At 37.1% G+C, this 49,072-nt stretch carries 48 protein-coding genes, 1 pseudogene and 1 CRISPR repeat array (2 of these 50 running past the window's edge); of the genes and pseudogenes, 41 read left to right on the top strand and 8 right to left on the bottom strand.

From position 1 onward, the window contains the following. From cas9 to cas2, 3 genes and pseudogenes are all read left to right on the top strand, one after another. On the top strand, positions 1–4,047 hold the 3' portion of the coding sequence (cas9, locus tag C4H12_RS08490; protein ID WP_106098546.1) for a type II CRISPR RNA-guided endonuclease Cas9. Its footprint begins 324 nt before the window's first position; the window shows 4,047 of its 4,371 coding nt (coding positions 325–4,371); the start codon falls outside the window, past its left edge; its stop codon occupies positions 4,045–4,047. A 36-nt stretch (positions 4,048–4,083) separates the two neighbouring features. Beyond that, a pseudogene (gene cas1, locus C4H12_RS08485) lies at positions 4,084–4,973 on the top strand (type II CRISPR-associated endonuclease Cas1). Next, complete coding sequence (gene cas2, locus C4H12_RS08480) at positions 4,970–5,311, top strand: CRISPR-associated endonuclease Cas2 (RefSeq protein ID WP_009412677.1); 342 nt, start codon at positions 4,970–4,972, stop codon at positions 5,309–5,311. Before cas1 ends, cas2 begins: the two are co-directional and overlap by 4 nt. Before the next feature lie 117 nt (positions 5,312–5,428). Next, a CRISPR array of direct repeats spans positions 5,429–6,682; the repeat unit is 38 nt; unit sequence GTTGTTATCAATCACAAAACTACAAAATTTGAAAGCAA. A gap of 246 nt (positions 6,683–6,928) precedes the next feature. Here the strand turns inward: cas2 and C4H12_RS08475 are convergent. Both C4H12_RS08475 and C4H12_RS08470 read right to left on the bottom strand, forming a co-directional pair. Continuing rightward, the gene (locus tag C4H12_RS08475) at positions 6,929–7,414 is read right to left on the bottom strand and encodes a hypothetical protein (RefSeq protein ID WP_106098545.1); all 486 of its coding nucleotides are present in this window, start codon (positions 7,412–7,414) and stop codon (positions 6,929–6,931) included. 254 nt (positions 7,415–7,668) lie between these two features. Further along, positions 7,669–8,271 (bottom strand): hypothetical protein, encoded by a 603-nt coding sequence (locus tag C4H12_RS08470; RefSeq protein WP_129588223.1) that lies wholly within the window; start codon positions 8,269–8,271, stop codon positions 7,669–7,671. A gap of 443 nt (positions 8,272–8,714) precedes the next feature. On the opposite strand from C4H12_RS08470, the gene C4H12_RS08465 reads away from it, so the two are divergent. Further along, positions 8,715–8,966 carry a GlsB/YeaQ/YmgE family stress response membrane protein gene (locus C4H12_RS08465; protein WP_106098543.1) on the top strand — a complete coding sequence of 84 codons (252 nt, stop codon included), beginning with the start codon at positions 8,715–8,717 and terminating at the stop codon, positions 8,964–8,966. Positions 8,967–9,049: 83 nt separating this feature from the next. Here C4H12_RS08465 and C4H12_RS08460 read toward each other — a convergent pair whose 3' ends face one another. The 4 genes from C4H12_RS08460 to C4H12_RS08445 all read right to left on the bottom strand — a co-directional run bounded on the left by C4H12_RS08460 (position 9,050) and on the right by C4H12_RS08445 (position 10,493). Continuing rightward, positions 9,050–9,430, bottom strand: coding sequence for a hypothetical protein (locus C4H12_RS08460; RefSeq protein ID WP_106098542.1), 381 nt, complete (start codon positions 9,428–9,430; stop codon positions 9,050–9,052). Between the two features lie 116 nt (positions 9,431–9,546). Then, a complete protein-coding gene (locus C4H12_RS08455; RefSeq protein WP_106098541.1) occupies positions 9,547–9,792 on the bottom strand; it encodes a DUF6327 family protein in 246 nt (81 codons plus the stop codon). Continuing rightward, positions 9,782–10,162: a hypothetical protein gene (locus C4H12_RS08450; RefSeq protein ID WP_106098540.1), complete on the bottom strand. Its 381-nt coding sequence runs from the start codon at positions 10,160–10,162 to the stop codon at positions 9,782–9,784. The genes C4H12_RS08455 and C4H12_RS08450 overlap by 11 nt, the downstream gene beginning before the upstream one ends. Positions 10,163–10,166: 4 nt before the next feature. Beyond that, the gene (locus tag C4H12_RS08445; protein ID WP_106098539.1) at positions 10,167–10,493 is read right to left on the bottom strand and encodes a YtxH domain-containing protein; all 327 of its coding nucleotides are present in this window, start codon (positions 10,491–10,493) and stop codon (positions 10,167–10,169) included. 388 nt (positions 10,494–10,881) lie between these two features. Here C4H12_RS08445 and C4H12_RS08440 point away from each other — a divergent pair, with 388 nt between their 5' ends. The 31 genes from C4H12_RS08440 to rpoB all read left to right on the top strand — a co-directional run bounded on the left by C4H12_RS08440 (position 10,882) and on the right by rpoB (position 38,469). Beyond that, positions 10,882–13,023 carry a S46 family peptidase gene (locus tag C4H12_RS08440; RefSeq protein ID WP_106098538.1) on the top strand — a complete coding sequence of 714 codons (2,142 nt, stop codon included), beginning with the start codon at positions 10,882–10,884 and terminating at the stop codon, positions 13,021–13,023. A gap of 246 nt (positions 13,024–13,269) precedes the next feature. After that, positions 13,270–13,908: a hypothetical protein gene (locus tag C4H12_RS08435; RefSeq protein WP_106098537.1), complete on the top strand. Its 639-nt coding sequence runs from the start codon at positions 13,270–13,272 to the stop codon at positions 13,906–13,908. A 23-nt stretch (positions 13,909–13,931) separates the two neighbouring features. After that, positions 13,932–14,594, top strand: coding sequence for a deoxyribose-phosphate aldolase (gene deoC / locus C4H12_RS08430; RefSeq protein ID WP_106099454.1), 663 nt, complete (start codon positions 13,932–13,934; stop codon positions 14,592–14,594). Next, positions 14,594–15,355, top strand: a complete 762-nt coding sequence (locus C4H12_RS08425) for an exodeoxyribonuclease III (RefSeq protein WP_106098536.1) — start codon at positions 14,594–14,596, stop codon at positions 15,353–15,355. The genes deoC and C4H12_RS08425 overlap by 1 nt, the downstream gene beginning before the upstream one ends. Positions 15,356–15,369: 14 nt before the next feature. After that, entirely contained in the window at positions 15,370–16,332 is a 963-nt protein-coding gene (locus C4H12_RS08420; protein ID WP_106098535.1) for a type I phosphomannose isomerase catalytic subunit, read from the top strand. Between the two features lie 240 nt (positions 16,333–16,572). Further along, on the top strand, positions 16,573–17,583 hold the full coding sequence (locus C4H12_RS08415) for a 3-oxoacyl-ACP synthase III family protein (RefSeq protein ID WP_106098534.1): 1,011 nt from the start codon (positions 16,573–16,575) through the stop codon (positions 17,581–17,583). Between the two features lie 167 nt (positions 17,584–17,750). Beyond that, the gene (locus tag C4H12_RS08410; RefSeq protein WP_106098533.1) at positions 17,751–18,299 is read left to right on the top strand and encodes a nucleotide exchange factor GrpE; all 549 of its coding nucleotides are present in this window, start codon (positions 17,751–17,753) and stop codon (positions 18,297–18,299) included. 9 nt (positions 18,300–18,308) lie between these two features. After that, positions 18,309–19,430, top strand: coding sequence for a molecular chaperone DnaJ (gene dnaJ / locus C4H12_RS08405; protein WP_106098532.1), 1,122 nt, complete (start codon positions 18,309–18,311; stop codon positions 19,428–19,430). A gap of 115 nt (positions 19,431–19,545) precedes the next feature. Continuing rightward, positions 19,546–19,902, top strand: coding sequence for a DUF1304 domain-containing protein (locus C4H12_RS08400; protein ID WP_106098531.1), 357 nt, complete (start codon positions 19,546–19,548; stop codon positions 19,900–19,902). Positions 19,903–19,956: 54 nt separating this feature from the next. After that, positions 19,957–20,676 carry a nitroreductase family protein gene (locus C4H12_RS08395; protein WP_106098530.1) on the top strand — a complete coding sequence of 240 codons (720 nt, stop codon included), beginning with the start codon at positions 19,957–19,959 and terminating at the stop codon, positions 20,674–20,676. 5 nt (positions 20,677–20,681) lie between these two features. Beyond that, a complete protein-coding gene (locus tag C4H12_RS13895) occupies positions 20,682–20,855 on the top strand; it encodes a hypothetical protein (RefSeq protein ID WP_254424737.1) in 174 nt (57 codons plus the stop codon). A gap of 89 nt (positions 20,856–20,944) precedes the next feature. Continuing rightward, positions 20,945–21,112, top strand: coding sequence for a hypothetical protein (locus C4H12_RS13890; RefSeq protein ID WP_254424736.1), 168 nt, complete (start codon positions 20,945–20,947; stop codon positions 21,110–21,112). Positions 21,113–21,165: 53 nt separating this feature from the next. Next, positions 21,166–21,645, top strand: coding sequence for a hypothetical protein (locus C4H12_RS08385; protein ID WP_106098529.1), 480 nt, complete (start codon positions 21,166–21,168; stop codon positions 21,643–21,645). Positions 21,646–21,648: 3 nt separating this feature from the next. Further along, positions 21,649–21,921, top strand: a complete 273-nt coding sequence (locus C4H12_RS13885; protein ID WP_254424735.1) for a hypothetical protein — start codon at positions 21,649–21,651, stop codon at positions 21,919–21,921. Positions 21,922–22,191: 270 nt separating this feature from the next. Beyond that, complete coding sequence (locus tag C4H12_RS08375) at positions 22,192–24,309, top strand: peptidylprolyl isomerase (RefSeq protein WP_106098528.1); 2,118 nt, start codon at positions 22,192–22,194, stop codon at positions 24,307–24,309. Positions 24,310–24,409: 100 nt separating this feature from the next. Then, a complete protein-coding gene (gene pdxH / locus C4H12_RS08370; protein WP_106098527.1) occupies positions 24,410–25,051 on the top strand; it encodes a pyridoxamine 5'-phosphate oxidase in 642 nt (213 codons plus the stop codon). A 96-nt stretch (positions 25,052–25,147) separates the two neighbouring features. After that, positions 25,148–25,273 carry a hypothetical protein gene (locus C4H12_RS13955; RefSeq protein WP_256387538.1) on the top strand — a complete coding sequence of 42 codons (126 nt, stop codon included), beginning with the start codon at positions 25,148–25,150 and terminating at the stop codon, positions 25,271–25,273. A 72-nt stretch (positions 25,274–25,345) separates the two neighbouring features. Then, a complete protein-coding gene (locus tag C4H12_RS13950) occupies positions 25,346–25,468 on the top strand; it encodes a hypothetical protein (protein WP_256387537.1) in 123 nt (40 codons plus the stop codon). Positions 25,469–25,552: 84 nt separating this feature from the next. After that, on the top strand, positions 25,553–25,924 hold the full coding sequence (locus C4H12_RS08365; RefSeq protein ID WP_106098526.1) for a hypothetical protein: 372 nt from the start codon (positions 25,553–25,555) through the stop codon (positions 25,922–25,924). A 269-nt stretch (positions 25,925–26,193) separates the two neighbouring features. After that, positions 26,194–26,928, top strand: coding sequence for an outer membrane beta-barrel protein (locus C4H12_RS08360; RefSeq protein ID WP_106098525.1), 735 nt, complete (start codon positions 26,194–26,196; stop codon positions 26,926–26,928). Continuing rightward, positions 26,928–28,100, top strand: coding sequence for a VWA domain-containing protein (locus C4H12_RS08355; protein WP_106098524.1), 1,173 nt, complete (start codon positions 26,928–26,930; stop codon positions 28,098–28,100). The genes C4H12_RS08360 and C4H12_RS08355 overlap by 1 nt, the downstream gene beginning before the upstream one ends. A 186-nt stretch (positions 28,101–28,286) precedes the next feature. Continuing rightward, complete coding sequence (locus C4H12_RS08350) at positions 28,287–28,973, top strand: TIGR00730 family Rossman fold protein (protein ID WP_106098523.1); 687 nt, start codon at positions 28,287–28,289, stop codon at positions 28,971–28,973. Between the two features lie 588 nt (positions 28,974–29,561). Then, a complete protein-coding gene (locus tag C4H12_RS08345) occupies positions 29,562–30,947 on the top strand; it encodes a leucine-rich repeat domain-containing protein (RefSeq protein ID WP_106098522.1) in 1,386 nt (461 codons plus the stop codon). Between the two features lie 118 nt (positions 30,948–31,065). Further along, a complete protein-coding gene (gene secE / locus C4H12_RS08340; RefSeq protein WP_106098521.1) occupies positions 31,066–31,251 on the top strand; it encodes a preprotein translocase subunit SecE in 186 nt (61 codons plus the stop codon). A 12-nt stretch (positions 31,252–31,263) separates the two neighbouring features. After that, positions 31,264–31,815, top strand: coding sequence for a transcription termination/antitermination protein NusG (gene nusG, locus C4H12_RS08335; protein WP_106098520.1), 552 nt, complete (start codon positions 31,264–31,266; stop codon positions 31,813–31,815). Positions 31,816–31,875: 60 nt separating this feature from the next. Next, entirely contained in the window at positions 31,876–32,313 is a 438-nt protein-coding gene (rplK, locus tag C4H12_RS08330) for a 50S ribosomal protein L11 (protein ID WP_106098519.1), read from the top strand. Positions 32,314–32,325: 12 nt separating this feature from the next. Continuing rightward, entirely contained in the window at positions 32,326–33,015 is a 690-nt protein-coding gene (gene rplA / locus C4H12_RS08325; protein ID WP_106098518.1) for a 50S ribosomal protein L1, read from the top strand. Between the two features lie 22 nt (positions 33,016–33,037). Further along, entirely contained in the window at positions 33,038–33,556 is a 519-nt protein-coding gene (gene rplJ, locus C4H12_RS08320; protein ID WP_106098517.1) for a 50S ribosomal protein L10, read from the top strand. Between the two features lie 50 nt (positions 33,557–33,606). Further along, entirely contained in the window at positions 33,607–33,984 is a 378-nt protein-coding gene (gene rplL, locus C4H12_RS08315; RefSeq protein ID WP_106098516.1) for a 50S ribosomal protein L7/L12, read from the top strand. 156 nt (positions 33,985–34,140) lie between these two features. Further along, positions 34,141–34,602: a hypothetical protein gene (locus C4H12_RS08310; protein WP_106098515.1), complete on the top strand. Its 462-nt coding sequence runs from the start codon at positions 34,141–34,143 to the stop codon at positions 34,600–34,602. A gap of 57 nt (positions 34,603–34,659) precedes the next feature. Further along, entirely contained in the window at positions 34,660–38,469 is a 3,810-nt protein-coding gene (rpoB, locus tag C4H12_RS08305) for a DNA-directed RNA polymerase subunit beta (RefSeq protein WP_106098514.1), read from the top strand. Between the two features lie 181 nt (positions 38,470–38,650). Here rpoB and C4H12_RS08300 read toward each other — a convergent pair whose 3' ends face one another. After that, a complete protein-coding gene (locus C4H12_RS08300) occupies positions 38,651–39,067 on the bottom strand; it encodes a phosphohydrolase (RefSeq protein WP_106098513.1) in 417 nt (138 codons plus the stop codon). A gap of 11 nt (positions 39,068–39,078) precedes the next feature. Further along, positions 39,079–40,227: a PD-(D/E)XK nuclease family protein gene (locus tag C4H12_RS08295; protein WP_106098512.1), complete on the bottom strand. Its 1,149-nt coding sequence runs from the start codon at positions 40,225–40,227 to the stop codon at positions 39,079–39,081. Positions 40,228–40,922: 695 nt separating this feature from the next. On the opposite strand from C4H12_RS08295, the gene C4H12_RS08285 reads away from it, so the two are divergent. From C4H12_RS08285 to C4H12_RS08255, 6 genes are all read left to right on the top strand, one after another. Continuing rightward, a complete protein-coding gene (locus tag C4H12_RS08285) occupies positions 40,923–42,170 on the top strand; it encodes an efflux RND transporter periplasmic adaptor subunit (RefSeq protein WP_106098510.1) in 1,248 nt (415 codons plus the stop codon). 60 nt (positions 42,171–42,230) lie between these two features. Continuing rightward, positions 42,231–43,838 carry a DUF4836 family protein gene (locus tag C4H12_RS08280; protein WP_106098509.1) on the top strand — a complete coding sequence of 536 codons (1,608 nt, stop codon included), beginning with the start codon at positions 42,231–42,233 and terminating at the stop codon, positions 43,836–43,838. Continuing rightward, positions 43,828–44,469, top strand: coding sequence for an ATP-binding cassette domain-containing protein (locus tag C4H12_RS08275; protein WP_254424734.1), 642 nt, complete (start codon positions 43,828–43,830; stop codon positions 44,467–44,469). Before C4H12_RS08280 ends, C4H12_RS08275 begins: the two co-directional genes overlap by 11 nt. A 4-nt stretch (positions 44,470–44,473) precedes the next feature. Next, complete coding sequence (locus tag C4H12_RS08270) at positions 44,474–45,658, top strand: FtsX-like permease family protein (RefSeq protein ID WP_106098508.1); 1,185 nt, start codon at positions 44,474–44,476, stop codon at positions 45,656–45,658. Between the two features lie 523 nt (positions 45,659–46,181). Continuing rightward, the gene (locus C4H12_RS08260) at positions 46,182–48,650 is read left to right on the top strand and encodes an SLBB domain-containing protein (protein WP_106098506.1); all 2,469 of its coding nucleotides are present in this window, start codon (positions 46,182–46,184) and stop codon (positions 48,648–48,650) included. 2 nt (positions 48,651–48,652) lie between these two features. Next, positions 48,653–49,072, top strand: partial view of a Wzz/FepE/Etk N-terminal domain-containing protein gene (locus tag C4H12_RS08255; RefSeq protein ID WP_106098505.1) — the 5' end (the start) only. 663 nt of this gene lie beyond the right edge of the window; 420 of the gene's 1,083 nt are visible here — the first part of the coding sequence; its start codon is at positions 48,653–48,655; its stop codon lies off the right edge, out of view.

Below are 49,072 nucleotides of genomic sequence, written 5' to 3'. Positions count from 1 at the left end.
GATAATGCTGAACCCAAAATAGCTTATAACAATGGAAATTTTATCTTTATGAATAGTTTCAATGAGATGATTGAGGATTTCAAAAAATACCAACCTCAGTTATTCTATAAGAAATCTAATGGCGAAGAGAGTAAAATTCCTTATGATTGGACAATTTATTACCTGCGCAAAAAAGCCCTTTCGCAAAAGATTACCCAACAAGAATTAGCTTGGCTTATACTTCACTTCAATCAAAAAAGAGGGTACTACCAGTTGCGTGGCGAAGAAGAAACTGAAAACCCTAACAAAGAAGTTGCTTTTCACTCTTTAAAAGTTGTAGAGGTAGAGGCTGAAGCTCCTAATAAAAAAGGTGAGATTTGGTATACAATCCGTTTGGAAAATGGTTGGATATACCGTCGTACAAGTAAAATCCCTTTGGACGATTGGAAGGGAAAAACACGTGATTTTATCGTTACTACCGACCTTAATGATGATGGCACTATTAAAGTAGACAAAAAGGGTAAAGAAAAACGTTCCTTCAGAGCTCCTGAAGAAAACGACTGGAACTTGCTCAAAAAGAAAACAGAACACGATATTGATTTTTCTGGAAAAACTGTAGGTGCTTATATCTACGACCATTTGTTGCAAGACCCCAATCAGAAGATTAAAGGTAAATTAGTTCATACGATTGAACGAAAATACTATAAAAATGAATTAAAAGCTATTTTAACCCAACAAATAGCTCTTCAACCAGAATTGTTTACCGAAAACCTATTAGCGGACTGTATAAGAGAATTATACCGCAAAAACGAGAAGCAACAACAAAATCTATTATCAAAAGATTTCCTTCATCTGTTTGTAGAAGATATCATTTTCTACCAACGCCCGTTGCGCAGCAAAAAATCTACTATTGCCAATTGTACCTTAGAAAAGCGTTTGTATATAGATAAGGAAACTAATGAGCGCAAAGATGCTCCTATAAAAGTATGTGCCAAATCTAATCCTTATTACCAAGAGTTTAGAGTGCTGCAATGGCTGCAAAACTTGAGAATTTACGAAATAGAAACTGACCGTGAGGTAACTACTGAGTTTATTGAAACACCCCAAGACTATGAGGCTCTCCTCAATTTCTTGATGTCTCAAAAAGAAATAGATAACGAAAGTTTACTGAAATACTTTTTACTTGCAAAAAATCCTCAAATTAAAGATAAAGCAGCTAAAAGCGAGCTTAAAAAATGGCTCACTACTTATCGCTGGAACTATGTCTATGATGTGGCGGATAACTCCTCCAAAAAATACCCTATGAATGAAACAGGTTATGACCTTCAGCGGTATTTGCAGAAAGTAGAAGGACTCCCAGCCAACTTTCTAACCTTTGATACAACATATCAATTGTGGCATTTGTTATATTCGGTCAAGGACAAAGTTGAATTTGATAAAGCTTTAAAGAAATTTGCTCAGAAATATCAATTAAACGAAGCATCGTTTGTAGATAGTTTCAAAAACTTCAAACCCTATCCTAATGAGTATGGTAGTTTCTCCGAAAAAGCTATTAAAAAATTGCTCCCTCTAATGCGTTTTGGCAATCATTGGGACTTTAATCGCATTGATGTATCTACTCAAAAACGTGTAGATGACCTTATCAATGGAGTGGCAAATGAGGATATCCGTACCATCATTAGAGAAAAAGCAGAGAAGTATCAGCTCAATAGTGAGACCTGCTTTCAAGGCTTACCGCTTTGGCTAGCTCAGCATATAGTCTATAATCGTCACGCCGAAGCTACTGATATAGAAAAATGGACTTCAGTGAGTGATTTAGAAATATATTTAGAAGATTTCAAGCAACATTCTCTTAGAAACCCTATAGTAGAGCAAGTAGTAACCGAAACTTTACGCGTAGTAAGAGATATCTGGCAACAATACGGCGGGGGACAAGCGAATTTCTTTGATGAAATACATATAGAACTGGGTAGAGAACTCAAAAAAACAGCCGAAGAAAGAAAACAACTTTCCAATAAAAATCAAGAGAATGAAAATACCAACCTACGCATTAAGAAATTGCTTGCCGAATTAAAAGAAGATGCAAGCATACAGAACGTCCGTCCGTATTCGCTTGTACAGCAAGAACTGCTTAAAATCTATGAAGAAGGTGTCTTCAGTAGTACAGATGAAATAGACGAAGAAATTCAAAAAATTCGCAAAAAAGCTGAACCTACCACCCCTGAGATACAACGCTACAAGCTCTGGTTAGAACAAAAGTATAAATCGCCTTATACGGGAGAGCTGATTTCACTCACAAAGCTATTTACCGAGGAGTATGAAATAGAACATATTATTCCGCAAAGCCGTTATTACGATGATAGTTTTTCTAATAAAGTAATATGCGAATCGGCTGTAAATAAGCTAAAAACAAATCTATTAGGATTAGAATTTATTCAAAAACACCATGGAGAAAAGGTATGTGTAGCAGGTAATAAAGAAGTTACTATTTTCACAGAGGAACAATACAAAGACTTTGTGAAAAAACATTACGCTAATAATTTAGCTAAACAACAAAAACTTCTTTTGAATGAGATACCTGAAAAAATGGTGGCTCGCCAGCTGAATGACACTCGTTACATTAGTAAGTATATTTCTGAAATACTTTCTAAAATAGTGCGGTCAGATGAAAAAGATGAAGGAGTAAACTCTAAAAATGTAATACCTTGTACAGGTAAAATCACTACTGCCCTCAAACAAGATTGGGGACTTAATGATGTGTGGAACGAGATTATACTTCCTCGTTTTGAGCGAATGAACCAGCTTACACAAACACAGCTTTTTACCTCATATAACGACAGATATCAAAAAAATCTTCCTACAGTTCCAATAGAGTACAGCCAAGGTTTCCAAAAGAAACGTATAGACCACCGTCATCACGCTATGGACGCCTTAGTGATTGCTTGTGCTACTAGAGAGCACATCAATTATATGAATAACCAACACGCATTGGATAAGGGCAAGGATAAAAAAGAAAAACAACAATCTCGCATAGACCTTCGCGCCATCCTCTGTGAGAAAAAGAATAATAACTGGCAATTCAAGAAACCTTGGGCTACATTCACTCAAGAAGCCAAAGAATCCCTCGAATATATAGTAGTGAGTTTTAAACAAAACCTAAGAGTGATTAATAAAGCTACCAACTATTATGAAAAATGGGAAGAGAAAAATGGTGTACTTGTAAAAAAGAAAGTAAAACAAGAGGGAACTAATTGGGCTATCAGAAAGCCTTTACACGAGGAAACTTTTTCAGGGAAAATTTCTTTAAAAAGAGAAAAAGTAGGTAAGGGGAATATATTAACAGCTACTAGAAAACCAGTTGATAGTAGTTTCGATGTGAAGAAAATTAGTAAAATTACCGATACAGGTATCCAAAAAATATTACTCAACTATCTCAAATATAAAGGAAGCCCAGAAGTAGCTTTTTCAGCAGAAGGATTAGAAGAACTCAACAAAAATATAGCCCAATACAACGATGGCAAGAAACATCAACCTATTTATAAAGTGAGAATTTATGAAAAGGGAAGTGGTAGGTTTGTATTAGGAGAAAAAGGGACAAAGTCTAAGAAATATGTTCAGGGAGCACCTAACTTGTATTTTGGAGTATATCAAGGCAAAGGAAAACGCACTTATGCAACGATCCCCCTCAACGAAGTAATTGAACGACAAAAACAAGGACATCCTTCTGTCCCTGAGCGTAATAAAAAAGGAGAACCACTATTATTTAGCCTTTCGCCTAACGATTTGGTATATGTGCCTATGGAAGGAGAAATCGCAGAGACAATAGATTTCAATAATCTCAGCAAAGAACAGAAAGAAAGAATTTACAATGTAAATGATTTTTCTTCTACCACTTGTTATTTTACACCTAATAGAGTTGCAAAAGCTATTTGTCCTAAAGAGATTGATAAAAAGGGAAAAGATTCTGGTTCTTTTGATACTAAAACAGCGAGTATAGAAGGGGTACAAATAAAAGAAGTCTGTATTAAACTAAAAGTAGACCGCCTAGGAAACATCACTAAAGCATAGAGCTTTTAAAAAAACAATAAAAACACCCTTTAAACTATGTTATACCGTTCTATTTACATTGGCAATCCAGCCCATTTGAAGTTGAAGGATAAGCAACTCAAAATAACAGACCCCACTACCCAAACTGTAAAAGGGAGTGTGTCTATTGAAGATTTAGGTTTACTGATGCTTGATCATTATCAAATTACCGTTTCTCATCAGTTATTGCAAGAATTGATGAAGAACAATGTGGTGCTTATCAGTTGTGATGAAAAACACTTACCCTTAGGAGTAATGCTTCCTTTTGGTGGAAATACTCAATATTCTGAACGGGTGAAAACACAGTTGAAAGTGAGTGAACCCCTAAAAAACAACTTTGGAAGCAAACTGTAGAGTGCAAAATTCAGAATCAAGCTAAAGTGTTAGAGCATTTAGGAAAGTATGCTGACCCAATGTACGACTATCTAAAAGAAGTAAAATCGGGTGATACAACCAATATGGAAGGCATTGCAGCACAACATTATTGGAAGTATCTTATTGATTATGATTTTCTAAGAGATAGATTTGGAGAGTATCCTAATCAGTTTTTCAATTTCGGATATGGAGTTTTGCTCAGTATAGTAGCCCGCGCATTGGTAGATACAGGTTTATTATTAGTATTAGGAATTTTTCATCGCAATAAGTACAACCCTTATTGTTTGGCAAGCGACATAATGAAACCCTACCGTCCCATAGTAGATTTATTGGTAATGGAATGGCTCACAGTATATCCTGAAGTAGAAGAACTCAACAAAGAAAGTAAAGCTCATATACTGCAGATTGCAACCCGTGATGTACAAATAGGAAAGAATATCCACCCCTTAATAGTGGCAGTGAAGAACACAGCTTCTTCTCTGTACAAATGCTATACGGGTGAAAAGCGATTGATAGCTTATCCTGAATTATGATCATAGCCGAACGATATAATGCTTATAGAATTATGTGGGTATTAGTATTATACGATTTGCCAACAGAAACGAAGAAAATGCGTAAAGAAGCACAGAACTTTCGTGATAAACTCATAAAGGACGGCTTTACGCTCTTTCAGTTTTCGATGTACATAAGGCATTGCCCTAGTAGAGAGAATGCTCAGGTGCATATCAATCGTGTAAAACAAAATTTACCTCAGTATGGTAATATAGCTATTATGTGCTTAACTGATAAGCAGTTTGGAGATATGGAGTTCTTTTACTGTCAGAGGGAAACAGCAGCCCCCGAAACCTATGTGCAATTAGAACTTTTTTAAGAAGAATAGGAAAGAGAAAACCTCCTCTTTTGCCTTTGCTTATAAGGCTAAAGAGGAGGTTTTTCAGTACTGTTTTTCAGTAAAACAGATTGATACTAAAACCTTTAGAAAATTGAGGTTGTTATCAATCACAAAACTACAAAATTTGAAAGCAACTCACAACAGGGGAATTGACGGGGCTATTAACAAGAATGTTGTTATCAATCACAAAACTACAAAATTTGAAAGCAACTCACAACGCCTTTTTTATCGAAGCTGTAACAAAAGAAGTTGTTATCAATCACAAAACTACAAAATTTGAAAGCAACTCACAACAACAAACTCACCACTAACTGCCATATAATAGTTGTTATCAATCACAAAACTACAAAATTTGAAAGCAACTCACAACACGTATCCGCAAAGAAGACAAACGTCTTTAGTTGTTATCAATCACAAAACTACAAAATTTGAAAGCAACTCACAACTGCCAATCTACAGAGGTTACTGTTGCCCATGTTGTTATCAATCACAAAACTACAAAATTTGAAAGCAACTCACAACCCGCTCTGCTAACATCATCTTACCCTTAATGTTGTTATCAATCACAAAACTACAAAATTTGAAAGCAACTCACAACGTAATTTTGCTTCACCAAAATAACCAACCAGTTGTTATCAATCACAAAACTACAAAATTTGAAAGCAACTCACAACTAATCAAGTAATGAATTGCAGAATTACTTCGTTGTTATCAATCACAAAACTACAAAATTTGAAAGCAACTCACAACTAAATTTTCCGTTAATAATTTTGCCTTTTCGTTGTTATCAATCACAAAACTACAAAATTTGAAAGCAATTCACAACTGCAAAATTAAACGTTACTAATACGAATATGTTGTTATCAATCACAAAACTACAAAATTTGAAAGCAACTCACAACTATAGCTATGCTGGCAAGCCCCAAACTAAGGTTGTTATCAATCACAAAACTACAAAATTTGAAAGCAACTCACAACGAGGTTTGAAATGCATATATTTTTGCCTTAGTTGTTATCAATCACAAAACTACAAAATTTGAAAGCAATTCACAACGGGAAAAGAAGCATTCTATATTATTTTTGTGTTGTTATTAATCACAAAACTACAAAATTTGAAAGCAATTCACAACCGACACCAGGGAAGTCTCTATGACCTAAGAGTTGTTATCAATCACAAAACTACAAAATTTGAAAGCAATTCACAACTAACATTCATTGTAATTAATATAAAATAGAGTTGTTATCAATCACAAAACTACAAAATTTGAAAGCAATTCACAACGCTTGTTCACGGCGTTGTAGTTCGGCTTTGGTTGTTATCAATCATAAAACTACAAAATTTGAAAGCAATTCACAATGAACGTGAGTGCTTGCCTATCTTTTTGATAGGAAATTCTGATAAATCAGGAGATTCTTTGATATACTATTATTTGACAAGTCATAAAATTCATAAATAGAATCTTTGGGCAAAGCATAAAGCATTTCCAATTTGGAAAGTTTTTTTAATTTCTTGCTTTACATCTATTTCTTGAGGTTATGTATTCTTGCAGAAGCATAATACTCCCACAAGAATAAATAATAAGGGTTTTCAGAATATTACTCGATGATAAAACTTTTGTTGAAATAAAAAACCAGAGGCTTATTATTAGCTATGTTGTTATGAATGATTGTATCTACATATTTTGGGTCAAAAAACATTTCATTACTCAATTTTGGATTATTTGAGATGTCTAAAAAGTCCATTTTTTCATTTCCTAATGAAATACTTTCTAAATTATTGTTATTTATAGCAAGCCGTTTTAACGAAATAACTGTATTGTAACTTGAAATATTATTGTATGACAAATTCAAGTTTTTTAAAGTTTTAGGTGTTTTGTTGCTCAGAAAAAAACTTTTCAAAAAAAAGTTATGGGAGAGGTTCAATTCTACAATGCTTTTAGGCATTTTTTTATATTCCATTTCTTGTATCATATTACGAGACAAATCCAATTTCTTAATAGAATATTCCGATAAATCAGGAAATTCTTTGATACTATCATTTGACAAGTCATAAAATTCATAAATAGAATCTTTGGGGAGCATATATAATATTTCTAATTTAGAAAGTTTTTTGGCTTCTTCCTTTTTTATTTCTTGATTTTATGTGTTCTTGCAGGAGCATACTACTCCTACGAAAATAAAGAATAAAAAGTTTTTCATAATATGAACATTTTTATTGCTGAATATTTTTTGTAAGGCAAGTTGTTTTGTTAGCTGGGTAACATAAGAACATAACCCATTGCATTGTTTTGCAATGGGTTGAAATAATTTATTAGGATAAGTGTGTTTGCAAAATTTTATTCCAAAAGATTTGTTTTTACAAAAAATGAAGGTTTTTCATCATCAGGAGGCAAAGGTTTGTTGTTTTCGATAAGATGTGGAAGTTGATATTTTCCATAACAACCAAACCAACCATTGTCAAACTTCACAAAATAAAGCCCATATATGAAAGAATACCCTTTTACTTCTTCTGAAAAATCTTTATATGGAATGTTCCAATAATTCTTTCCGTTGATAGTAAATTTTGGGTCTTTTGTTGTTACAACTTCTATTTTTTTATCATCGGATAGATATAAAAACTTATAATTTATTCCAAGTACGTCTATGTCATAGAAACTATAGAATTGTGAACCAAATGCTGTTTTTGGAGTAGGAACACTTTTCGAGATAAAATTGGACTCTTGTGAATAACCTACACCACAAATCAGAGCCATTAAAAGAATTTTTTTCATTTTGTGTTTAAAATTTAATTTATCATATTTATGAAATCCACGTATTAAAGAAGTTGTGCTAATATCTGTTTGAACACCTCCTAATCCCGAACCTGTACTGCCTTCTATGTACCCACTAGAACTACTTATGGTTACAGAATGTACTACTTCTCCTTTTTCGTAATACACTACAACATCTGCTGCTTGTATGAAAATGATGCGCAAGTTTTATGCCAAATTACCAAGGAAGGCGTATCAGTTCTTGACCTTTCTTACGCCTCTGAAAAGCTCGGATTATGCTCACTTTCAGTGAAATGCACTATTGATGATTTACTCCAAGTTGTTATCAATCACAAAACTACAAAATTTGAAAGAGATTGACAATTATAAATTAGCAAATTAGCAAATTAGCAAATTATATAAGTTGTTGTAAATCATATAGCTATAAAGTTTGAAAGCAATTTAGAATGCTGTTGCGGAAAATATGTTGGGTTGCGTAGGGAAGATGGTAATTGAACTATTTTTGAGGGACAAGGGAAGGAAAAAGAGTGGTACTTCTTATTTTTGCGATTTTTGTTTGGTTTTATCAAAAATAATTCTTATCTTTGTACTCTAATTTAAATTTTAAAATTATGAGTATTATTGCAACACTTATTATTGGTGCCATCGCTGGATGGTTAGGAGGCACTATCTACAAAGGTAGTGGATTAGGACTTATAGGGAATATCATTATTGGTATTCTTGGAAGTAGCGTTGGTTATTGGCTTTTGGAAAGTGTGTTCCATATCTCACTTGGAGAAGGTTGGATTGGCGCTATCTTAACAGGAGCTATTGGCGCTATTGTTATTCTATTCTTGATAAATTTGATATTTAAGAAGAAGTAATAAGAGAAAAAGAATAGCTATTAAAGATAAAAAACCCCGAAAATATTTGATATTTTCGGGGTTTTTTAGTAAAATGTTTTAAATTACCTTTTTGCGTTGGCAGTCCAGGTTTTTCCGTCTGTAGTGTACAGAATGTTCAATGAAGAGGCGTTGATTCTAATTACTTTTACGCCATCTAGCAAATCAGCATTTACTAAAATGTTATCTCCTTCTTTTTTGAAACTAACACCTGTAAGGTTAGGAATGCCGTCTGAAAAACGGAAATGGTAATCGTTCCCAGTTTTGACAACAGTTACTGAACCATTATCAAAAGCCTTTTTCTCTTTACCATCTGAGTAAGAGATGCTACCTTTGTAGGTTCCTACAAAAAGGTCGTTGTCGGCTGGGTCATCATTTTTGCTACAAGAAGCAAAAAAAACTAGTGATAAACAAATCACTGAAGCTAATGCAATAATTTTCTTCATAGTTGATTAAATTTAAAAATTAATATTAAAGTTTGATGTGATAATATATTATTGAGATGCTTAATGCAATTTTAAAAGATATTGATTGTGATATTTTCTAACTATAGAAGACATTTTTATTTGTTTTTGTTTAAATATCTTTTTGCTAAAAGTTGCATTCCGTATCCCAAAGCTATATTTAACCATCGTTTGTTGTTAAATAAAGAACCCAAAGTATTGGCTAATAAGTTTTTTGGACTTAAACTTTCTGCTGAAGCTGATACTTGTTGTGTGAGAGACAGTCGGTCAATCTCTTTTTCTAATCGCAGTAGTCTAATTTCATTATCGATTTCTTCAAATGATGAAAAGGTTTTATTGTTCATTTTCTTCTTCGTCTTCGGGGTCTGTTTTAAAATAGATTTCGGATAGTTTTCGCAATAGAGACCTTTCAATTAGTTTTTTGCGAAATAATAGAACTACTAACGATAACACTATATAGAAAGCTCCTACAATAGCAAATCCTAAACCATTACTACCTAATGCTTCGCCTATGGCATAAGCGGCGGCGAGAGATAGGAAAAACAGTATTAGCAAACTTGCAAAGCCATAGACAAAAAAACTTATTAGTCCGTAAGAAGATTTGGCTATAAACCTAAAAAGCACGAGTTTATAGTAAGATAACTGTGAATTAAGGGCTGAGTTTGCTTTTGTAGGAACTTCTACAAATGTTTCTTTAATAGAATGAATGGGCATAAAATTATTTTTTAATTTTAGCGGCTTCTTCTTTTAATGAAGCTAATTTTTTTTCTAGAAGGCTAATTACATCTTCGGCTTTATTGCTTGATTTTGAAAATAGCCTGTCTACTTTTTCTTCTAAAGAGCCTTTTAGTTCCAATGATTTCTCACGTACATTCTCTGTGAGGTTATCCAATTGATCTTTTAAATCTTGAGACTTATCTCTGAGAGTGTCTTTAATTTTTTGACGTGTGTTTTTACCTTCGTCGGGCGCAAAAAGGATGCCCAAACCTACTCCGATAGCAGTACCTACTGCTAAGCCTAATACTACATTTGCTGTTTTTGACATAGTGTTCAGAATTAATGTTATTAAATTAGTTATTAAATTAAATTTGGTACAAAGGTATGAATAAAATTTGATATAACATAATTTTTATTAATATTTTTTATCTATAATGCATAGAGAAAAGTGATTTTTAGGTAAGAGGTAAGAGGGTAAGAGGTAAGAGGGGGGGAGGTAGTTAGCTGGGTGAGTTTGGCAACTATCCTTCGTTTATAGTTCGTTTATCCTTCGTTATTCGTTCGTTCGGGGTAGGGGGTGATTTTGATGTGGGAGAGATATGGTTGGGAGGTGGTGGTATGGGGGTGGGTGATAAGTATTTTTTGGTTATTAGAAAAAGTTTAGTTACCTTTGCCGTCTGAAAAATTAATTATACTTATACTTTTTTGACTGTAATATGAAGAAATTTATTTTATTACTTGTAGGTTGTTTTTTGTTGCCTTTTAGCTTATTGGCACAGCAGGGAGGGATGTGGATCCCGTCGTTGTTGGAGGGTATGAATGCTAAGGAGATGAAGTCGCTTGGGATGAAGATGTCGGTAAGCGATATTTATAATGTGAATAAATCGAGCTTGAAGGATGCGGTGCCTCATTTTAATGGGGGGTGTACTGCTGAAGTGATTTCGGGCAGGGGGCTGCTTCTTACTAATCACCATTGTGGGTATGGGCAGATACAGGCTCATTCGACCTTAGAGAATGATTATCTTACGAATGGTTTTTGGGCTAAGAGCTTATCGGAGGAGCTTCCTAATAAGAATTTGGAGGTTACTTTTATAGTGCGTATAGAGGATGTTACGGCTAAGGTGCTTGAAGATACTAAGGGATTGAGTAGTGAGATGGATAGGGCATCGAAGATAGAGAAGAATATAGCGAACTTGGTAAAGAACTCGGCTAAGGAGTCGTGGCAGGAGAATCGTATTCGGGCGTTTTATGAGGGGAACCAGTATATATTATTTGTGGTTGAGACATTTAAGGATGTGCGATTGGTGGGGGCTCCGCCTTCATCGATAGGGAAATTTGGGTCGGACACGGATAACTGGGTGTGGCCGAGACATACGGGAGATTTTTCGTTATTCAGGGTATATGCTGATAAGAATAATAGGCCTGCGGAGTATTCCAAAGACAATGTGCCTTATGTACCTAAGCATTTTTTCCCGATCTCACTAAAAGGGGTGAAGGCAGGTGATTTCACTATGGTATTTGGGTATCCTGGAAGGACGCAGGAGTATCTGCCTTCCGTAGCTGTGGAGCAAATAGTGAAGGTGCTGAACCCTGCCAAGATAGGGATTCGTGATGTGGTACTGAAAGTGCAGGATGGCTTTATGAGAGTTGATAATGGGATTAAGATTAAATATGCTTCAAAATATGCTAGTGTGGCTAACTATTGGAAGAAATGGATAGGAGAGACACAGGGCTTGGAACAATCGGGCGCAGTGGCGCTGAAACGCGCGCAAGAAGAGAAGTTCCAGAAGGCTATTGCAAAGGCAGGAAAGAGTGCGGAATATGGGAATATTTTGGATGATTTTGCTAAAAAATATGCTGCTATAAGGGATTATGAGCTTTCGGTAGATTTGTACTCGGAGTTTGTGCAGCGTAATGTAGCTTTGCTATCAAACGGATTAAGGGTGTTACAGCTGCAAAATGCATTGCTTGAGAGAGGGGAACAGTCATTTAACGATAGGAAGAAGGCTTATGTAACGATGTTTCGGGGAGTATTTAAGGATTATGACTTAAAGGTGGATAAGGCTGTATTTGAGGCAGCAGCGGCTTATTATATAAAGACGATGCCTAAAGAGCTGTTGGCTCCTAATATGCAGAACATAGATGTGAAGGCTATGGCTGATAAGTTATACGGAGAATCGTTTTTGGCTTCGGGAGCTGAGATGGAAAAGGTATTGAACTTAGATGCTAAGGCTTTCCAGCAACGATTAAAAGGAGATGTAGGGGTGGAATTAGTACAAGGTATTATAAATCATTTCTACGAAAAAGTATATCCTACCTTTGCTGAACTAAATGAAGAGATTACGGCATTGCAGCGCAGTTATATGAAGGCTATCTTGGAGTTTGCGAAACCAGAAGATCGCATCTTCCCTGATGCTAACAGTACCTTGCGTGTGACTTATGGAAAAGTAGCGGGATATGCACCTAAGGATGCAGTAACTTATGATTATATTACTTATTTGGATGGTGTAATGGAGAAATATGTGCCGGGTGATTACGAATTTGATGTGCCTGCTAAACTACGTGCTTTGTATGAGAAGAAAGATTATGGTATTTATGGTAAGAATGGCAAGATGCCAGTGTGCTTTGTAGCGACTAATCATACAACAGGAGGTAACTCGGGTAGTCCTGCTATTGATGCACAAGGTAACCTTATAGGGCTGAATTTTGACCGAGTATGGGAAGGGACTATGAGTGATATACATTATGATCCTAAGATATGTAGGAATATTATGGTGGATATTAGGTATGTGCTATTCATTATTGATAAATATGCAGGAGCAGGCTATCTGATAGATGAAATGAAGATTAAACGTTAATAAGCCGTAGATAGGGTGCGTATGCAGTACTCAATAAATATATCTTGGTAATGATATGAGAAAAACTATTTATCTGGTATGGTAATTGAGGGATAATAACCAGGCTATAATGGCTGAGTATGTGATGGAAGATATAGGGAAAAAGTATCTACTTCAGTCCTATGTTAATAAAAGAATTTTACTTATATAGTTCTGAGTTTTGACTAACTTAGAGATGAAAGTAATTGACAATAAAGAATGCATAATATGAAGCGATTTGAAGATAGGTACTTTTTTGATGTGTATGTTAACGATAAATGGGTGGTGTGCCCTAAATGTGGGAAAGGGGCTAAAGTTACTACTAAAAAACATTACCCTACAGAGGAGGATGTGAATAGAGAGACTCCTTATCATTTTGAGACTGTAGTAGTGAGATGTAGCCATTGTGGTTTTGAACAACTTAGCAGAGCTAAGAAATCATTTGTAGCGACTATTAAGCTAAACTGTCCTAATTGTGGTTTGCCTATCTTTAAAGAAATAATTAATGTGAAGCATAAATTGGAGGAGATGGCAGTGAATTGTACCAATCCTAAATGTAAGCATACTCTTAAAGTTAAGCCAAGTTATCAGTTACAATATAATCCTGATTATTACTCTAAGCAACAAGGAGGGCTTAAACGAGACCGTATTTTTGGGTTACCTTACTATTTTCAAACCAATATAAAAGGCAATCTTTTTTGGGCTTTGAACCCTGAGCATATAAAGGTAATGGCAGATTATGTGGCATCGGATTTGCGAGAGCGTAAAGGAATGAGCTTAGTAGCTAAATTGCCTACTTTTATCAAGATTAAGAAGCATAGAGATATTGTGCTGAAAACCTTACAGCAATGGGAAAAGAATATTTAAACAATACCAAAAACAAACAAAATATGAAATTAAATAAACTTATTGACCACACACTATTAAAAGCAACAGCTACCATTGCCGAGATAGAAACTCTTTGCAAAGAGGCTGTGGAGTATGATTTTTATTCGGTATGCGTGAATAGCGCGTATGTGGCTACTGCTAAAAAATTCTTAGAAGGAACTACTGTTAAAGTATGCAGTGTAGTGGGATTCCCTTTAGGAGCTATGCAATCCAAAGCTAAACTTTTTGAAACAGAACAAGCATTAGCAGATGGAGCAGATGAGATTGATATGGTAATTAATGTAGGTTGGCTAAAATCAGGCGAAATAGATAAAGTGCGTGAGGAGATTGCAGCCTTAAAAGCTGCTGTGGGTAGTAACCGTGTGCTTAAAGTAATAATAGAAACTTGCTACCTTACAGATGAAGAGAAGCGCTTGGCTTGCCAATTGGCCCTTGATGCAAAAGCAGATTTTGTAAAAACCTCTACGGGCTTTGGTACTGGAGGGGCTACCCTTCCAGATGTAAAACTGATGAAAGAAAGCGTGCAAGGACACGCTAAGATAAAAGCATCGGGTGGGGTACGTGATTATGAAACAGCTATACAATATATAAATTTAGGAGTGCAGCGTATAGGGACTTCCAATGGTATTACTATCTTGAAAGGAGAGAAAGGAACAGGCTACTAATGAAAATTATTAGTTATAATGTGAACGGAATTAGAGCTGCCTTTACCAAGGGATTAAAAGAGTGGTTACAAGCAGCAGCTCCTGATGTGTTGTGCTTGCAAGAGATAAAAGCCTTAGAAGCTCAGATACCTACAGAAATATTTGCCGAATTGGGCTATGAATACCAGTATTACCATAGTGCCGAGAAAAAAGGTTATAGTGGGGTAGCTATTATCTCTAAAATAGCTCCTAAACATGTTGAGATAGGTACAGGTATAGACTATATGGACAAAGAAGGCCGGGTAATACGAGCTGATTTTGATACCCTTTCGGTAATGAGTTTGTATCTGCCATCGGGAACCAATATCGACCGCTTAGACTTTAAGCTAACCTTTATGGCCGATTTTCAGAAATACATTAATGAACTGAAACAAACTATTCCAAACCTCATTATTTGTGGTGATTACAATATTTGTCACCAAGCTATTGATATTCATGATCCTGTGCGCAATGCCAATGTATCAGGCTTTTTGCCAGTGGAACGTGAGTGGTTAGATACCTTTATGAAAAGTGGCTTTATTGATAGTTTCCGTTATTTTCATAAAGAGCCTCATCAATACTCATGGTGGAGTTATAGAGCTAATGCCCGTAATAATAATAAAGGTTGGCGTATTGATTATCACTTAGTAGCTTCACCTTTGGAAAGCCGTATGGAGCGAGCTCTCATACTGCCCGAAGCTAAGCATAGTGATCATTGCCCTATTCTTTTAGAAATTAATTAAACAAGTGTAATAAAATGTATCCAATAAAATTTAAACCTATCCTAAAAGAGAGAATTTGGGGAGGTACAAAACTTAAAACTTTGTTTAACAAACCCATTGTAACCGATATCACAGGTGAAAGCTGGGAAGTATCAGGAGTACCTGGTGATATATCGGTGGTAGCTAATGGAGCCTTAGAAGGCAAAAGTCTTCAAGAGCTTATTAACTTGTATCCTAATGAGTTACTTGGTAAGCATGTGCACCAGCGTTTTGGTAATGATTTCCCTATACTTATCAAATTTATTGATGCCCGTGAAGACCTATCAATCCAAGTACACCCTAATGATAAGCTAGCCAAGGAACGTCATAACTCCTTTGGTAAGACTGAAATGTGGTATGTACTCCATGCCGATGAAGGAGCTGAACTCATAGTAGGTTTTAACAAGACAGTTACTAAAAATGAATACCAACAACACCTCAATAACGGTACTCTTACCGATATTCTTAACTATGAAAAGGTACACAATGGTGATACATTTTTTATTAATACAGGTAAAGTACACGCCATAGGTAAGGGTATTATTATTGCCGAAATTCAGCAAACTAGTGATATTACCTATCGTGTTTATGATTTTGACCGCCGCGATAAAAATGGTAACCTACGCGAACTACACACCGAGCTTGCTCTTGAAGCCATTGATTATGAGCGCAAGGATGATTTCAAAGTGCAATACACCCAAGAGCCCAATCAGGTGAATAAAGTCGTGAATTGCCCCTATTTTATTACAAATTTGCTCCCTCTTACAGCAGGATATGAAAAATCATTAGCACAAGATGATTCTTTCCATATTTATATGTGCGTAAAAGGTGAAGGCTTCCTTTCCGATGGTATTACCGAGCTTCCTATCAAGCAAGGTGAAACAATCTTATTCCCTGCTGCTTGCCCCAAATTAGAAGTAAAAACCAAAGGAATGGATTTGTTAGAAGTATACATATAATCCTATTACCAATACTCTCCAAATACAACAAAATTACCTCCATACCCCAAACAGATAAAAAATCTGTCAAAGGCATCTTTCTTATTGAACGAAGGATGAACGAAGGATAAACGAACTATAAACGAAGGATAGTAAGCCAGCTCTTATAGCTCGGTATATCGCAAAAAATAGGCAAAAATCTAAACAATTATTCAGCACCTCTTTTTTGCCCCTACACTTAAGAATACTAAAACTAAAAATATGTTATATCGTTCAAAAATTAAGGGACTCGGATTTTACGTTCCCGATAATATTGTTACCAACGACGATTTGTCGAAATTAATGGATACCAACGATGCTTGGATACAAGAGCGCACAGGTATTAAAGAACGCCGCCATGCCCTTAAAGGTACTGAAACTACTACCTCAATGGGTGTCAAAGCAAGTTTAAAAGCTATCGAAGCAGCCCAAATCAATAAAGAAGAAATAGACTTTATTGTATTTGCAACATTAAGCCCCGATTACTATTTCCCAGGTTGCGGTGTATTGGTACAGAAGGAATTAGGGCTGCCCAATGTCGGAGCATTGGATATCCGCAACCAGTGTTCAGGCTTCATCTATGCCCTTTCAGTAGCCGATCAGTACATCAAAACAGGTATGTACAAAAATGTCTTAGTTATAGGGTCCGAAACCCAATCCCCAGCCTTAGATATGACTACCCGTGGGCGCAATATGGCAGTACTATTTGGCGACGGAGCAGGAGCTGCCGTTGTATCACGCTCCGATGATGCCCAAAAAGGTATCCTCTCTACCCACCTACACAGCCAAGGAGAGCACGCTGCCGAGTTGGCAATGATTACCCCAGGAGTAGGCACCAAATGGGTACCCGAAATACTAGCCGAAAACAACCCCGATGATGTAAGCTATTATCCTTATATGAATGGTCAGTTCGTGTTCAAAAACGCAGTAGTACGCTTCTCCGAAGTGATAGAAGAAGGCTTGAAAGCTAACGGACTCACACGTGCCGATATCAATATGCTTGTGCCTCACCAAGCCAACCTGCGTATATCACAATTCATACAGCACCAATTCAAACTCACCGATGAGCAAGTATTCAATAACATAATGAAATACGGTAATACAACCGCTGCATCGGTACCTATCGCCCTTACCGAAGCCGTACAACAAGGCAAAATTAAAGAAGGCGACCTCGTAGTGCTCGCAGCCTTTGGTAGTGGCTTTACCTGGGCAAGTGCTATCATCCGTTGGTAGCCTCACAGCAGGCAGCTATCTCACACGGATTGCACGGACAGTACGGAATAAATCCGTAATATCTGTGTAATCCGTATTAGCTTTAAATAACTGCCAATTTGTCATTCTTTGCGGGTTTGGCAAATAATTTGCTATATCCTAACAAGTAAATTTTAAAAAGAATCATTATGAGTACTGAAGATATTAAAACAGACGACCTACAGAATGAACAAGAGGTTGCCGATACAACTAATACCTCTGCACAAGAGGCTACTGCTACCCCTACATCAGCCGAAGAAACAGCAGATGATTTGTTAGCAAAAGAGAAAGATAAGTTTTTACGCCTTTTTGCCGAATTTGAAAACTACAAAAAACGCACAGCCAAAGAGCGTATAGAGCTATTCAAAACAGCAGGGCAAGACATTTTGTCAGCTATGCTGCCTATATTAGATGATTTTGATCGCGCTTTGATTGAATTGGCCAAATCAGCCGATGAGCAAACCCTTAAAGGGGTCGAACTTATCTATACTAAGCTAGTTAGCACCCTCAAATCTAAAGGTTTAGAAAAAATAGAAGTAGCACCCAACGATGTTTTCGATAGTGAACATCACGATGCTGTTACCCAAATACCTGCCCCCACCCCCGACGCCAAAGGTAAAATCGTAGATGTGGTACAAACAGGTTATAAGTTATCCGATAAAGTAATACGTTTTCCTAAAGTAGTGGTAGCACAATAAGGAGGAGCAATGAAAAAGGATTACTACGAAATATTAGAGGTAGCCAAAACAGCTTCGGCTGCCGAAATTAAAAAAGCTTACCGCAAGCAAGCCATTAAGTATCACCCCGATAAAAACCCAGGCGACAAGCAGGCTGAAGAGAACTTTAAATTAGCTGCCGAAGCCTATGAAGTACTGAGTGATGAAAACAAACGCGCCCAGTACGACCGTTTTGGGCACGCTGCCTTTGAAGGCAGTATGGGTGGCGGAGGCTTCTCAATGGATGATATATTCAGCCAGTTTGGCGATATCTTTGGTGGCCATTTCTCAGGTTTTAGTGGCTTTGGTGGTTTTGGAAGAGGAAGCAGCCAACAGCAGGTGTACGTAAAAGGCGAAAACTTACGTATACGTGTGAAAGTCACCTTGGAAGATATTGTAAAAGGTACTGAGAAAAAAGTAAAAGTACGCCGTAAGGTAAAAGGCGAAGGTACTACTTACAAAACTTGTACTACTTGCAACGGGCGCGGACAGGTAATGCAGCAGGTACGCACTATGCTCGGTGTAATGCAAACAGCTAGTACTTGTACTGCTTGTGGCGGTACTGGTGAGGTAATTGATAAACACGATAAAGATACTGATGCTCAAGGGCTAAAAACCATTGAAGAAACCATCTCTATAAATATTCCGGCAGGGGTAATGGATGGCATTCAGCTTAATATGAGCGGCAAAGGTAATGAAGCCCCTGTTAAAAATAGCGTACCTGGTGATTTGCTTGTGCTTATAGAAGAGCAAGAACACGAAACCCTAAAACGTGAAGGCGATAATCTACATTATGACTTATATATCAGCTTCCCCGAAGCTGTATTAGGAGCTACTAAAGAGATTGAAACTGTTACAGGTAAAGTGCGCATCAAGATTGATGAAGGGGTACAATCGGGTAAAATATTGCGCTTGCGTGGTAAAGGAGTGCCAAGTTTGCAAGGCCGTGCAGCAGGTGATCTTATCATTCACGTAAATGTATGGACCCCTAAAAATCTTACTGATAAGCAAAAAGCCTTTTTCAGGGAAATGCAAGATAGTGAGAATTTTAACCCCAACCCCGATAAGAACGAGAAATCGTTTTTTGAAAAAGTAAAAGAAATGTTTTCATAGGTTATTTTTTAAAATGGAAAAGGGACTTCCGAAAATAAAGGAAGTCCCTTTCTTGTTTTTAAAGAGTTGCTTATCAAGAAAAAAATACTATTTTTGCCACAATAAAACTAAAAAAATGATAGCAAGTATTTTTACAATTTTAGTAGCCCTTGAGCACCTATACATCCTCTATATAGAAATGTTCGCTTGGGAGACTCGTGGTAAGGCCTTTTTTAAGTCTTTACCCGAACATTTATTTGCCGACACTAAAAGTATGGCCGCCAATCAAGGCTTGTACAACGGCTTTTTAGCAGCAGGGCTGATATGGAGCTTCTGTATCTCTGATCCCCAATGGAGCCTATATATACGTTTCTTTTTCCTAGGTTGTGTAGCAGTAGCAGGGATTTATGGAGGAATCACCACCTCTGGGAAAATATTTTTTGCCCAAGCTATGCCCGCTATTATAGCTATATGTCTTAGTCTACCCTTTTAAGTGAAAAATGTTCTTTGTAGTTCACTTTTCACTTTTCTTAAAAAAAATCAATCCATGTTAAAAGATATTTTACATTTTCGCAGGGCGGTGCGTTATTACGCTCCTACGCCTATTAGTGAGGAAAAGGTGCGTGAATGCCTTAAGCTCGCTACACTAGCTCCTACAGGTTTCAATATGCAACTATATGAGTTGTACCATATTACCGATAAGGTTTTGTTAGAAAAATTAGCAAAAGCCTGTTTAGGGCAACTTACAGCAACCACGGCACAACAGATGGTGGTTTTCGTGACCCGTCAGGATAAGCACCGCCAGCACGCTCGTGCTATCTTGGAATTTGAACGCGGTAATATAAAGCGCAATAGTCCCCCCGAAAGGCAAGCCAAACGCATTAAAGATAAAGAGAAGGATTACGACAAACTGATGCCCTTTGTGTACAGTCGTTTTTTTGGCTTATTAGGTGCTTTCCGCAAACTGTTTGGGGTGGTCGCCAGTTGGTTTCGCCCTATGGTGCGAGAACTCTCTGAAAGTGATGTACGTGTGGAAGTACATAAAAGCTGCGCGTTTGTAGCGCAAACTTTTATGCTAGCAATGGCAGAGGAGGGGTACGATACTTGTCCCTTAGGGGGGTATGATAGCCGTCGTATTAAGAAACTGCTGCACCTACCTTATGGGGCTGAGGTGAGTATAGTTGTCACTTGTGGAATTCGTGAAGAGCGCGGCATCTGGGGAGAAAGGTTTAGATTGCCTTTTGAGGAAGTTTACAGACATAAATAGTAGAAATGATGATTAATCCAAATCTTATTGAGAAATTGCAGGATTTTTTCCGAAAGAATCCTATAACAGTAGGAGAACCCTCCACAGCCGATGAGCTATTGCTTGTGGAACAAACTATGCAATTGAGATTAGATGAAACTCACCGATATTTATTACTACATTATGGAGGGGTAGAGTAATAGGTGACATTCGCATTTATGGGCTAAAAAATGCTGAATTAATAGGTGATGAAACTTTTGTAGAACTTACTAATGATTTTAGAGAACAAATGAGTATAGAGACACAACAATATGTTATCTCGGTAGATGATATGGGGAATCCTATATTGATAGATACGGCAATTCGTGAAGTGATTTTATATAATCACGATATTGGAGTGTATGAAAAACTCTTCGATTCGTTAGAAGATCTTATCCTTAGTAAATTAAGCAAATGAAAATAATACTGTAAGGAATACAGATATAGTGTAAAGGAAAAGCACAAGAGACAATGAAAGGAATCATCTTAACAGATAACACTAATTACCTAGGTTTTGATAGAAATATTTCTCTATGGGGGCAAAAATCTTTTCAATATCCTGTAGTAGATGATTATTTTCTAGAAACAAAATATCTTGAGCGTATTCTGGAAGAAAAGGAAAGTCTTTTTAAGAATAATCTTCATCTATTATACTTCAGTGAAGATAGTTGTGAATTTCCCGATTTTAAACAAATAGGTGTAGATTGTGGCTATTTATATGAGCCAATTGATGATTTCTATATAGGTTTTTCAATCATATACAATGAGATACTAAGAATTGACAATTCTTTTTGTGTAGAATATAAAAAACAACTTAATGAATATTCTCTTTTTTCCTCCGCTGTGCAGGCAAAATCTTTTTTACAAGAAAGAGCTTTTTTCTGTGATAAGTATAAGTTTGAAAATGCTTTTCAGAAATTGAGTGTTGTGAATATTTATATATACAAATAGATTATGGTTTATTTTAGAATTATCTTTAAAGAGGATAATAAGTTGTGGCGAAAGTATTTTACTTTTGCTTATCGTTTTGTGATAGGGGATAATGAGGATGTGAAATTTCCTGAAAACTATACGCTTCAGTCTTCGGATGTGTTGAAGATACAAGCACTTAATCATCAAGGAGAGGTGGTGAAAGATATTTCTTTCTTTAAGGTGAAAGAGAAACTCAAAGAAGCTCTTTTACAATTAGCTGAAATACCTAAGTTTTTAGATTTTACTGAATTATGATTTAAAAAGGATTATTTTTTTTAGTTACTTTAATAACTTGGAATACTATAAACAAGTATTCTTCTTACTACTTAACAATTAAGAAAAGCAGCTGCTGAGGGTGAAACTTGGCAGCTGCTTTTTTAGGTAAGAGGTAAAAGAGAGGGGTAGGGGAAGATGATTTTAGAAAAAATGTTGTAATAATTTTTGTAATTCAATAAAAAGTATTACTTTTGCCGTTTGATTAATAATACCAAACAAATTTATACTTATTATAAACGATTGTAAACAATGGCAGTACTTGAAAAAATTAGAAGTAAAACTGTATTCCTGATTGCGATTATAGGGCTTGCGCTCTTTGCTTTCATTATTTCAGACTTTATAGGTAAAGGAAGGTTTAGTAACCATCAGCCTAGTGAAATTGGTAGTGTGAATGGTGAGGAAGTTCCTATTGGTGCTTTCCGTCAGCAGGTGGAGAATGCTGTGCATCAGGCGCAAGGAAGAGCTACCTCTATTGAGGCAGCAAAATATGTATGGGAACAAAACGTACAACGTATCCTTCTAAAACAGCAGATTGAGAAATTAGGACTAAGTGTGGAGAAAGATCAAATTATTGATATTCTTTCTAAGAATCAGATGTTGGCTTCAGACCCACGTTTTACTAATGAATATGGAGTATTTGACGCTTCAAAATTCACCGCTTATATTGCTAACCTAAAAGCTACAAATCCTGATGAATACGGTATGTGGTTAATGCAGGAGGACGCTATTATTGAAGGGGCTAAAGAACAAATGTACTTTAGTTTTATTCGCGCAGGCTTAGGTGTTACTAATGCTGAAGCTGAAATGGCTTACCATGAGGAAAAGGATATGGCAGATATTAGCTATGTAGCCTTGCAATATAGTAGTATTGATGATAAGAATGTAACTGTAAATGATAGTGAGATTAAAGATTATATTAAGAAACACGAAAAACAGTTTAAACAAGAGGCTTACCGCAATATTCAATATATAGTTGTAAACCAAAAGGCATCCGAAGCTGATAAAGAGGCAGAAAAAGAGAGCTTGTTAAAAGTTTTGCAGCCAGAAATAGTATTTAATAGTACTACTAACAGTAATGATACTATCGCAGGTTTTGCTACTACTAAGGATGTACAGGAGTTTGTGAATCGCAAATCAGATACACCTTACGATACACTTTATGTTACTAAAAATGATATTAAATCGGCTTATGCTGATACGCTTTTTGCACTTCCAGTAGGTAAGCTTTATGGTCCGTATGAAGAAGATGGCAGTCTTAAACTTAGTAGAATGGTAGGCAAACGTGCTAACGGAGCTGTAAAGGCAAGCCATATACTTATAGCTTACACTGGCAGTATGGCTGCTAGTCCTAATACTACTCGTAGTAAAGAAGAAGCTAAGGCTAAGGCTGAGGAACTTTTGAGTGAGGCTAAGGGTGGTACAGATTTCAATACACTTGCTGCACAAAACTCGGATGAACCTAATGCTGCTTATAGTGGAGGACAGTTAGGATACTTTACTCGTGGTAGAATGGTAAAACCATTTAATGATTTTGTATTTTCTAATCCTGTAGGTACTTTAGGGGTAGTAGAAACAGATTTTGGTTATCACGTGATTAAGATTGAAGATCGTGCTGATGTGGTGAATATTGCTACTATCAGTCGTAAAGTGGAGCCATCAGATGCTACAATTAATGATTTGTTTTCAAAAGCATCGAACTTTCAGCTAAAAGCTACTGAAAATCCTAAAGAATTTGCTAATATAGCTAAGAATGCAGAACTATCGGTACTTCGTGCTGATAACTTGCACAAGATTGATGACCAGATAATAGGTTTAGGTTCTAAGCGTGATATTGTACAGTGGTTGTTCCAAAAAGATACTAAAGTGGGTGATATTAAGATGTTCACTTCAAGTGATAACTATATAGTAGCTCAGTTAGTAAAACAAGGAGAGGAAGGACTTAGCGAAGTGCAAGATGTAGCTCCTTTTGTGAAGCCTATTCTTATTCGTGAGAAGAAAGCTGCTATGCTTAAAGAAAAAGCTAAAGGGGCAAGTTTGCAAGCAATAGCATCGGCTAATAATACGGAAGTAAAAACAGCTACAGGTCTTACTATGAATAGTCCTATTATTATAGGAGAGGGACGTGAACCTAAAGTAGTAGGAGCTGCTTTTGGATTGAAACAAGGAGCTGTGTCTAAACCTATTGATGGAGAGAATGCAGTGTATGTAATTCAGCTTACATCGGCTACTATAGCTCCTCCATCGGAAGATTATAAGACATACTTAGAAACTATTGAGAAACTTCGCACTAATCGTGCTTTGCAAGGAATACTCAAATCATTGGAAAGCAATGCTGAGATTAAAGAAAATATAAGCGTATTTTACTAATAGGCAATAGAATATATAAGAGGTAAGAAGGGAAACAGTTTTTGTTTTACTTCTTGCCTCTTATTTTTTTATTATAATCACTTATTCATATTTAAATAAAATGGACTTAAGCAATTACCGAAAGACTTATGAGAAGCGCACTCTGTTAGAAAGTGATGTGCCAGAGAACCCTATGCAGTTGTTTCAGACGTGGTTTTATGAAGCAGATGAGAATGATGGGGTGGATGAAGCTAATGCAATGAGTGTGAGTACTATCGGATTGGATGGTTATCCTAAAACCCGAGTAGTACTGCTTAAAGAATACACTTATGAGGGGTTCATTTTCTATACTAATTACGATAGTGAAAAGGGACGGGCTATTCTTGCTAATCCGAAGGTGTGTTTGTCGTTTTTTTGGCCTAATATGGAACGGCAGATTATTATTAAAGGGGAAGCAGAGGTGCTAGCAGAGAACCTTTCGGATGGGTACTTTGAGTCCAGACCTTTAGGGAGTAAATTAGGGGCGATAGTATCGCCACAGAGTGAGGTAATACCCTCAAGGGAGTACTTGGAGGAGTGTTTGCAGGTTTTAGAACAGAAATATGAAGGGAAGGAGGTGCCAAGACCTGCGCATTGGGGAGGTTTTTTGGTACGCCCCCAAAGTATAGAGTTTTGGCAAGGACGCCCTAACCGCTTGCACGACCGCTTGCGCTACACCCTCACAGAAGACTATGATTGGAGATTGGAGCGCTTGGCACCATGATGAAGAGATTTAATATATTTTGCAAAGTTTTTATGATTTATTTGTTTATTTGCTAATTATATGTATCTTTGCGGTACTAATATAATTTGTTAAAATATGAAAACACGTACTAAGATTTTGATTGTGGTGGTTTCTGCCCTTATGGTGGCTTTGTTACGACAAGATTGGGATAGCCTTGTAAGTTCGTTTTGGGAAGGTTATCAGCTGGGAAAACAACGCTAAAATGTAACTAAAACTTTATAACAAGGATAGTGAAAGTTTTATTTTAGAAAATAAATAAATAATTAAAAAGATATGAAGACAAAAACAGGAAAATGGATTACAGGTACTTTTTTCATTATGATGGCAGTGGTATATTTGTACAATAACTGGTCATCATTGAAAGAAGGCTTTTTGGAAGGGCTGTATGGCAACTAAAAGGTGTAGCAGTATACTTGCAGGTTTATTTATAATTTATAGGAGACTGTAGAAAGAACTGTTTATTATATTACGCATTAAAATATGATAGAGAAAGACTATTTGAAGAAGCAAATAGATCTTTTTTTTGAGGAACTTACTGCTTTGCTAGCTAAGAAGCCTTTCAAAGAAGAAAAATTAAAACATTTAGAAGGGTATGCTGAGAAATACACTCGGCATACCCTTACTTATTTTATGAATACCCCTGTGGAGGCTATATTTTTGGAATATGAAAACGATGTGAATACTTTAGAAATTATTTCGGAATTATTATTACAAACAGAAAATGAGATTGGCGTACTACAAAAAGCAGCTAAGATAATAGGACGTGTGGATATTGTAAGTAAAGATTTTTCGTTTAGGAGAAAAGAGAATAAGGAACGTATAGCGCAGGAAATTATAAAAATGCTTGGATAAAAAAGCATTTTTTGGGTTGTGGCAGCAGGTGATTAGTTTTATTCTTTGGGAGATACTCAGCTGCGGTGGCTTGCTGACTATCCTTCGTTTATAGTTCGTTTATCCTTCGTTATTCGTTCGTTCGGTCTTAACTTAGGGTTGGCTGAGAGTGTAAGGATGGATTATTGTGCTGAGGAGAGAGAAAGGTGGTGTGTGTTTGACTTAAATATGGTAATTGGTACATTTGTTAATTTGCTAATTATTTGTACCTTTGCCGAAAATTAGAAAGAATGGATAAGATTTTTTTCCCTTTTTTATTTCTGCTTTTCACTATAAATGCTTTTGGGCAAGAGGATAGTGATGATGGTATGATAGGGACTGCCGCAAGTACTATAAGCGGCACTACTACTGATTTGCATTACTTGGAAGACCAGTTTTATATTGGACTTACATACGATTACCTTGCTGGGAAAGCAAATAGTGTGGTGCAACATAATTTATCACACGGGATACACGCAGGTTTTATACGTGACTTACCTCTGAATAAAAAACGCAATTTGGGTTTTGGTATTGGTGTGGGGTATGCTTATGATGTGGTGTATAACAATATGGTGGCTAACCGAGCTTTGGATGTGGTAACTTATGAGATAGTGGAGCACTTTAAAGATTTGGCCATCAGTAAGAATTATTTTAAGACACATGCTATTGAGATACCTGTAGAGTTTAGGTTTAGAACTTCGACTCCTGAAAGTCATAAGTTTTGGAGGGTGTACACAGGTGTACGATTGGCGTACTTGTTTGGCGGTAGGAGCTTGTATACGGCTAATGAGGTAGATACTTCTTTCCAGAATGTTGATATAGCTAAAACTTTTCAGCTAAAAACTTTTATTGCTTTTGGTTATAACGCCTTGAACTTTTTTGTGCAATATAATCTTTCGCCTATGCTGAGTGATGCTAAAGCCAATGATGGTACAAGCTTAAAATCAAATGTGTTACAAATAGGACTCTTGTTTTATATTTTATAATGAACGATCAACTTACAAGATGGCGACTTATTTTGGGTCGGGATGCACAGGCTATGGGAGATGTGTCTTTGACAGAAGAGCAATCACTGATGGATGCTACTCTTGCTGCCCTTTATGACGATACAGATGGTACTGGCAATGGAGGTGGTGGAGGAAAGCGCTCGGCTGGGTTGGGGAGTTCTTCTCCTAACTTGGCGAAGTGGCTTACTGATGTACGTTCTTTTTTTCCGCCTGATGTGGTGAGTGTTATCCAAACGGATGCTATTGAGCGCAAGGGGCTTACTAAACTTCTTTTTGAACCTGAAACTCTTAAGAATGTAAAGCCAGATATCTCGATGGTGGGTACGTTGATGGCATTGAAGGGGCAGATTCCTGCCAAATCAAAAGATACAGCCAGAGAGTTGGTAAAAGAGGTGGTGAACGAGATTATGAAGCGTATGGAACAGGACTTGCGCAGGGCTGTTACGGGTGCTTTGAACAAAAAAGCGCATACCCCTATAGCTAATTTCTCATCGACAGATTGGAAAAGAACCATACAACGCAACCTTAAGAATTACGATACGGCTACGAAACGTATTATACCTGAGAAGTTTTACTTTTTTGAACGTACCCAACGGCAAAAGAATTGGACGGTGATACTGGATATAGACCAAAGTGGCTCGATGTGTGATTCGATTATCTACTCATCGGTGATGGGGTCTATTTTTGCAAGTATGCCAGCTTTGGATACTCACGTGGTAGTGTTTGACACAGAGATTACAGACCTTACGGAGGCTTGTAGACAAGACCCTGTGGATATGCTTTTCGGGGTGCAACTGGGCGGTGGAACTGATATTAACAAATCGGTGGCGTATTGCCAGACACTTATTGAGAATCCGCGTAAGACGATGTTTATCCTTATATCAGACCTTTATGAAGGAGGGGTGAGAGCGGGGCTTTTGCGCAGACTGAATGAGATGCATCAAGATGGGGTAAAGGTAATAGTACTTTTGGCTTTGTCGGACAGTGGTAGGCCTGATTATGATGAACATCTTGGCAAAGAGATTAGTAAATTGGGTATTGCTTGTTTTGCTTGTACGCCTGATAGATTGCCTGAACTGGTAGAGAATGCACTGAAGGGTAATGACCTTAAAAAGTTTGAAAGTGCGAGTAGGACAGAGAAAGAGGTGTAAGATGAATTGCTAATTCATCGGGGTTGGAGGACTTTTTTTTTTTAATATATATTATTGTTATTTTCAGCTTTTAATAGAAAAACGCTTGTAGGCGATGATATAGAGGGCTATTAGGACACGTATTTTGATAACTATGGTTGGGAAGGCTATATGCCTTATTTTTTTTAATTTTTAACACTTAACTCAATGAAAAAACATTCAAAAGTTTGGAATGATACTAAGACACACGACTCTTGGTCGATATTTAAAATAATGGGGGAATTTGTACACGGTTATGAGCAGATGAGCTCGATAGGGCCGTGTGTGTGTATTTTTGGTTCGGCACGTATTAAGCCTGATAATCCTTATTATGAACTTACTGTGCGCATTGCCAAAAAGATAGTAGATGAGGGTTTTGGTATTATTACTGGTGGTGGGCCAGGTATTATGGAAGCAGGTAATAAGGGGGCACACCTTAACAAAGGAGTATCGGCAGGACTGAATATTGACTTGCCTTTTGAACAGAGCAACAATAGCTATATAGACCACGATAAGAATATTAAATTCAACTATTTTTTTGCTAGAAAGGTGATGTTTATTAAATATTCGAAGGCTTTTGTGGCTATGCCAGGTGGTTTTGGTACGCTTGATGAGCTTTTTGAGACGCTTACCTTGGTTCAGACTGGTAAAATAGATAAAATTCCTATTATTTTGGTAGGTACTGACTATTGGGGAGGCTTAGTGGGATGGATTAAGCAGGTTTTGCTGGAGAAATTTGGTAATATTAGTGCTGAGGACTTGGATTTGTTTCACTTGGTGGATACAGAAGAAGAGGTGATTAAAGTGATAGAAGATTTCTACAATAATAAACAGCAGCTAAGACCAAACTTCTAAGGATTAATAATTGATAATTGACAAATGGAAACTTTGCTAAGGCTATAAGGTCTTAGCAAAGTTTTTTTTGTTAGTACTGAGTAGCTGAGGGAGATGGGAGAGATGAGAAAAATGTGGTGATTGGGGAGTTTTGTTGCGAATTTGGCAAAGAGGGGGAGGGGAGGTGAAGCGGTTGATAATCAGTGGAGTGAGGTGTATCCTTCGTTTATAGTTCGTTTATCCTTCGTTATAGGTTCGTTCTTCCTAAGCTATAGTTATAAGGTGGTTGGGGGGTGGATGGAAGTGTAATGGGTTGATTATCAAATAAGATCCAAGAGATAAGAAGTGAGGGTGGGGGATGAGAAAAAATTGAAAGATTGGTAACAAAAATGAGAAAAAGGTGAGAATTTTTTAATTTTGGGTGAGGTAGAGGAGATGGGACTTTTGGGAGTAGAGGAAGGGGAGTTGTGGGCTTTAAAGATATTGTTTGACAGGGGAATAGGGAGTATTTTTTAAATGTAAAATCGGTGTTATTTTTGTTTGGTGTTAGTTGTTATTTTATAAATAAATTGTATATTTGCAGCTTGAAATATATAAAAGCAAAATATAATGAAGACTACCACTCGTACATACATTTTATGGTTTCTGCTATTGTGTGTGCAGTTTTTGACAGCACAAAAAGGGGTAGAGGCTTTGTTTATTAAAGAGGGTACGCTACTGAAGTGTGAGAATAATAAGATTCCGGCGGATGGGCGTATTGAGTTGCCACGCACTGTAAAGATGATTGGTGCTGAGGCTTTTAAGGATTGTAATAGGCTGAAAAGTATTGATATAGGGGGAGGAGTAACAGCTATTGATGAGCGTGCTTTTTTGGGATGTGCGGCTCTTGAAGGGGTAGAGATGTTGCCTAATTCGGTTCAGCAAATAGGTGCGCAAGCTTTTGCTTATTGTTCTAAATTACAGAGTGTTACATTACCTAACTCGGTAACAGAGATAGGTGAGGAGGCTTTTAGAGGATGCTTTTTGTTACAACAGGTTGATATTCCTGAAAGTGTTACGGTGCTTGGTGGTAGGGTTTTCTTAGATAATACGAATCTTAAAGAAGTGAATTTCATCACTCAAAACCTAAGGGTGATACCGTCGGGGTTATTTTACCAGTGTAAGGAACTAAAAAAGGTGAATTTGCCAGCGAGTGTAAGGCATCTTAAGAGTAGTGCTTTTGCTTATTGCGAGGCTTTGGAAGAGATTTTGCTTCCTGAGGCCTTGGAGGTGGTAGGAGATGACTGTTTTGAGTATTGTAAGAGGCTAAAGGCTATTGATATTCCTGACAGTGTGATATATATAGGGTCTAGCGCTTTTCATAGTTGTACGGGGTTACAACAAGCAAAGTTGCCTTATGGCTTGCGGCATATACTGAATGATACTTTTTTGGATTGTACTGCTTTGCAGGCTATTATCATTCCAGATACGGTAGAGAAAATTAATATGCATGCTTTTAGAAATTGCACTTCACTTGCAGCGGTGCAGTTTCCGTTGGCGCTTACCGATATATATTACGGGGCTTTTTATGGCTGCAAGAATCTTCAAGAAATAACGCTTCCTGATGAGGTTAAATATATAGGTGTATTTGCCTTTGGTGAATGTACGAGCCTGCAAGCCATAGAGTTGCCTCGTGCAGTGATAGAGGTGGCTGCAAAACTCTTCTATAATTGTAGTAGCTTAAAAGAAGTGAAACTATCAAAATTTACAACGAGTATAGGGGTACAGACATTTTATGGTTGTAGTAGTTTGGCAGAACTGAGATTGCCAGCTACAGTAGAAAAGATTGATTTGGCAGCCTTTGAGAATAGCGGACTTACAGAATTGCATTGTAAGGCAGTAACGCCTCCGGAAGTAAATAGGAGTTTGGGGTATAAGGGGAAGGTAGTGGTGCCATATAGATCGGTTGAGGCTTATAAACAAGCTGTAGGCTGGCAAGACTGCGCTGTGGAATAAGTTTTTTTTCAAAAAAAGTTGCAAAAGTTTTGCAGGTTAAAATATTTGTTGTACTTTTGCCACCCAAAAGCGTGCATAATTGTGTGCTAAATAACACATTGATATAACATAACATATTATGGTTCAGTATATTAAAGAGTCGTATGAAGAGTTAAAGAACCACGTAACGTGGCCTACACTTGCTAGTTCACAGAAAGAAATGGTGGTAGTAGTGGTATTTGCCGTGCTATTTTCATTAGTTATATGGGGAATGGATTCTTCATTTGAATACCTTATAGGTAAGTATTTTAAATTTATGCAATAAAAACAACGGATAATGTCTGGATTGTTAGAAAAGAAGTGGTACGTTGTAAAAACAGTTACCGGTCAGGAGAATAAAATAAAGAACTACATAGAGAGTGAATCAAGCCGTTTGGGCTATGCTGACTATGTAGAAGAGGTATTAGTGCCTACAGAGAAGGTGGTGCAAGTGCGCAATGGTAAGAAAATTACTAAGGAGCGAGTGCATATGCCAGGATATGTAATGGTAAAAGCTCATTTGGCTGGAGAGGTAGTCCATATAATCAAATCAATTCCAGGTGTAGTAGGCTTTTTAAGTGAAACCAAAGGGGGAGACCCGCTGCCCTTACGCAAGGCGGATGTGAACCGTATGTTGGGGCAAGTAGATGAGCTAGCTGAGACAGTAGAAGCGGTAGCTATTCCGTATGAAGTAGGAGAGATGGTGAAGCTTATAGATGGGCCTTTCAATGGTTTTAACGGGACTATTGAGCGTGTGAATGAGGAGAAGCGCAAGCTAGAAGTAATGGTGAAGATTTTTGGAAGAAAAACGCCATTAGAGCTTAGCTATACCCAAGTAGAAAAAATGTAACAAAGAGCCTGAATGCCTATAGGTGTGAGGGAAAAATTAAATAAATATTAATAATAAACAATGGCAAAAGAAATTAGTAAAGTAGTTAAACTACAAGCTCGGGGAGGTCAAGCGAACCCTTCGCCACCAATTGGACCCGCATTAGGTGCTGCCGGTGTTAACATTATGGAGTTCTGTAAACAGTTTAATGCTCGTACACAGGACAAACAAGGGAAAGTACTTCCTGTTGTTATCACAGTTTATAAAGACAAGTCATTTGACTTTGTTATAAAGACAGCTCCTGCTGCAGTTCAGCTATTGGAAATCGCTAAGGTTAAAGGAGGTTCCGGAGAGCCCAACCGTAAGAAAGTAGCCAATGTTACTTGGGAACAAGTAAAGGCTATAGCAGAGGATAAGATGCCTGATTTGAGTGCATTCACCCTTGAGGCAGCAATGACTATGATTGCTGGTACGGCACGTTCAATGGGTATAACAGTAACTGGTGAAAAACCTTTTTAATCGGAAAGCATTATGGCAAAATTGACAAAGAAACACAAAGAAGCTCTTGCTAAAGTTGATAGGAATAAGCTTTATTCCCTCAAAGATGCTTCTGCATTATTGAAAGAAATCACTTACACAAAATTTGATGCTTCGGTAGATATCGCGGTGCGATTGGGAGTAGACCCACGTAAAGCGAACCAGATGGTTCGTGGTGTGGTAACACTACCTCACGGAACAGGTAAAGATGTGCGAGTGTTGGCCCTTGTAACTCCTGATAAAGAAGCTGAAGCTAAAGCAGCTGGTGCTGACTATGTGGGGTTGGATGAATATCTACAAAAAATTAAAGATGGTTGGACAGATGTAGACGTTATTGTTACTATGCCTGCTGTAATGGGTAAATTAGGACCTTTAGGACGTGTGCTAGGACCTCGTGGTTTGATGCCTAACCCTAAGACAGGTACTGTTACTATGGAGATAGGTAAAGCTGTACAAGAAGTAAAATCTGGTAAAATTGACTTTAGAGTAGATAAAACAGGTATTGTACATGCTTCAATAGGTAAAGCCTCTTTCTCAGTAGAGAAGATTGTAGATAATGCAAATGAGCTTATACAAACATTGATAAAAATGAAGCCTACCGCTGCAAAAGGTACTTATATGAAATCTATTTACCTTTCAACTACTATGAGTCCTAGTGTGGCAGTAGATACTAAAACAGTTTAATTGGTAGTTAAAAAACGAAATTATGACAAGAGAAGAAAAATCATTAGTAATAGAAAATTTGACTGCTCAGTTAGCTGAAAATAATGTTATTTATGTAACAGACCTAACTGGATTAAATGCTCAAGCTACAAGTGCGTTACGTCGTGCTTGTTTTAAAGCAAATATCAAGTTGGCAGTAGTGAAGAATACCTTGCTTGCTAAAGCGATGGAAGCTTCAGATAAGGATTTTGGTGAATTACCAAGTATTCTTAAAGGTAATACCTCATTGATGTATGCAGAAGTAGGAAATGTGCCTGCTAAGCTTATCAAAGAGTTTCGTAAAAAATCAGAAAAGCCTATTTTGAAAGGGGCTTATATTGATTCGGCTGTTTTTGTAGGTGATAACCAATTAGATTCTCTTGCGGCAATCAAATCTAAGAATGAGGTTATTGGTGACATCATCGGCTTGCTTCAATCACCTGCTAAAAATGTTATTTCTGCTCTTAAATCAGGAGGCGGAAAATTGGCAGGTATTATCAAAACCTTGTCTGAAAAAGAGTAATTCAGAACGCACAAATTTATTCATAAACAATTAAAAAAACGATAGAAAAAATGGCAGATTTAAAAAATTTCGCAGAACAATTAGTAAACTTAACCGTTAAAGAAGTAAACGAGCTTGCACAAATCCTTAAAGAAGAATACGGAATTGAGCCAGCGGCAGCAGCAGTAGCAGTAGCAGCAGGACCTGCAGCAGGTGGAGCTGAAGCAGCAGCTGAAAAAACTGAATTTGACGTAATCTTGAAATCAGCAGGTGCTAACAAATTAGCTGTAGTTAAATTAGTAAAAGATCTTACTGGTCTTGGACTAAAAGAAGCTAAAGAAGTAGTAGACGGTGCTCCTTCAAAAGTAAAAGAAGGTGTTTCTAAAGAAGAGGCAGAAGGTCTTAAAAAATCTTTAGAAGAAGCTGGAGCTGAAGTAGAATTGAAATAATTTTACAAATAAACCCCATAAGGTTTAGGTCTTTTTCAATGGTAAAAAGACCTAAACCATTTTGTAATTTAAATAAAAGCTAACGCACAAAACAATACAATAACAATATTATGGTGGAATATTAAAGATACTTCTGCCAAATAAACATAAAACAAAATGAGCAAACATCTTGAACGCTTAAATAACATCTATTGGAGTTTCTCTAAGAAATATTACAATACTGTAGAAGAGTTTAAAAAGGATATTGAAGAGTATAATATTAGCTGTGAAAATGAAAAAGAATGGCGATTAGATGAGCTAGTAATTGATGAGCCTAGTATTGAAATGCAATATATGGCTTGGGTACATCCAGAAGATATACTACCCAATGAGGAGCTGATGGAAGATGAAGATTATTTTGAGCAAGAACCTGATGATGATGAGTATGGTTATCAGGTAGAATTGGCAGCGACTTTGCTTCCTGATAATGGAAAGAGCTTTTTGGGTTATGAATTTCTGATGAAAGTACATAACCAACAGGCTAATAAAGAATTAGGTGACCATATACTTTATGAAGGTTCTGAAGTAGAAAGAGAAGAAGATGGTGTTGCAAGAACCTATATCTACTGTGGCAGCTAACAACTAATGATAACAACTTACTACTAACACACTAAATAATAATTTAAAGTAAAGAAAATGCTTACGAATCAAACCGCAAGAGTGAATTTTGCTTCCGTGAAACACACCCCTGAATATCCTGACTTTTTGGATATTCAAATTAAATCGTTTCAAGAGTTCTTTCAGATGGAAACCAAGTCGGAAGACCGAGTGCACGAGGGATTATTCCATACTTTTAAGGAAAACTTTCCTATATCTGACACTCGCAATCAATTCGTGCTTGAATTCCTTGACTATTTCGTAGACCCTCCGCGTTATTCAATAGAAGAATGTATAGAGAGAGGACTTACTTATAGTGTACCACTGAAAGCTCGTTTGAAGCTCTATTGCACCGACCCTGAGCACGAAGACTTTGAAACTATCGTACAAGATGTTTATTTAGGCACTGTGCCTTATATGACATCAAGCGGAACATTCGTTATCAATGGAGCTGAGCGTGTAGTAGTATCACAATTACATCGTTCGCCAGGGGTATTCTTTGGTCAGTCGTTTCACGCTAATGGTACCAAACTTTATTCGGCACGTATTATACCATTTAAGGGTTCTTGGATTGAGTTTGCTACTGATATCAATAATGTGATGTATGCGTATATTGACCGTAAAAAGAAGCTTCCAGTAACTACACTTTTCCGCGCTATTGGGTTTGAACGTGATAAAGATATATTAGAAATTTTTGACTTAGCTGAAGAAATTAAGGTTTCAAAAACTACTTTGAAAAAATACATAGGTAGACGCTTAGCTGCCCGTGTGCTTAATACTTGGCATGAGGACTTTGTGGATGAAGATACAGGAGAAGTAGTTTCAATAGAACGTAATGAGATTATTTTAGATCGTGATACAGTACTTGATGAAGATAATACTCAAGAGATTCTAGAAGCTAATGTAAAGGCTATTCTTTTGCATAAAGAGGACAGTCAGGCTACTGATTATACTATTATTCACAATACATTACAAAAAGACCCTACGAACTCTGAAAAAGAAGCAGTAGAACATATTTACCGACAATTGCGTAACGCAGAACCGCCTGATGAAGAAACAGCTCGTGGTATTATAGATAAGTTGTTCTTCTCAGACCAGCGTTATAACTTGGGAGATGTAGGACGTTATCGTATCAATAAAAAATTAGGTTTAGATACCCCTATGGAAAAGCAAGTGCTTACCAAAGAGGATATCATTACTATTGTAAAATATTTGATAGAGCTTATCAATTCAAAAGCTGAAGTAGATGATATTGACCACCTTTCAAACCGTCGTGTACGTACTGTAGGTGAACAGTTGGCAGCTCAGTTTGGTGTAGGTCTTTCTCGTATGGCACGTACTATTCGTGAACGTATGAATGTACGCGATAATGAGGTATTTACTCCTATTGATTTGATCAATGCTAAAACACTATCATCAGTTATTAATTCATTCTTTGGAACTAACCAGTTGTCTCAGTTCATGGACCAAACAAACCCATTGGCAGAGATAACTCACAAGCGACGTTTATCGGCTTTAGGACCTGGAGGTTTATCACGTGAACGTGCAGGCTTTGAGGTGCGAGATGTACACTATACTCACTATGGACGTTTGTGCCCTATTGAAACTCCTGAGGGGCCGAATATCGGGTTGATTTCATCATTAGCAGTGTTCTCAAAAGTAAATGGTATGGGCTTTATAGAAACTCCTTACCACAAGGTTACTAATGGGAAGGTAGACCTAAAAGATATGACTTACCTTACTGCTGAAGATGAGGAAGGCTTGCGCATTGGTATGGCAAACATTGCTTTGGATGGCAATGGTAAAATTACTGAGGAGAAAGTGGTAGTGAAGGAGGATGGAGACTTTCCTGTTATTGAACCTAATGAAGTACAATACATAGACGTTGCTCCGAACCAGATTGCATCTATATCGGCTTCACTTATTCCGTTCTTGGAACATGATGACGCGAACCGTGCGTTGATGGGATCGAATATGATGCGCCAAGCTGTACCTTTGTTAAAACCTGAGGCTCCTATTGTAGGAACAGGCTTGGAACGCCGTATTGCTTCGGACTCACGTGTACTAATGAATGCTGAAGGAGATGGTACTGTTGATTATGTAGATGCTGAGAAAATTATCATTACATACGATCGTACTGAAGAACAGAAGTTAGTAAGCTTTGATCCTGATGAGACTGTATATAACCTTATTAAGTTCCGCAAAACGAACCAAGGTACTTGTATTAACTTGAAGCCTATTGTAGAAAAAGGTGAACGAGTGAAAAAAGGACAAGTGCTTTGTGAGGGATATGCTACTGAAAATGGTGAATTGGCATTAGGGCGTAATATGAAAGTAGCTTTTATGCCTTGGAAGGGTTATAACTTTGAGGATGCGATTGTAATTTCGGAACGTGCTGTACGTGATGATATATTTACTTCTATCCATATTGATGAATACACCCTTGAGGTACGTGATACTAAATTGGGTGCAGAGGAACTTACTAATGATATTCCTAACGTATCGGAAGATGCTACTAAAGAGCTAGATGAGAATGGTATGATTCGCATTGGTGCAGAAGTACGACCAGGTGATATACTTATTGGTAAGATTACTCCTAAAGGAGAATCGGATCCTACTCCTGAAGAAAAGCTACTTCGTGCCATATTTGGGGATAAAGCAGGTGATGTTAAGGATGCATCACTTAAGGCTTCTCCTTCACTTTACGGTGTGGTAATTGACAAAAAACTGTTCTCACGTGCTGTAAAAGATAAACGTAAACGCAGTAAAGATAAAGAAGATGCTGCTGCCCTTGAAGCTGATTACAATGCTAAATTTGCAGCTTTGCGAGCTAAATTATTAGATAAAATCTATTCATTAGTAGCTGAGAAAACTTCGGAAGGAGTTGTAAATGACCTTGGTGAAGAGATTATTCCTAAAGGTAAGAAGTACTCTAAAAAGGCTCTTGAAGCTATTGAAGATTACGCACACCTTACCTCGGCAGGTTGGACTAATGATAGCCATATAAATGGTTTAATAGATGACTTATTGCATAACTATCGCATTCGTGAAAATGACTTGCAAGGTATGTTGCGCCGTGATAAGTTTACCCTTTCAGTAGGGGATGAGTTACCTGCGGGTATATTGAAATTGGCGAAGATATACATAGCTAAGAAGCGTAAGCTGAAAGTAGGTGATAAGATGGCAGGTAGACACGGTAATAAGGGTATCGTAGCACGTATTGTACGTGATGAGGATATGCCTTTCCTTGAAGATGGTACACCTGTAGACATCGTGTTGAACCCACTAGGGGTGCCTTCGCGTATGAACATCGGGCAGATATATGAAACGGTATTGGGCTGGGCAGGACAAAAGCTTGGTAAGAAGTTTGCAACGCCTATCTTTGATGGGGCATCATTAGAGCAAATTAATGAGCTTACTGATGAGGCTGGTGTGCCACGCTTTGGTCATACTTACTTATATGATGGTGGTACTGGTGAACGTTTTGACCAAAAAGCTACCGTGGGTGTGATTTATATGATCAAACTTGGACATATGATTGATGATAAGATGCACGCACGTTCTATAGGTCCGTACTCACTTATTACTCAGCAGCCATTAGGAGGTAAAGCACAGTTCGGTGGTCAGCGTTTTGGAGAGATGGAGGTATGGGCATTGGAGGCTTATGGAGCATCTAGTACCTTGCGTGAAATCTTGACTGTAAAATCTGATGATGTGGTAGGTAGAGCTAAGACTTATGAGGCTATAGTGAAAGGTGAAACTATGCCGGAACCAGGCTTGCCAGAATCATTCAATGTGTTGATGCACGAGCTTAAAGGCTTGGGCTTAGATATCAGGTTTGAGGAATAGAAAAACAATATGTCAAAGAACTGAGTAGAAGGGTTTCTTGAAACTTTTCGGGTGCAAAGTTCTGATGATTTTTTGAGCTTAACAAATTGTTGTTTCACTATGGTGCACAGTTGTAAAGCGAGAAATTACTAAAATACAGAAACCCAAATTATTGTGTAATGCAATAATTTGGGTTTCTTTTTTAGGAATTAGATAAAAAATGATATGCTTTTAGATATTTATTTAGCCGTAATCTATCTTCTTCGGTGAGTTCTTTTAATCTTGTAATATCGATATTGTCACGCAAATCATTGAGTTTTACTTTTATAGCTAAAGGGTTATTTTTAATACGTGTAATGAAATGCTGATAATCTTCATTGGGATGTTTGGTTAAACACTGTAAGGCAGTTATAATTTCTTCTGAAAAACCTTCTTTTTGTAGCGTTTCAAATGTGTAAGAGGTATCTTCTATTAAATCGTGTAAAATACCGCAGATTTTTTCATTTTCGGTTTGTCCTGCATTCATAACCCTAATGAGATGCATAAGGTAAGGAAATCCTGCTTTATCGGTTTGTCCTTTATGGGCTGCTGTAGCTATAAGTATGGCTTTTTCTAACATAATAATGTGGGTTATAATTCTAAGTTGTTTAAGGCAGCTAATAGTATTTCTACTCTTTGTTTGCAACTCTCGAAGAAAGTGTCATTTTTTACAATATCTGTCTCCCAAACTTCTACTGTTAGGTTATCGATGTTTTCATAAAAGGGGTACCATTGCGTTTCCTCAATAGGGATACCTTTTTCTTCTAAACGCTGGTGTAGGATTGCTTTATTTTCTGGTGAAAGTTTGTATTTTTCGGGGTTGTTACATACTCCGTAGTAATAGCTTCCTTCTTCAAAATCAAAACTAATTTCTATTTTTCCTTCCCATTTTGGATTAGTAAGGTAAAACCTTATGTAAGAATCGTAATTTTTATCTTCTACTTTCTCATAGTGGTATTCTAAGTTGTTACGTTTGGCAAATTCTTCCATTTTGGGGTTAAAATGCTTTTGGGCTAAGTAATCGAATACTTTGGTATAGTTTAGAAAGATGCTTTGTACGGCTTTTAAGTCGTTAAAATCGCCTAAGGTTTTTACTATTTCTTCTTGATTTTTGGTGTTCATATCTTGATTTGTAAGTGTTTTTAAATGGTTACTATATTGGATGAGGGTTTCACGTACTGTGGGTATGCGAGCTGATAGGGCAATACATTGGTCTAACCACTTGATGATAGTGTCGGAATAAGAAATGGGGAGGTAGCTGACCCCTTCGCTGCTTTGGAGTGAAGCCTTATCGCCGAAGAGTGTGAGGTAGTAGATGTTATGTGCTTTGTACTTATTTTGGGCGTATTGGTTGTAGCGTTTTAGTTGTTCGTGCTGATCGGTAGCATAGATTTTATTTTCTATGATAAGAGCGTTTTTTTGGTTGTCTTCTATAAGAATATCTATGCGTCCGTTATCGGTAGTGTATTCTGTATATATAATTGCTGTTGAGGGATTGAATGTAGGGGGTATAAAATCTTTGTTGATTAGGCTTAAAAAGGCTTGGAGGAAGGCTGATTTTAGTGAGTGAGAGCCGTTGGGGTTTAGCAATTCGGCAATAATGGCAGAATGGGTGTTTTCATAATGGTTTACTCCGCAGATGCGGAACATATTGAAGCGACCTCCGGTAGCGTCTAAAAGTTCGTTATTCTTTTGGGTGATGGTGGAGATTTGTTGCAATAGATTTTCTAAGATTTTCATAGGTTTTATAGTTAGTATTAATTTTAGGGGAATGGACTATTTTATTTTTGATAAAATCTTTTTAAAAGTATAAGTATTAAATAATACGTACAAAAGTACACTTTTTTATTTGTTCGGCAAAAATGAGGGATGTTTTTTAGGAGTTAGGTTTGGGGATGTGACAGGTAAGAAGGGGTAGAAATGGAGGAGAATTGATAATTGATAAAAATAGCTATAAAGTGGAGATTAATTGAGAAAAATGCAGTTTTTTGGGAGTTTTGTTGTGAATTTGGCAAAGAGGGTAGTTAGGATTGAAATGGTTGATAATCAGTGTTTTTATGTTTATACTTCGTTTATAGTTCGTTTATCCTTCGTTATAGGTTCGTTTAAAGTAGGTAAGAGATAAGAGTGAAGAGGTAAGAGAGTGGGGTGGAAAGGGCTGATTATCAGGTAAGAGATAAGAGGTAGGAGGAAAGAGAGTGGGGGGAAGGAATTTTTGAAGAATTCGCAATTTGGGTAGGAGGTAAGAGGTAGGGAGGGAGAAGGTGTGGATTGAGGTGGTTTTTTCTTTTTTAGAAAGGTTTTTTAAGTAAGACATATAATATAGCCAATGGGTAAATTAGTAAATTAATGAGGTTACAAAGATATAAAAAAATACTCATTGCTCATTGTTAATTGATAATTGTTTTGTATCTTTGCCGCAAATTTACTGCCGTATGAAAAAGAAAAAAACTATTATTATCATTGCTTCAGTAGTGATATTGTTACTGTTGGTAGTGGCTAAAAAAGTAGGTTGGCTGGGTGATGAAAACCCTGCTCCTGAGGTAGATATGCAAAAAGTGATACCTACGACTATTACTCAGAAGGTATCGGCGACGGGAAAGATACAGCCAGAACTGGAGATTAAGATATCATCGGAGGTATCGGGAGAGATTATAGAACTTCCGATAAAAGAAGGACAGATGGTGAAGAAAGGAGACTTGCTGGTGCGTATTAATCCGGATATATACCAATCGGTAGTGAAACGTAGTGCTGCGAGCTTGGAAACAGTGAGAGCGAGCTTACAACAAACAGAAGCAACCCTTAAAGAAGCTGAAGAGAGCTATAAACGCAACAAGATATTATTTGAAAAAGGAGTGATATCAAAGTCGGATTGGGATAAGGCAACTTCGGCTTATGAGGTGGCTAAGGCATCACGAGAGTCGGCACGATATAATGTGCAGAGTGCTATGGCAAGTGTATCGGAAGCTAGTGATAACTTGAAGAAGACGCTTATTTATTCGCCTACAGATGGTACTATATCAAAACTAAATGTGGAGCTGGGTGAGCGTGTAGTAGGAACGATACAGATGTCGGGTACTGAGATTATGCGTGTAGCAAACCTCAGTAATATGGAGGTAGAAGTAGATGTGAATGAGAATGATATTGTAAAGCTAAGTGTAGGAGACTCGGTGAATGTGGAAGTGGATGCTTATTTAAAGCGTGTGTTTAAGGGGACTGTTACTAATATAGCCAATACTGCTAATGCAACGACGAGTGTAGACCAAGTAACGAACTTTAAAGTTAAAATTCATATTGAAGAGTCATCATACACGGACTTATTACAAGGCAAAACAGCAGGTTACTCACCTTTTCGGCCAGGGATGACTGCTACAGTGGATATTATAACCCAAAAGAAAACAGATGTGGTAGCAGTGCCTATTAGTGCCATACTTGTGAAAAAGAAATCGGATGTTAATGCTAAAGCATCTAAAGAAGAAGGGGATAAGAAGATTGAAGCTGTATTTGTGCTGAAAGATGGTAAGGCTGAACTGCGTGAGGTAACTACAGGCATACAAGATAATGTGAATATAGAAATAATTTCGGGAGTGGGTAAAGATGAAGAGATTATTACCGGTCCGTATGCTGTAATTACTAAAAATCTAAAAAATGGTGATGTTGTAAAGGTTAGCAGTAAGAAATAAGGCTAATGTTATAGAGAATCTAATATCTGAGAAATAATTAAAAAAAAATACAAATATACAATGAAAAAGTTTTTACTATTATTGGGGGTGGCTGTATTGGGGCTGACCTCGTGTTCAAAAAAGGCGGAGAACTTAACTGTAATCCCTAAGGAGGCAACGGTAGTACTATCGTTTGATGTAGAGTCACTTTATAAAAAAGCTGATGTGAAGGAACTACAGAATTTACCTTCATTTCAGAAATTGAAACAAAGTATAAAAAAGGATAATGAATCGTTTGGGAAGTTATTTGAAGAGGTACTAAGAGACCCTAAATCGTCGGGGATTGACCTAAAGACAAATATTTACAATTTCTATCTTTTGCAAGGAGGCGATGTTGTGATAGGGGTCACTATGGCGCTTAAGAGTGATAGCAACTTTAAAGATTTTGTAAGTAAAATATACAAAAGTAAAGGGAAAGAGCTTGATATAGAAACCGTAGATGGCAGGAAAATAGTGCGAATAGAAGAAGATTTGACACTAGCATGGGATGGAGATAAGGCCTTACTACTTACTGATTTCTCGAATAGGAGTAACTATAAAGAAAACGTAAACAAATTCTTTTCACTGAAAAAAGATGAACAAGTAACCAAAGTAAAAGGTTTTGATGAGTTTTTAAGTGGAGAAAAGGATGTTAATTTCTGGATAGACTTTGAGACAGTGCTAAATCATCCTGGAATGGGATTGCTTGGTTCTGCCTATATGAGTATGATGAAATTACAGAAAGATACTAAAGTGTATGGCTTTGTAGACTTTGGTAAAGAGAACATCAAGGCTACGATGCACGGCTTGTATGGTGAAGAGTATGCTAAACTAATGAAACAATACGATGTGTATGATACATCATTTAATACAGAGGTATTAAAGTATTTCCCTGAAAAAATGCACTTTGCTTTTGCAGCGGCTTTCAACTTTAAGAACTATATTCAATTGATGAAATCACAGTTTAGTGGTATTGTAAGTGATAAAGAGATAAATAGAGAATTGGCTAAAGAAGGACTTACCCAAGATAATTTAAATAACTTATTGGCAGGGAGCTTTACTGTAGGACTTGTTAAACTTGAATCACATACTTATACTGGTACTACCCTTAGATTTGATGAGGATACATATGATTATAAGTGGGTGGAAGCGCCTCAAGAAACCTTATTGCCTATAATGAATGTGGCTTTGGAATTAAAAGATAAAACTCTTATTGATAGACTTGTGGAAAAAGGTAATTTACAAAAAGAGAATGGCTATTACAATCTTAAAGACTTATGGAATAGTGATTTGTATATGGCTTATACAGATAAAATGCTTTTTGCAAGTAATAGTGCTGCTGAGGTAGAAGGATTTTTGGCAGGAGGCTATAGTAATAATGCTACCAATACTGAGTTGGCTAAAGAAGCAAGTAAGAGCTTAATGTATGCTAAACTTGATTTGAATATTGATAACTATCCTAAGGCGTTAATAGAAAAGGTGCAAGATGAGTATTCTTTTTCTGTTTGGAAACGTTTTTCGGAAAGTATAGTAATAAAACGTGTGGATAACAATACTGCTGAGTTTGTATACAACCTTAAAGGAGTAGAGAAAAATATACTAAACAGTATATTTAAGGCAGTGGACGAGGAGCTTAAAGATGAATATTAAATTAGAGAATATAAAACCTACGTATATGTCGGGAGAGGAGATTTCTTCTTCCGACATTTACTTACAGAGGGGGGTGGAGTTTGAGCAAGGACAACGTTACCTTATAAGGGCACAGTCGGGACAAGGGAAAACTTCATTATTGAACTTTATTTATGGGGCGAGTTTTCAGTATGATGGTACTATTACTTATGATGGACACTTTGACAAAAAGGAAGTACAGGGTTATAGAATTGATACCTTGAGCTATGTGTATCAGGATTTGAAGCTATTCCCTACGCTTACCGCTTTTGAGAATATAGAGTTAAAAAACAGCCTGACAGGTTACAAAACAGAAGCAGAGATAAAGGCTCTTATTGATAGGGTAGGGCTGGGGCATAAGTGTGATACCTTGGTACAGACCCTGTCACTGGGGCAACGGCAGCGTATTGCGCTTATTAGAGCCTTGTGTCAGCCTTTTAAGTTTTTGTTATTGGATGAGCCTTTTAGTCATTTGGATGAGGTAAATACGGCTATTTTGGTGGATATTATTGAAGAGGAGCTTAAAGATAGGGGTGCTGGGTTATTGGTTACTTCGTTGGGGGGTAATGAGTATTTTAGGTATGATAAAAAACTTGATTTAGGTAAGAAGTAGGAGTATGATTTATAAATTACAAAAAGATACGCTGGTAAAATCACAAGTGGTGGGGTATGCTCTTACCCTGTGTATAGGGGTGTGCATACTGCTTACGGTGGTGCAACTGTACTGGGATGTGAAGCCTTTATTACAGCAGCAAACAGATGTGTTTTCGAGCAAGTATGCGGTGGTGAGCAAGAATATTTCGGCGTTTAGGACGATAGATAAAAGTGGTATTTATTTCAGCAATGAAGAGCAAGAGGCTTTGCAAAAGGAGTCGTTTGTGAAGAGTGTGTCGCACTTTACTCCTGCTACTTTCAAGATTGGGGCTTATACGGGTAAGGATGATAATTTACCGCTTTTTTATACTGATCTTTTTTTTGAGAGTATACCTGACCGCTACCTTGATGTGCAGACAGATGAGTGGCAATGGCAGCCTGATGATGCCTTTGTGCCGGTTATTATTCCTGAGAATTATTTGAATCTTTACAACTTTGGTTTTGCTGAAAGCCAAGGGTTGCCTGTGTTTTCAAAAAGTACTATTTCGCAGTTGAGTTTTCATTTGGAGGTGAGTGGTAATGGCAAGAGAGATAATTACCAGAGTAGGATTGTAGGTTTTTCGAGCAAAATAAACTCTATTTTGGTGCCTCAATCTTTTTTGGATTGGGCAAATAGGGAGTATGGGAGTACTGAAGTTACTAATACGAGTAGGCTGTTGGTGGAGTTTGAAAACCCATCGGATGAGCGGATATTGCAGTTTTTTAAGGAGAATGATTTATCGATAAACAAAGATGAGTTGGAGCTGAGCAAAATGAGTTTCTTTTTTCATTCGGCTTTGTTATTTGTGTTTGCTATAGCATTGATTATAATAGTTTTATCGGTGTCGTTTATATTGTTAAGTATTAATCTTATCATCCAGAAGCATAAGGAACAAATAGTGAATTTGTATCATATAGGTTATGGGGCGAGGCGTATTGCTAAGTTTTATCAGATAGTGGTGAGTGTGGTTACACTGCTTGCTGTGGGGGTAGCTGTGGGGGCTAGCATCTATATAAGGAAGTTATATACTGAAAAGCTGAATACTCTTTTTGAATTTGGCAATGAACAGAGTAGATTGCTGGTGGCAGCCTTGGTGCTGCTGGTAGTATTGGGTGTGTTATATAACTATCTGGTACTGAGAAGTATTAAAAGATTGGCAAATGTTTAATTATTTAGAATAAACAGGGTGTTGATTTAAAGTTAATAAATTCGAGAATTGGCCAATGCACGAGTGAGTGCATTGGCTTTTCTTGTTTTTAGGGGATTGAGGAAAATGCAATGTTTGGGGAGTTTTGTTGCGAATTTGGCAAAGAAGGATAGGGGAGATGAAGTGACTGAAAACCAAAGGAGTGACTTTTATCCTTCGTTTATAGTTCGTTTATCCTTCGTTATAGGTTCGTTTAAAGTAGGTAAAAGATAAGAGGTAAGGGGTAAAAGGGTGGGGCAGAAAGAGGTGATTATCAGGTGGGAGATAAGTGGTAGGGGGGTGGAGAGTGAGGATGGATATTTTTGAGATATTGGCAAGGAAAAAGGAAAATAAGTGAGAATTTTTTAATGTTAAGAGAGGGGGTGTTTTTAGAGGTTTTGTGGTTATGGTTTGATGAGAAGAAAACGCCATATCAATTTAAATATAAGTTTTGTAAATTGGTAAATTATTTGTAATTTTGCGCCCTAAAACTATTCATTTAGAAATGTTGAAATTAAAGATTTTCTTGTTTTGCTTGTTTTTTACTTCGGTTATAGCTGTGGCTCAGGTAAATAACAATGCATCTAACAACGTGGATATTACCACTGTAAATGTTGATAATTTAACGGATAGCCAGATACAAAATGCTTGGGGGAGAGCCCAAGCGCAGGGGTATACTGTGGATCAGTTTGTGGCTATGGCGCGTGCTCGTGGTATGCAAGAGCAGCAAGCTATGAAGCTGAAACAGCGTATTTTACAGTTGGGTAGTGCCACTAATAAAAGCAAAACGGCAACTGATAACGACAAGCTTCGCAAGCCTGCTGATGAAGATGATATCTTTGGTTATACTGGCAAAGAAAAGAAAGAGCCTGTAGAGGAGGACGAAGTAAAAAAAGATAAGAAGAAGGTTATATTTGGGATGGATTTTTTCAAAAATCCTAAAATATCATTTACCCCGAACTTGAATATGGCAACGCCAGAGAACTACCAAGTAGGTCCTGGTGATGAGCTATTGGTGGAAGTATGGGGGGCAACGGAAGGTAATTTTAAGCAAAAAGTAGATGCCGAAGGGAATATTTTCTTAAATGGAGTAGGGCGTATACATGTGGGAGGACTTTCGTTTGCTGAGGTAAAGACTAAGATAAATGCGTTTTTGAAACGTATTTATTCGGGTATATCGGCACCTGATGGTAGTTATGCTAAGATACATACAGGGGTTACCATTACCCAAGTGCGTACAGTGAAGGTTAACATCATTGGTGAGGTAGTAGTGCCAGGTACTTACTCGCTTAGCTCACTTTCGACAGTATTGAATGCTTTGTATGCATGTGGAGGTCCGTCGGAAAACGGGACTTTTCGTGAGATAAACCTTGTGAGAGGAGGAAAGAAGGTAGCTACATTTGATATTTATGATTTTCTTATCAATGGTTCGGAAAAGGGCAATATTGGGTTGCAAGACCAAGATGTGATAGTAGTATCGCCTTACAAAAACCGTGTGTGGGTAGAAGGAGAGGTAAAGCGCAAAGGTTTTTATGAAACATTGGATAATGAGACACTGGCGAACTTGGTGAGCTTTTTTGGAGGATTTACCTCTGATGCCTTTACAAATACCTTAGTGCTGGAACGCATTAAAGAGGCAAAACGTGAGGTGAAAGAGATATCATTTGCAGATATTTCAAAACTAAAGATGCAAAATGGAGACCGCCTGAAAGTGCACCAAATAACTGATGAGTACCAAAATAGACTTAGCATAGGAGGGGCAGTGTACCAGCCAGGTGTGTATGAGTTTAGAGAAGGGATGACCGCACTTGACCTTTTGAATAAAGCTAATGGAGTGAAAAAGGATGCGTCATTGAATAGGGGACTTATTTTCCGTACTGAAAACCGTGTGGATTATAAAACACTTAGTTTTTCGGTAAAAGATCTTCTAGAGAAAAAGGATAATATTCCGCTAAAGGATAATGATAGTTTATATATTTTCTATAAGGATTCATTACAGTTTAAACGCTTTGTAAAAGTAGAAGGAGCTGTAAATAAGCCACGTGAATTGGCGTATATGGAAGATATGAAGGTAGAGGATGCGATATCTTTGGCAGGAGGACTTTCTAACGGAGCTGATCCTTCGGTAATAGAGGTTTTTAGAGAGCAGAATGATGGTAACTTCCAGAGGCTAAGTCAGGTATTTAAAGTATCGTCTAATAATGAATTGAAGCCAGAAGGAGAGTCGCTTACTTTGCAGCCTAATGATATAGTTTCGGTACGTTATATTAAAGGATTTACGCCTATGCAAACGGTATCGGTAATGGGAGAAGTATTATACCCAGGGGTGTATAGCATACAAAGTAAGAATGAACGTATATCAGACCTTTTGGATCGCGTAGGCGGGTTTACTCCTTATGCTTATAAAGCAGGCGCTACTTTAGTTCGCAAGAAGACAGATGAAGGAGAAATACAGCAAGAAGACTTTTTAAATGATTTGGTAAGTCTTGAGGAAGCAAATGATAGTACCCAATCACTTAAAAAAGCAGCTAAGAAGACTAGTGAATATCGTATAGGTATTGATTTGGATAAAATATTAAAGAATAAACACAGCAAATACGACTTATTGCTTAATGAAGGCGATATGCTGATGATACCATCGGAAAAACAGACTATAGAGATACGTGGTGAAGTATTAGCACCTTCACTGGTACGTTACCAAAGCGGACAATCATTGCGTAGATATATAGAACAAGCAGGAGGTTTTAGTAGCAGAGCTAAAAAGAGTTCGGTTTATGTATTGTATGCTAATGGTGATATTAAAGCAACTCGTACCTCATTGTTTTTTAATAACTACCCAAGTTTAGAGCCTGGGGCTATTATTATAGTGCCATCAAAACCTGAGCGTCAACGCTTATCAACAGGTGAAACAGTAGGTATTATTTCGGCTATAACTACTATGGGTGTACTTATTTACAATGTATTAAAAAATTAACTATGGAAGCGACTACAAAGGCAATTAATGCCCCTGAAGAGGATGAGATAGACTTAATAGCACTGATTCAAAAAATATGGTCGGCACGCAAACGAATATTTCTTATTACTTTAGTTTTCTTGGTGATAGGGATCTTAATAGCTCTTTTCTCGGCTAAAGAATATACAGCAACTACTATAGTAGTGCCACAAACAGAAAGTAAAGGAGGTAGTAACTTAGGTGGTTTGGCGGCATTGGCGGGTATTAGCATTGGAGGAGGAAGTTCTGAGATGTTACCTCTTACTACATATCCTAAAATTGTAGAAAGTGTACCTTTCAGAAAGAAATTAGCACAAACAAAGCTGACTTTTTCTGATATACCTCAGCCTATTACCTATGAAGAATATTGCCAAAAACATACTAAGCCCAGCCTTATGGGGCGC

The organism is Capnocytophaga sp. oral taxon 878 (genome assembly GCF_002999135.1).
Classification (GTDB): Bacteria; Bacteroidota; Bacteroidia; order Flavobacteriales; family Flavobacteriaceae; genus Capnocytophaga.
The sequence above is the reverse complement of the archived record's forward strand: the minus strand, read 5'-3'. Positions and strand labels throughout refer to the sequence as shown.

Coding starts and splice junctions, on each gene's coding strand:
- C4H12_RS08365 (WP_106098526.1), top strand. CDS start 25,553: ATGATAGAGAAAGACTATTTGAAGAAGCAAATAGATCTTTTTTTTGAG.
- C4H12_RS13955 (WP_256387538.1), top strand. CDS start 25,148: ATGAAAACACGTACTAAGATTTTGATTGTGGTGGTTTCTGCCCTTATG.
- C4H12_RS13950 (WP_256387537.1), top strand. CDS start 25,346: ATGAAGACAAAAACAGGAAAATGGATTACAGGTACTTTTTTCATTATG.
- C4H12_RS08400 (WP_106098531.1), top strand. CDS start 19,546: ATGATAGCAAGTATTTTTACAATTTTAGTAGCCCTTGAGCACCTATAC.
- C4H12_RS08460 (WP_106098542.1), bottom strand. CDS start 9,430: ATGAAGAAAATTATTGCATTAGCTTCAGTGATTTGTTTATCACTAGTT.
- C4H12_RS08260 (WP_106098506.1), top strand. CDS start 46,182: ATGTTGAAATTAAAGATTTTCTTGTTTTGCTTGTTTTTTACTTCGGTT.
- C4H12_RS08355 (WP_106098524.1), top strand. CDS start 26,928: ATGAACGATCAACTTACAAGATGGCGACTTATTTTGGGTCGGGATGCA.
- C4H12_RS08295 (WP_106098512.1), bottom strand. CDS start 40,227: ATGAAAATCTTAGAAAATCTATTGCAACAAATCTCCACCATCACCCAA.
- C4H12_RS08440 (WP_106098538.1), top strand. CDS start 10,882: ATGAAGAAATTTATTTTATTACTTGTAGGTTGTTTTTTGTTGCCTTTT.
- C4H12_RS13890 (WP_254424736.1), top strand. CDS start 20,945: ATGAGTATAGAGACACAACAATATGTTATCTCGGTAGATGATATGGGG.
- C4H12_RS08385 (WP_106098529.1), top strand. CDS start 21,166: ATGAAAGGAATCATCTTAACAGATAACACTAATTACCTAGGTTTTGAT.
- nusG (WP_106098520.1), top strand. CDS start 31,264: ATGTCTGGATTGTTAGAAAAGAAGTGGTACGTTGTAAAAACAGTTACC.
- C4H12_RS08425 (WP_106098536.1), top strand. CDS start 14,594: ATGAAAATTATTAGTTATAATGTGAACGGAATTAGAGCTGCCTTTACC.
- rpoB (WP_106098514.1), top strand. CDS start 34,660: ATGCTTACGAATCAAACCGCAAGAGTGAATTTTGCTTCCGTGAAACAC.
- C4H12_RS08350 (WP_106098523.1), top strand. CDS start 28,287: ATGAAAAAACATTCAAAAGTTTGGAATGATACTAAGACACACGACTCT.
- C4H12_RS08450 (WP_106098540.1), bottom strand. CDS start 10,162: ATGCCCATTCATTCTATTAAAGAAACATTTGTAGAAGTTCCTACAAAA.
- cas2 (WP_009412677.1), top strand. CDS start 4,970: ATGATCATAGCCGAACGATATAATGCTTATAGAATTATGTGGGTATTA.
- C4H12_RS08420 (WP_106098535.1), top strand. CDS start 15,370: ATGTATCCAATAAAATTTAAACCTATCCTAAAAGAGAGAATTTGGGGA.
- C4H12_RS08375 (WP_106098528.1), top strand. CDS start 22,192: ATGGCAGTACTTGAAAAAATTAGAAGTAAAACTGTATTCCTGATTGCG.
- C4H12_RS08445 (WP_106098539.1), bottom strand. CDS start 10,493: ATGTCAAAAACAGCAAATGTAGTATTAGGCTTAGCAGTAGGTACTGCT.
- C4H12_RS08435 (WP_106098537.1), top strand. CDS start 13,270: ATGAAGCGATTTGAAGATAGGTACTTTTTTGATGTGTATGTTAACGAT.
- C4H12_RS08345 (WP_106098522.1), top strand. CDS start 29,562: ATGAAGACTACCACTCGTACATACATTTTATGGTTTCTGCTATTGTGT.
- C4H12_RS13885 (WP_254424735.1), top strand. CDS start 21,649: ATGGTTTATTTTAGAATTATCTTTAAAGAGGATAATAAGTTGTGGCGA.
- C4H12_RS08455 (WP_106098541.1), bottom strand. CDS start 9,792: ATGAACAATAAAACCTTTTCATCATTTGAAGAAATCGATAATGAAATT.
- C4H12_RS08310 (WP_106098515.1), top strand. CDS start 34,141: ATGAGCAAACATCTTGAACGCTTAAATAACATCTATTGGAGTTTCTCT.
- C4H12_RS08275 (WP_254424734.1), top strand. CDS start 43,828: ATGAATATTAAATTAGAGAATATAAAACCTACGTATATGTCGGGAGAG.
- C4H12_RS08280 (WP_106098509.1), top strand. CDS start 42,231: ATGAAAAAGTTTTTACTATTATTGGGGGTGGCTGTATTGGGGCTGACC.
- C4H12_RS08465 (WP_106098543.1), top strand. CDS start 8,715: ATGAGTATTATTGCAACACTTATTATTGGTGCCATCGCTGGATGGTTA.
- C4H12_RS08410 (WP_106098533.1), top strand. CDS start 17,751: ATGAGTACTGAAGATATTAAAACAGACGACCTACAGAATGAACAAGAG.
- pdxH (WP_106098527.1), top strand. CDS start 24,410: ATGGACTTAAGCAATTACCGAAAGACTTATGAGAAGCGCACTCTGTTA.
- C4H12_RS08415 (WP_106098534.1), top strand. CDS start 16,573: ATGTTATATCGTTCAAAAATTAAGGGACTCGGATTTTACGTTCCCGAT.
- rplJ (WP_106098517.1), top strand. CDS start 33,038: ATGACAAGAGAAGAAAAATCATTAGTAATAGAAAATTTGACTGCTCAG.
- C4H12_RS08360 (WP_106098525.1), top strand. CDS start 26,194: ATGGATAAGATTTTTTTCCCTTTTTTATTTCTGCTTTTCACTATAAAT.
- deoC (WP_106099454.1), top strand. CDS start 13,932: ATGAAATTAAATAAACTTATTGACCACACACTATTAAAAGCAACAGCT.
- dnaJ (WP_106098532.1), top strand. CDS start 18,309: ATGAAAAAGGATTACTACGAAATATTAGAGGTAGCCAAAACAGCTTCG.
- C4H12_RS08270 (WP_106098508.1), top strand. CDS start 44,474: ATGATTTATAAATTACAAAAAGATACGCTGGTAAAATCACAAGTGGTG.
- C4H12_RS08300 (WP_106098513.1), bottom strand. CDS start 39,067: ATGTTAGAAAAAGCCATACTTATAGCTACAGCAGCCCATAAAGGACAA.
- rplK (WP_106098519.1), top strand. CDS start 31,876: ATGGCAAAAGAAATTAGTAAAGTAGTTAAACTACAAGCTCGGGGAGGT.
- C4H12_RS08395 (WP_106098530.1), top strand. CDS start 19,957: ATGTTAAAAGATATTTTACATTTTCGCAGGGCGGTGCGTTATTACGCT.
- C4H12_RS13895 (WP_254424737.1), top strand. CDS start 20,682: ATGATGATTAATCCAAATCTTATTGAGAAATTGCAGGATTTTTTCCGA.
- C4H12_RS08285 (WP_106098510.1), top strand. CDS start 40,923: ATGAAAAAGAAAAAAACTATTATTATCATTGCTTCAGTAGTGATATTG.
- rplL (WP_106098516.1), top strand. CDS start 33,607: ATGGCAGATTTAAAAAATTTCGCAGAACAATTAGTAAACTTAACCGTT.
- secE (WP_106098521.1), top strand. CDS start 31,066: ATGGTTCAGTATATTAAAGAGTCGTATGAAGAGTTAAAGAACCACGTA.
- rplA (WP_106098518.1), top strand. CDS start 32,326: ATGGCAAAATTGACAAAGAAACACAAAGAAGCTCTTGCTAAAGTTGAT.
- C4H12_RS08475 (WP_106098545.1), bottom strand. CDS start 7,414: ATGCTCCCCAAAGATTCTATTTATGAATTTTATGACTTGTCAAATGAT.